General features: G+C 70.9%; 47 protein-coding genes, 1 other RNA gene, 2 pseudogenes and 1 riboswitch. Of the genes and pseudogenes, 26 read left to right on the top strand and 24 right to left on the bottom strand.

What is annotated here, in order from left to right:
- Nucleotides 1–426: 426 nt before the first annotated feature.
- Nucleotides 427–2,073, top strand: coding sequence for a hypothetical protein (locus RB628_RS23335; RefSeq protein WP_318322464.1), 1,647 nt, complete (start codon nt 427–429; stop codon nt 2,071–2,073).
- 32 nt (nt 2,074–2,105) lie between these two features.
- A complete protein-coding gene (locus tag RB628_RS23330; RefSeq protein ID WP_318322463.1) occupies nt 2,106–2,249 on the top strand; it encodes a hypothetical protein in 144 nt (47 codons plus the stop codon).
- Nucleotides 2,250–2,498: 249 nt separating this feature from the next.
- Here RB628_RS23330 and rnpB read toward each other — a convergent pair.
- From rnpB to RB628_RS23310, 4 genes and pseudogenes are all read right to left on the bottom strand, one after another.
- An RNA gene (gene rnpB, locus RB628_RS23325) (RNase P RNA component class A) lies at nt 2,499–2,907 on the bottom strand.
- Nucleotides 2,908–3,089: 182 nt separating this feature from the next.
- A pseudogene (locus tag RB628_RS23320) lies at nt 3,090–3,297 on the bottom strand (AraC family ligand binding domain-containing protein); the annotation flags it as partial.
- A 23-nt stretch (nt 3,298–3,320) separates the two neighbouring features.
- Nucleotides 3,321–3,899: a Uma2 family endonuclease gene (locus RB628_RS23315; RefSeq protein WP_318322462.1), complete on the bottom strand. Its 579-nt coding sequence runs from the start codon at nt 3,897–3,899 to the stop codon at nt 3,321–3,323.
- A 112-nt stretch (nt 3,900–4,011) separates the two neighbouring features.
- Nucleotides 4,012–5,457 carry an RNB domain-containing ribonuclease gene (locus RB628_RS23310; protein ID WP_318322461.1) on the bottom strand — a complete coding sequence of 482 codons (1,446 nt, stop codon included), beginning with the start codon at nt 5,455–5,457 and terminating at the stop codon, nt 4,012–4,014.
- Between the two features lie 235 nt (nt 5,458–5,692).
- On the opposite strand from RB628_RS23310, the gene yaaA reads away from it, so the two are divergent.
- On the top strand, nt 5,693–6,475 hold the full coding sequence (yaaA, locus tag RB628_RS23305; protein WP_318322460.1) for a peroxide stress protein YaaA: 783 nt from the start codon (nt 5,693–5,695) through the stop codon (nt 6,473–6,475).
- A 133-nt stretch (nt 6,476–6,608) separates the two neighbouring features.
- A complete protein-coding gene (gene eda, locus RB628_RS23300; RefSeq protein WP_318322459.1) occupies nt 6,609–7,268 on the top strand; it encodes a bifunctional 4-hydroxy-2-oxoglutarate aldolase/2-dehydro-3-deoxy-phosphogluconate aldolase in 660 nt (219 codons plus the stop codon).
- Here eda and RB628_RS23295 read toward each other — a convergent pair.
- From RB628_RS23295 to RB628_RS23285, 3 genes are read right to left on the bottom strand one after another with little or no spacing between them, the layout of a single operon-like run.
- Entirely contained in the window at nt 7,243–8,412 is a 1,170-nt protein-coding gene (locus RB628_RS23295) for a bifunctional RNase H/acid phosphatase (protein WP_318322458.1), read from the bottom strand. The genes eda and RB628_RS23295 overlap by 26 nt on opposite strands.
- 55 nt (nt 8,413–8,467) lie before the next feature.
- Nucleotides 8,468–9,211 carry a zinc ribbon domain-containing protein gene (locus RB628_RS23290; protein WP_318322468.1) on the bottom strand — a complete coding sequence of 248 codons (744 nt, stop codon included), beginning with the start codon at nt 9,209–9,211 and terminating at the stop codon, nt 8,468–8,470.
- Nucleotides 9,208–10,074 carry a Nif3-like dinuclear metal center hexameric protein gene (locus RB628_RS23285; protein WP_318322457.1) on the bottom strand — a complete coding sequence of 289 codons (867 nt, stop codon included), beginning with the start codon at nt 10,072–10,074 and terminating at the stop codon, nt 9,208–9,210. The genes RB628_RS23290 and RB628_RS23285 overlap by 4 nt, the downstream gene beginning before the upstream one ends.
- A 284-nt stretch (nt 10,075–10,358) precedes the next feature.
- Between RB628_RS23285 and RB628_RS23280 the strand changes: the two genes are divergently transcribed.
- A complete protein-coding gene (locus tag RB628_RS23280) occupies nt 10,359–11,600 on the top strand; it encodes a hypothetical protein (protein WP_318322456.1) in 1,242 nt (413 codons plus the stop codon).
- Between the two features lie 96 nt (nt 11,601–11,696).
- Complete coding sequence (locus RB628_RS23275; RefSeq protein ID WP_318322455.1) at nt 11,697–11,864, top strand: hypothetical protein; 168 nt, start codon at nt 11,697–11,699, stop codon at nt 11,862–11,864.
- Nucleotides 11,865–11,980: 116 nt separating this feature from the next.
- Here the strand turns inward: RB628_RS23275 and RB628_RS23270 are convergent, their stop codons facing one another.
- The 3 genes from RB628_RS23270 to RB628_RS23260 form a co-directional block, all read right to left on the bottom strand.
- Complete coding sequence (locus RB628_RS23270) at nt 11,981–12,919, bottom strand: 3-oxoacyl-ACP reductase (RefSeq protein WP_318322467.1); 939 nt, start codon at nt 12,917–12,919, stop codon at nt 11,981–11,983.
- A 39-nt stretch (nt 12,920–12,958) separates the two neighbouring features.
- Nucleotides 12,959–14,035, bottom strand: coding sequence for a Zn-dependent alcohol dehydrogenase (locus RB628_RS23265; RefSeq protein WP_318322454.1), 1,077 nt, complete (start codon nt 14,033–14,035; stop codon nt 12,959–12,961).
- A gap of 236 nt (nt 14,036–14,271) precedes the next feature.
- Nucleotides 14,272–15,135 carry a MaoC/PaaZ C-terminal domain-containing protein gene (locus RB628_RS23260; RefSeq protein WP_318322453.1) on the bottom strand — a complete coding sequence of 288 codons (864 nt, stop codon included), beginning with the start codon at nt 15,133–15,135 and terminating at the stop codon, nt 14,272–14,274.
- Nucleotides 15,136–15,580: 445 nt separating this feature from the next.
- On the opposite strand from RB628_RS23260, the gene RB628_RS23255 reads away from it, so the two are divergent.
- From RB628_RS23255 to RB628_RS23220, 8 genes are all read left to right on the top strand, one after another.
- Nucleotides 15,581–16,219, top strand: coding sequence for a response regulator transcription factor (locus RB628_RS23255; RefSeq protein WP_318322466.1), 639 nt, complete (start codon nt 15,581–15,583; stop codon nt 16,217–16,219).
- A gap of 238 nt (nt 16,220–16,457) precedes the next feature.
- Nucleotides 16,458–18,194, top strand: a complete 1,737-nt coding sequence (locus RB628_RS23250; RefSeq protein WP_318322452.1) for an MFS transporter — start codon at nt 16,458–16,460, stop codon at nt 18,192–18,194.
- A 267-nt stretch (nt 18,195–18,461) separates the two neighbouring features.
- A complete protein-coding gene (locus RB628_RS23245; RefSeq protein WP_318322451.1) occupies nt 18,462–19,112 on the top strand; it encodes a class I SAM-dependent methyltransferase in 651 nt (216 codons plus the stop codon).
- Nucleotides 19,113–19,280: 168 nt separating this feature from the next.
- The gene (locus RB628_RS23240) at nt 19,281–19,556 is read left to right on the top strand and encodes a hypothetical protein (protein WP_318322450.1); all 276 of its coding nucleotides are present in this window, start codon (nt 19,281–19,283) and stop codon (nt 19,554–19,556) included.
- 138 nt (nt 19,557–19,694) lie between these two features.
- On the top strand, nt 19,695–20,621 hold the full coding sequence (locus tag RB628_RS23235; protein ID WP_318322449.1) for an N-acetylmuramoyl-L-alanine amidase: 927 nt from the start codon (nt 19,695–19,697) through the stop codon (nt 20,619–20,621).
- A 109-nt stretch (nt 20,622–20,730) separates the two neighbouring features.
- Nucleotides 20,731–21,576, top strand: a complete 846-nt coding sequence (locus RB628_RS23230; protein WP_318322448.1) for a DUF5336 domain-containing protein — start codon at nt 20,731–20,733, stop codon at nt 21,574–21,576.
- A gap of 108 nt (nt 21,577–21,684) precedes the next feature.
- Nucleotides 21,685–22,695, top strand: a complete 1,011-nt coding sequence (locus RB628_RS23225; RefSeq protein WP_318322447.1) for an LLM class F420-dependent oxidoreductase — start codon at nt 21,685–21,687, stop codon at nt 22,693–22,695.
- A 46-nt stretch (nt 22,696–22,741) separates the two neighbouring features.
- On the top strand, nt 22,742–23,032 hold the full coding sequence (locus tag RB628_RS23220; RefSeq protein ID WP_318322446.1) for a hypothetical protein: 291 nt from the start codon (nt 22,742–22,744) through the stop codon (nt 23,030–23,032).
- A 24-nt stretch (nt 23,033–23,056) separates the two neighbouring features.
- On the opposite strand, the gene RB628_RS23215 is transcribed toward RB628_RS23220, so the two are convergent.
- Genes RB628_RS23215 through RB628_RS23205 form a run of 3 tightly spaced genes read right to left on the bottom strand, consistent with a single transcriptional unit; the run spans nt 23,057 to nt 26,303 of the window.
- Nucleotides 23,057–24,127 carry a prenyltransferase gene (locus tag RB628_RS23215; RefSeq protein WP_318322445.1) on the bottom strand — a complete coding sequence of 357 codons (1,071 nt, stop codon included), beginning with the start codon at nt 24,125–24,127 and terminating at the stop codon, nt 23,057–23,059.
- Nucleotides 24,124–24,888 carry a class I SAM-dependent methyltransferase gene (locus tag RB628_RS23210; RefSeq protein ID WP_318322444.1) on the bottom strand — a complete coding sequence of 255 codons (765 nt, stop codon included), beginning with the start codon at nt 24,886–24,888 and terminating at the stop codon, nt 24,124–24,126. Before RB628_RS23210 ends, RB628_RS23215 begins: the two co-directional genes overlap by 4 nt.
- A complete protein-coding gene (locus RB628_RS23205) occupies nt 24,882–26,303 on the bottom strand; it encodes a glycosyltransferase family 4 protein (protein WP_318322443.1) in 1,422 nt (473 codons plus the stop codon). Before RB628_RS23205 ends, RB628_RS23210 begins: the two co-directional genes overlap by 7 nt.
- A 726-nt stretch (nt 26,304–27,029) precedes the next feature.
- On the opposite strand from RB628_RS23205, the gene RB628_RS23200 reads away from it, so the two are divergent.
- The 3 genes from RB628_RS23200 (at nt 27,030) to RB628_RS23190 (ending at nt 31,564) form a co-directional block, all read left to right on the top strand.
- Nucleotides 27,030–27,653: a TetR family transcriptional regulator gene (locus RB628_RS23200; protein ID WP_318322442.1), complete on the top strand. Its 624-nt coding sequence runs from the start codon at nt 27,030–27,032 to the stop codon at nt 27,651–27,653.
- A gap of 150 nt (nt 27,654–27,803) precedes the next feature.
- Entirely contained in the window at nt 27,804–29,213 is a 1,410-nt protein-coding gene (locus RB628_RS23195) for a pentapeptide repeat-containing protein (RefSeq protein ID WP_318322441.1), read from the top strand.
- A 278-nt stretch (nt 29,214–29,491) separates the two neighbouring features.
- Nucleotides 29,492–31,564 carry a tetratricopeptide repeat protein gene (locus RB628_RS23190; RefSeq protein ID WP_318322440.1) on the top strand — a complete coding sequence of 691 codons (2,073 nt, stop codon included), beginning with the start codon at nt 29,492–29,494 and terminating at the stop codon, nt 31,562–31,564.
- Nucleotides 31,565–31,879: 315 nt separating this feature from the next.
- On the opposite strand, the gene RB628_RS23185 is transcribed toward RB628_RS23190, so the two are convergent.
- Together RB628_RS23185 and RB628_RS23180 are read right to left on the bottom strand one after the other, a co-directional pair.
- Nucleotides 31,880–32,113, bottom strand: a complete 234-nt coding sequence (locus RB628_RS23185) for a ferredoxin (RefSeq protein ID WP_318322439.1) — start codon at nt 32,111–32,113, stop codon at nt 31,880–31,882.
- A gap of 5 nt (nt 32,114–32,118) precedes the next feature.
- Complete coding sequence (locus RB628_RS23180; protein ID WP_318322438.1) at nt 32,119–33,576, bottom strand: aldehyde dehydrogenase; 1,458 nt, start codon at nt 33,574–33,576, stop codon at nt 32,119–32,121.
- A gap of 190 nt (nt 33,577–33,766) precedes the next feature.
- Here RB628_RS23180 and RB628_RS23175 point away from each other — a divergent pair, with 190 nt between their 5' ends.
- Nucleotides 33,767–34,840: an MBL fold metallo-hydrolase gene (locus RB628_RS23175; protein ID WP_318322437.1), complete on the top strand. Its 1,074-nt coding sequence runs from the start codon at nt 33,767–33,769 to the stop codon at nt 34,838–34,840.
- A gap of 32 nt (nt 34,841–34,872) precedes the next feature.
- Here RB628_RS23175 and RB628_RS23170 read toward each other — a convergent pair whose 3' ends face one another.
- Nucleotides 34,873–35,553 carry a phosphotransferase gene (locus RB628_RS23170; protein WP_318322436.1) on the bottom strand — a complete coding sequence of 227 codons (681 nt, stop codon included), beginning with the start codon at nt 35,551–35,553 and terminating at the stop codon, nt 34,873–34,875.
- A gap of 86 nt (nt 35,554–35,639) precedes the next feature.
- A riboswitch (cobalamin riboswitch) is annotated at nt 35,640–35,721 on the top strand.
- 130 nt (nt 35,722–35,851) lie between these two features.
- On the opposite strand from RB628_RS23170, the gene RB628_RS23165 reads away from it, so the two are divergent.
- The 7 genes from RB628_RS23165 to RB628_RS23135 all read left to right on the top strand — a co-directional run bounded on the left by RB628_RS23165 (nt 35,852) and on the right by RB628_RS23135 (nt 42,756).
- Nucleotides 35,852–37,075: a prenyltransferase/squalene oxidase repeat-containing protein gene (locus RB628_RS23165; RefSeq protein WP_318322435.1), complete on the top strand. Its 1,224-nt coding sequence runs from the start codon at nt 35,852–35,854 to the stop codon at nt 37,073–37,075.
- Nucleotides 37,072–37,740 carry an SCO2322 family protein gene (locus RB628_RS23160; RefSeq protein WP_318322434.1) on the top strand — a complete coding sequence of 223 codons (669 nt, stop codon included), beginning with the start codon at nt 37,072–37,074 and terminating at the stop codon, nt 37,738–37,740. Before RB628_RS23165 ends, RB628_RS23160 begins: the two co-directional genes overlap by 4 nt.
- Nucleotides 37,740–38,957, top strand: coding sequence for a CbiQ family ECF transporter T component (locus RB628_RS23155; protein WP_412180709.1), 1,218 nt, complete (start codon nt 37,740–37,742; stop codon nt 38,955–38,957). Before RB628_RS23160 ends, RB628_RS23155 begins: the two co-directional genes overlap by 1 nt.
- Nucleotides 38,954–40,636: an ABC transporter ATP-binding protein gene (locus RB628_RS23150; RefSeq protein ID WP_318322432.1), complete on the top strand. Its 1,683-nt coding sequence runs from the start codon at nt 38,954–38,956 to the stop codon at nt 40,634–40,636. The genes RB628_RS23155 and RB628_RS23150 overlap by 4 nt, the downstream gene beginning before the upstream one ends.
- Nucleotides 40,633–41,457 carry an ECF transporter S component gene (locus tag RB628_RS23145; RefSeq protein WP_318322431.1) on the top strand — a complete coding sequence of 275 codons (825 nt, stop codon included), beginning with the start codon at nt 40,633–40,635 and terminating at the stop codon, nt 41,455–41,457. The genes RB628_RS23150 and RB628_RS23145 overlap by 4 nt, the downstream gene beginning before the upstream one ends.
- A gap of 319 nt (nt 41,458–41,776) precedes the next feature.
- Entirely contained in the window at nt 41,777–42,196 is a 420-nt protein-coding gene (locus RB628_RS23140; RefSeq protein WP_318322430.1) for a transglycosylase SLT domain-containing protein, read from the top strand.
- Nucleotides 42,197–42,534: 338 nt separating this feature from the next.
- Nucleotides 42,535–42,756 carry a hypothetical protein gene (locus RB628_RS23135; protein WP_318322429.1) on the top strand — a complete coding sequence of 74 codons (222 nt, stop codon included), beginning with the start codon at nt 42,535–42,537 and terminating at the stop codon, nt 42,754–42,756.
- Between the two features lie 275 nt (nt 42,757–43,031).
- Here the strand turns inward: RB628_RS23135 and RB628_RS23130 are convergent, their stop codons facing one another.
- From RB628_RS23130 to RB628_RS23095, 8 genes and pseudogenes are all read right to left on the bottom strand, one after another.
- On the bottom strand, nt 43,032–45,320 hold the full coding sequence (locus RB628_RS23130; RefSeq protein ID WP_318322428.1) for a protein kinase domain-containing protein: 2,289 nt from the start codon (nt 45,318–45,320) through the stop codon (nt 43,032–43,034).
- A gap of 263 nt (nt 45,321–45,583) precedes the next feature.
- The gene (locus RB628_RS23125; RefSeq protein WP_318322427.1) at nt 45,584–46,210 is read right to left on the bottom strand and encodes a class F sortase; all 627 of its coding nucleotides are present in this window, start codon (nt 46,208–46,210) and stop codon (nt 45,584–45,586) included.
- A gap of 100 nt (nt 46,211–46,310) precedes the next feature.
- Nucleotides 46,311–46,679 carry a sortase-dependent protein gene (locus RB628_RS23120; RefSeq protein WP_318322426.1) on the bottom strand — a complete coding sequence of 123 codons (369 nt, stop codon included), beginning with the start codon at nt 46,677–46,679 and terminating at the stop codon, nt 46,311–46,313.
- A 101-nt stretch (nt 46,680–46,780) separates the two neighbouring features.
- A complete protein-coding gene (locus tag RB628_RS23115; protein ID WP_318322425.1) occupies nt 46,781–48,868 on the bottom strand; it encodes a HAMP domain-containing sensor histidine kinase in 2,088 nt (695 codons plus the stop codon).
- A complete protein-coding gene (locus RB628_RS23110) occupies nt 48,855–49,616 on the bottom strand; it encodes a response regulator transcription factor (protein WP_318322465.1) in 762 nt (253 codons plus the stop codon). The genes RB628_RS23115 and RB628_RS23110 overlap by 14 nt, the downstream gene beginning before the upstream one ends.
- Nucleotides 49,617–49,678: 62 nt before the next feature.
- Nucleotides 49,679–50,309 (bottom strand): annotated as a pseudogene (locus RB628_RS23105) (glycoside hydrolase family 125 protein).
- Between the two features lie 317 nt (nt 50,310–50,626).
- On the bottom strand, nt 50,627–52,546 hold the full coding sequence (locus RB628_RS23100) for a serine/threonine-protein kinase (RefSeq protein WP_318322424.1): 1,920 nt from the start codon (nt 52,544–52,546) through the stop codon (nt 50,627–50,629).
- Nucleotides 52,547–52,711: 165 nt separating this feature from the next.
- Nucleotides 52,712–53,881: a steroid 3-ketoacyl-CoA thiolase gene (locus RB628_RS23095; RefSeq protein ID WP_318322423.1), complete on the bottom strand. Its 1,170-nt coding sequence runs from the start codon at nt 53,879–53,881 to the stop codon at nt 52,712–52,714.
- 267 nt (nt 53,882–54,148) lie between these two features.
- Between RB628_RS23095 and RB628_RS23090 the strand changes: the two genes are divergently transcribed.
- Nucleotides 54,149–55,387 (top strand): cytochrome P450, encoded by a 1,239-nt coding sequence (locus RB628_RS23090; RefSeq protein ID WP_318322422.1) that lies wholly within the window; start codon nt 54,149–54,151, stop codon nt 55,385–55,387.
- The last annotated feature ends 88 nt before the right edge of the window (nt 55,388–55,475 follow it).

The following is a 55,475-nucleotide window of genomic DNA, read 5'->3' as shown; positions in this document are numbered from 1 at the left end:
ACGACGGCGAACCACGCCTGAGACAGCTCGAAGATCATTTACGGGACAGCCCTTACATGGCCGACTACACCCGTGACCTGGCCGACAATGGTGCCCCCGTTGCGCTGGAACGACACCCGTTCTGAACTGCTCGGCGCCGAGACTCGACCGCCACGAAGCCGGCTATGTCATGGGAGAGTTGTCAACCGTCAAGACGGGAAGACGAAACCGCCCCCACGGCACCTACCGAGTCATGACCCTGATCCTCGACATCTACGGCCTCATGGCCGAGGATCAACAATCCAACCCCTACCCGACCATTCTCCCCCGGCCAGAACCCCACGCGCCCCGCCTGAGCACCCCCACCGGCGCGCTGCAAGCGAACCGCAGCGCGGCGCCCTCGGCGATACAAACTGCCCGCCCACCACACCGCACAGGCAGCCGCCCATGGAACCCCGTAATTACCGCATGGTCGTCTCGACCACGAAGGACTTCGTCACGGCCTCCGCGGAAGCCGACCGCCAACTGCACCACTGGTTAAGCGTGATGAAGCCGTACGACACCTCGGTCCTCGACGAGGGCCGCAACGAGATAGCCGAGGGCGTCACTCTCGACCACGACGCAGCGGCGGGCCGCCACGGTTCGTACTCCCGCTGGCGCCTGCGCGAGACCAAAGACGCCACCCAGGGCACATGGCAGTCCACCCTGGTCGTCCGATCAGGCAGCCGCCACGACAACCGCCGCACCTGGCTCCAGATTGACATCGAGCATCAGCCGGCCCCGGACCAACGGCACATCAGAGCCAACACACCCGGAATAGCCAGACTGATCCTCGATGCCCTCCCCACCCAGGACGGTCTCGCGGACGTCGGCACGGACCCGAAGTTCATCGAGCCGGACGACGTGGAGGAGGTCATCGAGGAACTCTGCGAGCAGGACCGCAGACTTCCCATCGTCGTGGCGAGTGTCCCTTACGGACAGGACCCCCAGGCCTGGACTGAAAAGATCATCGAACCGGCCTTCCGCCACCTCACCGGGCTGGCCGTCATGTACGTCCTCAACCCAGAAGCCCAGCAGGCCTTCAACGCGACCCTCGAACACCACCCCGTCTTCGGCGGCGGCATCCGAACCTACCGCCCCGGCGTCGACCCGGCCTGGCAGCCTGACGCCCAGCGCCACCCGGTGATGTCCCGGACGACGATCGAGGCGAACCCAAGGCGCGCGGCGGCAATCCTCGCCTCGCTCCCCCAGCGGCTGGCCCTGAGCCACCCGCTCCCCGCGGCGTTGGACACCCTGCCCGTCCAGCGCACCCGCCCCCGCCCGGCCGTCGGCAACTCCGGCCTTGATGCACTGCGCGGGGAGCTCAGGGCGGCCGATGTGCTGCTCCAGGAGGCGGAACAGCGTGAGGAGTCCCGCGACGAAGAGATCCGTGACTTCCGCCGACAGCTGAAGCAGGCGGAGGACCGGGACTTGCAGCAGATCGTCGAGAACGACCAGCTGTACGGCGATCTGCAGGACGTCCGTCGCAAAGCACGCTTCCTCCAGAAGCAACTCGAAGAGGCCGGCCTCCACGTCCTCGCTCACACCCCGCCCCCGGAACCAGCCGACCGGCCCACCACCTTCGTCGAAATCCTGGGCCGCATGGGCGAGTTCAAACATCTGCGCTTCACCGGAAACGCCAAGAAGACCAAGGACCTCGACGCCCAGTGCATCGGCAACTGGGTCACCGTCGCCTGGGACGCTCTGCGCGCCCTGAACGACTACGCCGCCGCGTCCGCCGCAGGCACGGCGGGCGGCGACTTCCGACACTGGTGCGACAACCTGCCGGACGACTGCGAGAACCCCTTCCCCTCCGGCAAGGTCAAGATGAAGGAGTCGGAGACGGTCGGGAACAACACCGACTGGCGCCGCCAGCGCACGTTCCCCGTACCGAAGTCCGTCGCCAAGGAAGCCAAGTTGTTCATGCAGGCCCACCTGCGCATCGGCGGAGGCAACACGGTGTCACCCCGCCTGTACTTCCACGATGACGGCCCCGGCACGGGGCTCGTGTACGTCGGATACATCGGCCCGCATCCGGACAACACGCAGACCTGATCGAAGTGGCCGCCGACACTTACAGCCGACCGATGGAACCGGACCATCTGGCCGAGTCCATCGAGACGGTCGCCGGGCGGCTGGAAGAGCTTCGCGCGATGTACCCCCGGCTCACCGCAGCCCGCGCCAAACGGGCCGTGCGGGCTGACACGACGGCCAATGCCGAGACCGCGTAATCCCACCATGCCGAGACCGCCCCGATGCCTGCGGCTCCAGCAGCATGCTCCGACGGGACGGCTCTCGCGAACGCCCAGCCCAGAAGCCTCGCGCGCCCCTCCGCTCCAGGGACCTTTCAGGGACTTTCAGCTCTGCCCGAGGGACTTCCGAGGGACTTTTCGCTGCCTAACACGGCAAGGCCCCGAAAGACCGGAAAGGGCCTCCGTCGCAGATCAGAGGCCCCTTCCAAGGCAAACCGCAGGTGGCGGCAGACGAGTCGGGCTGTACGCCGGGTTCTGTCGCCCGGTCGCCTCGCGGCGGCCGGGGAGACGGCCATCCATCTAGGGCCGACGTTGCCGCCGGCCTCGTGCGGTCTACCCGCGGACTCGGGCGGGCAGCCCTCGAACGTCCGCGCAGAGCCGCTTCTTACGGCGGCTCCTTTTGACCTTGCTCCGGGTGGGGTTTACCTAGCTGCCCAGGTCGCCCTGGGCACTGGTGGTCTCTTACACCACCGTTTCACCCTTACCCGGCGCCGAGGCGCCGGGCGGTCTGTTTTCTGTGGCACTGTCCCGCGGGTCACCCCGGGTGGCCGTTAGCCATCACCCTGCCCTGTGGAGCCCGGACGTTCCTCGGGGAGCGCCCCCGAAGGGGAGTCCACGCGGCCGTCCGCCCGGCTCGTCTGCCGTGTCGACCATGCTACCGGGCGTCCGCCCTGCCGTGGTCCAGTGGCCGTCGCCAGGACAGAGCCCGCCAGGATCAGGGCGAAGGCGGCGAGGATGCCGGCGGTCAGCGGCTCGTCCAGGAACAAGGCGCCCGCTGCCGCGGCGAAGGCCGGACCGACGTACGTGAGGACCGTGGCAGCCCGGGACAGGGCGGAGGCGGCCGCCCAACTTGTCGATGACCTCAGTGCCGTCCACGCACAGCCCGACCGTGAACTCGTCGTGGGCGTGGGGGGCGTAGACGTGCCGGTCGAAGCGGGCGGTGAGCAGGTCCAGGGCCGGGGCCGCAGCGGCCGAGCCTCGCTCTGGTCCACCGTGCCTGTTCGCGTGTGCCCCCGGCCGCGTTCACGGCTCCACGTTACTTCGCGGGGATCAGAGGAACTCTGTCGTGTCCAGGTCGAAGGCGAAGGGCTCGGGGAGGGCCACCGGCTTGCCGAGCGGGAGGGTGCAGTGCTGGCGGTAGTCGTCCTTCTCCGGGTCGCTGAACAGCGTGATCGAGGAGGCCTCGCGGTCGATGAGCAGGTAGAGGGGGATGCCGCCGCGGGCGTAGCAGCGGCGTTTGGCCTCGCGGTCGGTCTGGGGTTTCGACGAGGTCACTTCGAGCACCATGGCCACACCGTCGCAGGGCATCCAGGAGTCGGCGCCCCGGTAGAGCCGTAGCTTCGTGGGGGCGAAGGTGCCGTCCGGGATCACGTGGTTCCTCGGGCAGCTGCCGCCGCTCTGCAGTTTCAGTCCCTTGTTGCCCGAGAAGTCCATGTCGGTCCGGGACCGCCTGATCACCTGCTTCATGATCTGGTTGATGTAGTCCTCGTGGTCCCCGTCCGGCGGCGGCGTCACGACGATCTCCCCCTCGATCAGTTCTGCCCGGAAGCCCTCCGGGGTGTCGAGGGCCAGGAAGATCTCCAGCAGGCCCTCAGCCATAGTGGTGGGCTCATGAGCCACGGCAGTCATGTCACGCCCCTCCTTCGGTCGCTCGCCAGACTGGGACATCGGCTGATCACCTGTCCATGAGATCGGGATCCGTTCCCTCGATCGTGGCACACGGTCACGCCCGGCGTCCGGCTCACGCGGGAGCGAACCGCACCCCCGCCACCCCCAGGTCCGCCCGCGTGAGCCGCACCCGCAACCGCTCCCCCAGTGGCAGCGGGACCCCGTCGCCCTCGATACGCGCGACGATCGCCGGAGACTCCAACTGCACCGTCCCGAGCGTGGGTCTGCGTTCCTCCACGTCCACCACCCACCCCTCGAAGACCTCCCCCACCCGGTCCCTGAGCAGCACCGCCTCGACGATGTCCACGCACCCGCGCTCCACCGCGCCCGCGCGCCTCCCGCCCTCGGCCATCTCCTGGGGAAGCGCGTCCAGGGCCGCCGACACCCAGTCGGGCGGGAGCTGTTCGGCGACGGCGGCCAGGCAGAGCTCCGAGGCGTAGCGGTCGGCGAGGCGGCGTAGAGGGGCCGTGCAGTGGGCGTAGGGGGCGGCTACGGCCGAGTGGGTCGTAAGGTCCGGGAGGTCACCGTCGCGGAAGACCGTGTAGCCGGCGCCTCGCAGCAGCGTCGTGCACTCCTGGAGGAACGCCGCGTGGTCCGGGCGGTGTGGGTCCAGGGAGCGGATCAGGGCCGCGTACGAGACATGGTGCGGCCAGTCGATGTGCAGGGCTTGCGCGGTGCGGCGCAGGCGGCCGACGGCGCCGTCCGGGGCGGTGGGGAGGGTGCGGAGGACGCCGGTGCCGTGGGTCAGCATCAGCTCGGCCGCCGCCATGCCCGTCAGGAGGGAGATCTGGGCGTTCCAGCCTTCGGCGGGCAGCGGTGCGCGGTAGGTGAGTGAGTACGTGTGGTTGTCGTCCTGGACTATCTCCTGCTCGGGAACGTTGAGGGAGATGCCGCCGCGTTCGATTTCGAGGCGTTCCCTCGCCTCGCCCACCTCCCTGAGCAGGGCCAGCGGCTCCTCCGCCGTCCCGGCGTCGAGTTGGCGCTGCACGCCCTCGTAGTCGAGTCCGGCCCGGCTGCGGACCAGGGCCCGGTGGACGGTCGCGGCGACGGTACGGCCGTCCGCGTCGAGGTCGATCGTCCACAGCGCGGCCGGGCGGGTCCGGCCCGGGAGGAGGCTGGCGGCGTCCTCGCTGAGCACCGGCGGGTGCAGGGGGGTCTTCTCGTCCGGGAAGTAGAGGGTGCTGACCCGGTGGTGCGTCTCCGTGTCCAGGGGCGTGGCCGGTACTACGAATGCGGCCACGTCCGCGATGGCGTACCGGACGCGGAAGCCGCCGGCCGGGCGGCGGGAGAGGTGCATCGCCTGGTCGAGGTCCGTGGACGCGGGCGGGTCGATGGTGAGGAACGGGATGTCCGTGGCGTCCGTCGCGGGGAGGACGGGGGCCTTCGCGGCTCGCTCCGCCTCCGCCAGTACCGCGGGCGGGAAGCTGTCGGGGACGCCGAGTTCGGTGCGTAGCGCGGTGAGGGCGGCCCGGAGGGGGTCTTCGGGGGCGCCGGTCACGCGTATGTGGCGGCGGGGCATGGAACGAGCGTAGGCACAATCCAGCCCGTCCGGCGATTGAGGACGAGGCCGTTCAGGCCGAAACGGGGGCCTGGGGGCGCAGCCCCCGGCGAAGGTGCCGGCGCAGCCCCCGGCGCACCCGGCGCAGCCCCGACGAAGGTGCCGACGCAGGCCCCGGCGAAGGTGGCGGACCCGCGTGACCACGTAATCTGACGCGCGTCGACTCTGTGTACACGTACCCGTCTGGAGACTCACCGTGCTTGTCCTGCTGCCTCCCTCCGAAGGAAAGGCCGCTTCGGGTCGTGGCGCCCCCCTGAAGCTGGAGTCGCTGTCCCTGCCGGGGCTCACCGACGCCCGCGAGGCCGTGCTCGGGGAGCTCGTCGAGCTGTGCGTCGGTGACGAGGACAAGGCGTGTGAGGTGCTGGGGCTCAGTGAGGGGCTGCGGGGTGAGGTCGCCAAGAACGTGGCGTTGCGGACCGCTGGGGCGCGGCCTGCCGGGGAGATCTACACCGGTGTGCTGTACGACGCCCTCGGCCTCGCCTCTCTCGACGCGGCGGCGAAGAGGCGGGCCGCGCGTTCGTTGCTCGTCTTCTCCGGGCTGTGGGGCGCCGTCCGGGTCACGGACCGTATCCCCTCGTACCGTTGCTCGATGGGCGTGAGGCTGCCCGGCCTCGGGGCGCTGGCCGCGCACTGGCGTACCCCGATGGCCACCGCCCTTCCCGAGGCCGCCGGTGACGGACTGGTGCTCGATCTGCGCTCCTCCGCCTATATGGCGGCCTGGAAGCCGAAGGAGGAGGTTGCCGGGCGGACGGCGACAGTACGGGTGCTGCATGCGCCGACCCGTAAGGTCGTCAGCCACTTCAACAAGGCGACCAAGGGCCGGATCGTACGGAGTCTGGTGAGCGCGGGTGCGGTGCCCTCCGGGCCGGGGGAGCTGGTGGAGGCGTTGCGGGATCTCGGGTATGTGGTGGAGGTTTCGGCGCCGAAGAGGGCGGGGGCGGCCTGGGAGCTGGATGTGCTGGTGGACGAGGTTCACTGAGTTGACGCGTCGGCGGTCGGCTGTGGCACCGTCGTGGCTGGTCGCGCAGTTCCCCGTGCCCCCGTGAAGCACTCCATTGCAACATATGCAATGACCTTTGCGCACACCGCAAAGCGAGGGCAGGATGAGGCGCATGCCGAGCCGCCCCGCGCCCTACCCCTACCCCTCCGTCCTCGACCTCGCCCCCGTCGTCCCCGTGGTCGTCGTCGAGGACCTGGCTGACGCCGTGCCGCTCGCTCGCGCGCTCGTCGCCGGTGGGCTCCCGGCCATCGAGGTCACCCTGCGTAGCCGCGTCGCCCTCGACGCGATCCGGGCCATAGCCGATTCCGTCCCGGACGCGGTGGTCGGTGCCGGAACCGTCATCTCGCCCGCACAGGTGGCCGACGCTCTCGCCGCCGGGGCCCGCTTCCTCGTCAGCCCGGGCTGGACCGAGGTACTGCTGGAGTCGATGCGGGCGTCCGGAGTGCCGTTCCTGCCGGGGGTGTCGACGACCTCCGAAGTCGTCGCGCTGCTGGAGCGCGGGGTGCCGGAGATGAAGTTCTTCCCGGCGGAGGCGGCGGGCGGCACCGCGTATCTGAAGTCGCTGTCCGGGCCGCTCCCCCAGGCCCGGTTCTGCCCGACCGGGGGGATCGGTCCGGTGAACGCGCCTGACTACCTCGCGCTGCCCAACGTCGTTTGCGTGGGCGGGAGTTGGATGCTCCCGGCGGATGCCATCGCCGCCCACCACTGGGGCAGGGTCGAGACGCTGGCCCGCGAAGCAGCGACGCTCAGCGCAGGTGGGACGTGTCGTTGAAGAGCCTTACGCTCGCGTTGCCGTCCGCGTAGTACGCCACCGCCGACAGTGAGGCCGCCGACAGTTCCATGCGGAACAGGGACTCGGGCGGGGCGCCCAGGGCCAGGCGTACCAGGGTCTTGATCGGGGTCACGTGGGTCACCAGCAGGACCGTACGGCCCGCGTGGGCCGCGATCAGCTTGTCGCGGGTGACGGCCATCCGGCGTGCGGTCGCCGCGAAGCTCTCGCCGCCGCCCGTCGGTTCGGCCTTCGGGGAGGTCAGCCAGGCGTTCATGTCGTCCGGGTAGCGCTCGCGCACCTCGCCGAAGGTCAGCCCCTCCCACGCGCCGAAGTCCGTCTCGCGCAACCCGTCGTCGATCGTCACGTCGAGGCCGAGGCGGGCCGCGACAGCGGCGGCCGTCTCACGGGTGCGGGTCAGGGGGGACGCGACGATCGCCTCGATCGTGCCGCGCCGGGCCAGGGACGCGGCCACCCGCTCGGCCTGGTCGCGGCCCACGTCCGAGAGGGACGGGTCGGTGCCGCCGCTGCCCGAGAAACGCTTCTGGGGGGTGAGAGGGGTCTCGCCGTGACGGAGGAGTACGAAGGTCGCGGGCGGGCCGAGGTCCGCGGGTGCCGACCAGCCGACGGCCACCTTCGTGGCGGCACCGGTGTCGGCGTCGGCGGCCGTCGCGGCGGAAGCCGAGGCGCCCGCGTCCAGTTCCGCCGTCGACGCGGACGCCGACCACTGTTCGCCGCGCCTGCCCGCGTCCATCGCCTCGTTCGCCAGGCGGTCCGCGTGCTTGTTCTTCTCGCGCGGGATCCACTCGTACGTCACCTGGCCGGCGTCCGGGTACACCCGCGCCGCCTCCGCCGCCAGCGGCTTCATGTCCGGGTGCTTGATCTTCCAGCGGCCCGACATCTGCTCGACGACCAGCTTGGAGTCCATCCGGACGCGGATCGTGGCGGCCGGGTCCAGTTCACGTGCCGCGCGCAGGCCGGCGACCAGCCCCCGGTACTCGGCGACGTTGTTCGTGGCGACCCCGATGTACTCGGCCGCCTCCGCCAGTGTCTCGCCCGTGGCCGCGTCGATGACGACGGAACCGTAGCCCGCGGGCCCCGGGTTGCCCCGGGAACCGCCGTCGGCCTCGACGATGAACTCCCGCACGCCGTACGCCCCTTACTGACTTGCAGACATTCAGACTTTCAGGCTCGTTGGTGGGCTACAGACCGGACTCCGACGTGCGCACCAGGATGCGGCGGCAGTTCTCGCAGCGCAGTACGGTGTCCGGCGCGGCCGCCTTCACCTCGTTGACCTCGGTGATGTTCAGCTCCAGGCGGCAGCCCTCGCAGCGGCGCTGGAAGAGGCGGGCGGCGCCGACCCCGCCCTGCTGCTGGCGCAGCTTGTCGTACAGCTTGAGAAGGTCGTCGGGCACGGAGCCGGCGATGACCTCGCGCTCCTTCGTCGCCGTGGCGGCCTCGCCGTCGAGGGTCTCGTACGCCACCTCGCGCCGAGCCGTCGCGTCGTCGATCTTGCCCTGGACGGCGCCGACGCGCTCGGTCAGTTCGGCGACGCGCTCCTGCGCGGACTCACGGCGCTCCATGACCTCCAGGACGATGTCCTCCAGGTCACCCTGCCGCTTGGCGAGGGAGACGATCTCGCGCTGGAGGTTCTCCAGGTCCTTGGACGAGCTGACGGCACCGGAGTCCAGGCGCTGCTGGTCGCGGGTGGCACGCTGGCGCACCTGGTCCACGTCCTGCTCGGCCTTGATCTGCTCGCGGGCGCAGTCGCTCTCCTCGGTCGTCGCGGCCACCAGCAGGTCGCGCAACTGCGTGAGGTCCTTGGTCAGCGACTCGATCTCGGCGTGCTCGGGCAGCGACTTGCGCTTGTGCGCGAGCTGCTGGAGGCGTGCGTCGAGGGACTGGACGTCGAGAAGTCGGATCTGGTCGGCGGGCGCGGCGTTCAGTTGGGGGCTCCCAGTGCTTCAGAGGTGGTGGTGGACGCCGCGTGGGCAGTCCAGGGGTCGGTGACCGTCGCGGAGACATGGACCCGAAGGCCCCATCCGTTCCGGTCGGAGATCTCGTCGAGCTGGGCGGCGGCCAGCTCGCACCAGGGCCACTCGGTGGCCCAGTGCGCCGCGTCGAGCAGCGCGAGGGGGCTGTGGGCGCGATCCGCGACGAACTCGGACGCCGGGTGGTGGCGCAGGTCCGCGGTGAGGAAGGCGTCGACACCGGCCGCGCGTACGTCGTCGAAGAGGCTGTCGCCGGAGCCGCCACTGACGGCGACCGTGCGGACGAGTGCCTCGGGGTCACCGGCGACCCGGATGCCCTGCGCGGTCGCGGGCAGCCGTTCGGCGGCGCGGGCGGCGAACTCGCGGACGGTCAGCGGATGGTCCAGCTCGCAGACCCGGCCGAGGCCTCGCCGGCCGGCGGGGTCGGTGGGGTCCGGTACGAGCGGTCGCACGATCCTCAGGTCGAGGGCGCCGGCGAGGGCGTCGCTGACTCCCGGGTCGGCGCGGTCGGCGTTGGTGTGGGCGACGTGGAGTGCGATGTCGTGCTTGATCAGGGTGTGCACGACCCGGCCCTTGAAGGTGTCCGCCGCGACCGTGGTCGTACCGCGCAGATAGAGCGGATGGTGGGTGACCAGCAGATCGGCCCCCAGCTTCACGGCCTCGTCGACGATGTCCTGGACGGGGTCCACGGCGAACAGGACACGGGAGACCTGTTGACCGGGGTCGCCCGCGACGGTGCCGACCGCGTCCCAGGACTCGGCCCGCTCGGGGGGCCAGAGGGCGTCGAGTGCGGCGATGACTTCAGACAGACGGGGCACGAGCGCAAGGCTACCTGGCGCCTCTGTGCGCCTGAACCGGCGCCGCTCTCGCGGAGGTGGTTGCTCGCCGTCGTGGTTCCTCGGTTGTCGGTCACGGCAGCAATCGTTGGTTACGGCAGCGTGCGCAGGGCATCCGCTGCCGCCCGCCCGAGCCCCGGCCTGCACACGCGCCACCGTTTCCTCAGGCGAATCGTTACTTGGCCATCCTTATGTGTGAAATCGCCGCCACCCGGTTCCCCCCTCCACGTGCGAAACCTAGTTTCGTCGCCGGAGGTGACCGATCGATGACAGCCTGCGCGATCGAACCCACGGCGGAGAAGGGGTCGTCCCCGGTGGCGGAGTGCGCGATCACGGCGGACGGTGCCTACGCGGCCCGCCTCGCACGAAACGGCGACTCCTGGTTCCCGGAGCGCTGGACGCTCGACGGACCCGAACCGTACTCCGTGCCGCTGCCCGGCAACCAGCCGGAGGAGCCCGGCACCCAGGTGCTGCCGATGGGCGACGGGCGAGTGCTGATCCACCGCCCGATCGGCGGCCGGCACACCTTCGCGCTGCTCTACCCGACCGGCCCCGGCACCGGCGAACTCCCCCTCGGCGCGGTCGAGTGCCCCGACCCCGGCACCCCGCTGCGGCTGCTGCCCCCGGCTCCGGGCGGCGACCGCGCGTACGCCCTCGTCCTGGGCCCGCGTTCGACGACGGTGTGGCTGGTGGCGGGCGGCGCCTTCGGGCCCGAGTACGTGACGGAGGTCCCCGGCCGCTGCTCGGGCGGGGTCTGGCTGGACCGCACGGGCCGGCTGCTCGCCCTGGACCGGGAGTCCGAGGGGCGCACGAAGGCGGTCGTGGTCGATCTGGAGCGCGCCGGCGAGATGTCACCGCTGCTGCAGATCTCGGCGGAGAGCAACGACCGGCTGCTGCTCGCGGACGCCGACAGCGGGCTGCTGCTCATCGGCTCGGACGCGCCCTCGCCCGGCGGGCAGGAACGGTTGGGCTGGGGAGTGCTCGGCAGCACCCTGCCGGTGCGTTTCCCGGAGTGTCTGCGGATCGACGGGTGCGCGCTCACGCCGTTCGCCATCCAGCCGGGGCAGGTGCTGACGCCGGAGAGCTGTGGGGTGGCGCTGCGGGTCGAGGGCCCGGCGGGGAGCTGGGGTGCGGGCAGCGGGGGCGTGCGGAGCTGGGTGGGCGTGTGGCGGCCGGCGGAGCGACAGGTGCGGCACTTTCCGGCGCCGGAGGGGTGGTTGCGGGGAGTTGGGCTGTGGAGCAGGGTCGGGGAGCTGCAACTGCCGTACGCGACGCGGGAGGTGCCGTGCGGGGTGGCTCGGGTGTGGGCCGAAGGGGCCGAGGGGTCGGAGGGGGCCGAGGAGAAGGGGGCGGCTTTGGAGTCGGGGGGTGCGACGAGCACGGAAGCGGACTCTCCGGCGCCCGTCGCGGTGGCTCGGCCCGTGCCGTTGCAACAGGCTCCGCTGGGGCGGCTCGTGACGAAGACCGGGAAGCCCGGTAACGAAGTGACGAAGCTTGTAACGAAGTAATTCCGGTCCACGTGTGCGGCTCGTGTCACCCCGAGGTGCCCTGGTTAAGATCGCCCGGCTGCCAGAAAGATCATGTTGACGGGGTGAACACTTCCGATGAGCGACTCAAGCACCACGCAGCCGCTGTCCGCCGCTGCCCACGAGGCCACGGGCCACAACAACGGCCACGGCAGACACCGGGGTCCGGTCTCGGTCCACAACGACGAGGCGACCCCGCGCGGCCGTCACCGCAAGCCGTCCGAGCAGGCCGAGAACAGGGCCTGACAGTACGACATCTGACGGTACGTCAAGCGGTATACGGCTCCGCCCTTCCGTTTGGGCGGAGCCGTTTTCCGTTGACTCTCTCCCGGTGTCTGTCGATGCCTGTCGCCAGCTTGCCGCTAGCCGCGCTTGAGTCCGAGCACCTCCGCCGCCGCGAACGTCTCCCCCGCTGGCCGCTCCGCGTAGTGCGGGGTGAGGAGGGCGTCCAGTTCGTCGTAGGTGAAGGTGTCCTGCTTGCTGTCGAACTTGGCTGCCACCCGTGGGCGTTCGACGACGGCGACCATCCCGCCGTGCACGACGAGGAGCTGCCCGTTGACGTGTTCGGCGGCCGGTGACGCCAAGTAGCCGACGAGCGGGGCTACATGCTCGGGGGCGAGAGGGTCGAGACCCGCGTCGGGGCGCTCGAACCCCTGGAAGACGTCCTCGGTCATACGGGTCCGGGCGCGTGGGCAGATCGCGTTCGCCGTGACGCCGTACTTGGCGAGGGCGAGGGCCGTGGAGGTGGTCAGCCCGACGATTCCGCCTTTCGCGGCTGCATAGTTGGGCTGCCCCGCCGAGCCGGCGAGGAACGCCTCCGAGGATGTGTTCACGATCCGCCCGTACACCGGTGCGCCGGACGCCTTGGCGCGCTCCCGCCAGTGCGCGGCGGCGAAGTGGGTCGTGTTGAAGTGTCCCTTGAGGTGGACCCGTATGACGGAGTCCCACTCCTCCTCCGTCATGGAGAAGACCATGCGGTCGCGCAGGATGCCCGCGTTGTTGACGAGGACGTCCAGCTTCCCGAACTCGGCGATCGCCAACTCGGCCAGTTCTCGGGCCTGTTGGTGGTCGGCGACGTCTCCGGTGTGGGCGACCGCCGTGCCGCCCGCCGCCCGGATCTCGGCGGCGACCTCCTCGGCGGGGGTGGCGGACGCCTCGCCGGAGCCGTCGCGGCCGGGCTTCCCGTAGTCGTTGACGACGACGGCCGCGCCGAGCCGGGCCAGTTCCAGCGCCTCGGCCCGGCCGAGGCCGCGCCCCGCGCCCGTGACGATCGCGGTCAGTCCCTCAAGCGGCAGTGACAGTGACATCGGTGGCATCGGTGACATCAGCGCTCTCGACTCTCAGATCTCGATGCACGTACGCAGCGCGGCGCCCGTGCGCATCTGGTCGATGGCCTCGTTGATGCCGGCGAGCGGTACGCGGTGGGTGATGAGGCCCGCGAGGTCGACGCGTCCGGCGCGCCAGAGGGCGATCGTGCGCTCGTAGGACCGCAGGACGTCGCCGCCGCCGTACATGGACGGCAGGATGCGCTTCTCGTCGAAGAACAGCTCGAACATGTTGAGCTGGAGGTTGTCGTCCATGGCGCCGGCGCCGACGACGACCATGGTGCCGCCGCGCCGGGTGGCGTCGTAGGCGGTGCGGGCGGTGGCGGAGCGGCCGACGACCTCGAAGACGTAGTCGAACCCCTCGCCGCCGGTGAGCTGTTGCTTGGCGTCGGCCAGCTCGTCCGGCGAGACGGCCTTCGTGGCACCGAACTTGAGCGCGGCCTCCCGGCGGGAGGCGACCGGGTCTACCGCGACGATCTCGGCGGCGCCCTGGAGCCGCGCGCCCTGGATGGCGGAGATGCCGACGCCTCCGCAGCCGATGACGGCGACCGACGAACCGGCCTGTACGTCAGCGGTGTTGATGGCGGCGCCGAGCCCGGTGGTCACCCCGCAGCCGATGAGGGCGGCGATGTCGAAGGGCACGTCGTCGGGGATGGGCACGGCGCAGCCCGCGTCGACGACGACCTCCTCGGTGAAGGTGCCGGTGCCGGCCATGCCGAAGACATCGCCGGCGGGGCGCCTGAAGTTGGGGGTGCCCGCGTTCATGAACCCGGCGAGGCACAGTTCGGTCTGGCCGCGCCTGCACGCCGGACAGGCGCCGCAGGCGGGCAGCCAGCAGACGACGACCCGGTCGCCGGCCTTCAAGTGGCTTACGCCGTCCCCGACTTCGAGGATCTCGCCGGCGCCCTCGTGGCCGGGGACGAAGGGCGCGGGCTGCGGCAGTACGCCGTTCATCGCGGAGAGGTCCGAGTGACACAGCCCGGTGGCCCGTACCCGGATCCTCACCTTGCCGGGGCCGAAGCCCACGGCCTCGACGTCGTCGAGGACGTCGAGCTTGTCCTGCCCGATCTCGTGCAGTACGGCTGCGCGCATTGGTGCGGCTCCCTTCGGGGACGTACAGGGATGTACAAGTGCGTGCGGGGCTCAACCCGCGGGTGTGCGGTTCACAGGTGCACGGTCCACGAGTGCGCGGCCCACAGATGCCCGGCCCATCAGCGCCCGGCCCATCAGTACCCGGCCCACGGGTACCCGGCCCACGGGTACCCGGCCCACAGATGCCCGGCCCATCAGTACCCGGCCCACGGGTACCCGGCCCACAGGTGCGCGGCTCATGAGTGTTCGACGACGGTGTCGGCCAGTACGGGCGCGTCGTCCCGCTCGACGGCGGTGACCGACACCTGGACGCGGTCCGGATCGGCTTGCGTCCACATCCGGATGCGCAGGGTCTCCCCGGGGAACACGACCCCGGCGAAGCGGGTGCGGTACGCGCGGACCCTGCCGGCGTCTCCGCCGAGCAGCGTGTCCACGACCGCCTTGAGCGTCATGCCGTAGGTGCACAGCCCGTGCAGGATGGGCCGCTCGAAGCCGGCACGGGCGGCGAACTCGGGGTCGGCGTGCAGCGGGTTCCAGTCGCCGGAGAGACGGTAGAGCAGCGCCTGGTCCTCCCGGACGACGCGCTCGACGACCTTCGCGGGCTCACCGTCCGGCGCCGGAAGCCGGGTCGAGGGCCCACGGTCGCCGCCCCAGCCCCCCTCCCCCCGTACGAAGATCTGTGCGTCGCTCGTCCACAACGGCCCCTCGGCGTCGGCGACTTCGGTGCGCATGACGAGGATCGCGGCGCTGCCCTTGTCGTACACGGCGGCGATGCTCCCCGTGGCGCGCGCCTTGCCCTCGACCGGGATCGGGCGGTGCACCTCGATGCTCTGGCCGCCGTGCAGGACGTGGGCGAGGTCGACGTCGACGCCGGGCATGGAGAGGCCGCTGATCACGTCCGGGGAGTCGTTGCCGGCGACGGTGGCGAAGCTGGGCAGGACGTGCAGCCGGGATTCGAGGGTGTAGCGGAGTTCGCCGGGGTCGGTCGCGGGGAGGCCGGCGCCGATGCCGAGGTGGTAGAGCTGGACGTCCTTGCGGCCCCAGGCGATCTCTGCGGACCGGGGTTCGGCGGCGACGGCCTTGGCGGCGTCAATGGGCATGAGGCTCCTCATCAACTGACGGGACCGGCATCTCGCAGAACGGACACAGGAAGAACACAAGACAGACACAAGACAGGCACAGGACGGACGTGTCAAGAACGACGGGACTGAGAACCTCGGTACGACCGTCCGCACCGTCGGCCGCACCGAGGTTCGAAACGGGCCGTTCTAGAACGCGTTCCAGTCCGGCGCCCCCTGTTGTATAGCCGAGTGGTCCCGAGTTGTGAATACTCCTGACGCCTCGTCAGCTTCGTGGCACCAAGGCCGGACCGTACGAACGCCTGGCAGCGGCGGCGCCTCACTGGAGGCGGGTCCGACACCCCGGGGCGGTTTCCCGGTGACGGCCGGACCGCCCGCCCCGACGACCGGAGCCCCACGCCCGCCCCCTCTCCTTCCCAGCTCACCCGCCACGCCACATCCGCCCTACTCTTACGCCGTGAACGAGATGCCCCGGGATCACCGTCCCGCGAAGTCCATCAGAGTCCTCCTCGCCGAGGACCAGGGAATGACGCGAGGCGCTCTCGCCCTGCTCCTCGGGATGGAGCCGGACATCCAGGTCGTCGCTCAGGTCGGGACCGGTGACGCGATCGTCGACGCGGCCCTTCTGCACCGCCCCGACGTGGCGCTCCTCGACATCGAACTGCCCGGCATCAGCGGCCTGGACGCTGCCGCCCGGCTCCGCGACGAGTCCCCGGACTGCCGGGTACTGATCCTGACCACCTTCGGCCGCCCCGGCCATCTGCGCCGGGCCATGGAGGCGGGCGCCGCCGGTTTCCTCGTCAAGGACGGCCCGGTGAAAGAGCTGGCGGCGTCGATCCGCCGCGCACTGACCGGCGAGACGGTCATCGACCCCGCCTTCGCCGCCGCCGCGCTCGGCGCCGGGCCCGGTCCTCTCACGGCGCGCGAGTGCGACGTACTGAAGGCCTCGGCGGACGGCGCGACGGCCGCCGACATCGCCGCCAGGCTCCGCCTCCCCGAGTCGACGGTCCGCGACCACCTCTCGGCCGCCGCCGGCAAGACCGGCACCCGCAACCACCTGGAGGCAGCACGGGAAGCCCGCCGACAGGGCTGGCTCCAGGACTGACTCCGGGGCCGCCTCCGGGACTTGCCCTACGGCACGCCCTGGGGCTGACACCCGCCCACCAGTGCGGGATTCGGGCGGGCGATTCCCATGAGCAGGTCAAGAATTAGTTAGTACGCCGAAACATCGGAATAGTTGCCCAGGCACACAGGTTCGGTTCACACGTATCCCCGCCCCCTCGTCCCCGCCCCGTCCCCACCCCCCGATCACCCTGCCTGGATCCAGCTGGAGGCCCCACCCCATGACGCACACGACGACCGACCGGCCCACCGGTTCGACCGGTAGTACGGGCGGGGCCATAGTCCCGGTGCTCGCCTTCGCGGGCATTGTTGTCGCGGTCATGCAGACCCTGCTCGTCCCCGTCATCCAGGACCTGCCCCAGCTGCTGAGCACCTCGCCCAGCAACGCCACCTGGGTTCTGACCTCGACGCTCCTCTCCGGAGCCGTGGCCACGCCGATCATGGGCCGGCTCGGTGACCTGTACGGCAAGCGGCGACTGCTGATCGCCAGCCTGTCCGTGATGGTGGTCGGCGCCCTGATCAGCGCGCTCACCAGCGACCTGCTGACCATGATCGTGGGACGTACGCTCCAGGGCTTCGCCATGGGCGCCATCCCCCTCGGCATCGGCCTGATGCGCGACATGCTGCCCCTCCAGAAGCTGCCCTCGGCGATGGCCCTGATGAGCTCCTCCATCGGCGTCGGCGGCGGCCTCGCCCTCCCCCTCGCCGCACTGATCGCCCAGCACTCCGACTGGCACGCCCTCTTCTACGGAGCCGCCGGCCTCGGCGCCCTCGCCATCGTCCTCACCCTGCTCGTCGTACCCGAGTCCCGGATGCGCGCCGAGGGCACCTTCGACGTGCTCGGCGCCATCGGGCTCTCCGCCGGCCTCGTCCTCTTCCTCCTCCCGATCACCAAGGGCAGCGACTGGGGCTGGACCTCCGCCACCACGCTCGGCCTGTTCGGCGCGTCCGCCACCGTCCTGCTCCTGTGGGGCGTGCTGGAGCTGCGTCTGAAGGCGCCGCTGGTGGACCTGCGGACCACCGCCCGGCCCGCCGTCCTCTTCACCAACCTCGCCTCGATCATGGTCGGCGTCTCCTTCTACGTCGTCTCGCTCGTCCTGCCCCAGCTCCTCCAGCTGCCCACCTCCACCGGCTACGGTCTCGGCCAGTCGATGGTCATGGCGGGTCTGATCGTGGCGCCGCTCGGTCTGACGATGATGTTCACGGCTCCCGTGTACGCCCGGCTGTCCGCCAAGTACGGCCCCAAGGTCACCCTGATCCTCGGCCTGCTGATCATCGCGATCGGCTACGGCGCCGGCCTCGGCCTGATGAGCGCCGCGTGGCAGTCCCTGGTCATCGCGGTCGTCCTGGGCGCGGGCATCGGCCTCGCCTACTCCTCCCTCCCCGCCCTGATCGTCGGCGCGGTCCCGGCCTCCGAGACCGGCGCGGCCAACGGCCTCAACACCCTCATGCGGTCCATCGGTACGTCCGTGTCCAGCGCCGTCATCGGCATGGTGCTCGCCCACACCGCGAACCATGTGGATGGGGTCGCGATCCCCACGATGCACGGGTTCCGGGTCTCCTTCCTGATCGCGACCGGCGCGGTTGCGGTGGGGTTGCTGCTGGCCCTGTTCCTGCCGGGGCAGCGCCCGGGGAGCGGGCTGCGACTGCGGGCCAGCAGCGAGGAGGGCGCCGCGCCCGGCCTGGACTCCGGGTTCCGCGGGCGGGTTCTGGACGCCGACGGTGCGCCGGTCGCCCGGGCCAAGGTCACGTTGATCGACCGGCGGGGCCGGCAGGCGGGGGCCACGCTCTCCGGCCTCGACGGGAGCTACGCGCTCGCCGTCCCGGCCGAGGGCGCGTACGTCCTGGCCGCGCGGGCCTCCGGCCACGGGCCGCATGCCTCGTCCGCGACCCACGCGGGTGACGACGAGCCGGTCGACGTGGACCTTTCCCTGCCGGGAGAGACGGTCAGCGCGTAGGCGCTGCGCTCGCCTGGCGCGGGGATGCGGTTTTTTGGCTGCGGGCCGGCTGTGGCTGGTCACGCAGTTCCCCGCACCCCGAACACGCACCCCCGTCCCCCCAGCGCCCACCGCGAACGGGCGCGAAGATACACACCCGGACTACGAGCCGACCACGGCCGGCCACCCACTCCCCCGCACCCCGAACACGCACCCCCGTCATCCCGGCGCCCGCTGCCGTACGGCAGCATGGGGCGCCCAGACGCTCGTACGACCCGAGGGAACCCCATGCCTACGGCGCCCAAGCCCGAGATTCTGGCCGCGTTCGAGGCCGCCAAGGGGTTCATGCCCGCCGGTGAGGGGCTCGCGCTGTACGCAGCCGCTGTCGAGGCGGGGGCGCTTGGGCTGCCGTTGCTCGAAGTCGGTACCTACTGCGGGCGATCCACCATTCTGCTCGCCGACGCGGCCCGTACCGCCGGTGTCACCGCGGTCACCGTCGATCATCACAGGGGCAGCGAGGAGCAGCAGCCGGAGTGGGAGTACCACGACCCGGAGACCGTCGATCCGGAACTCGGCGTCATGGACACCCTCCCGCTCTTCCGGCGCGCTCTCCACACCGCCGGTCTGGAGGACCACGTAATCGCGGTCGTCGGACGTTCGCCGCAGGTGGCGCGGATGTGGAACTCGCCGCTCGGTCTCGTCTTCATCGACGGCGGGCACACCGACGAGCACGCCACCGCCGACTACGAGGGCTGGGCCCCGCACGTCGCTCAGGGCGGCCTTCTCCTCATCCACGACGTCTTCCCCCACCCCGAGGACGAGTTCACCGGCCAGGCCCCCTACCGCGTCTACCTCCGCGCCCTCGCCTCCGGCGCCTTCACGGAGGTCTCCGCGACCGACTCGCTGCGTGTGCTGCGGCGTACGGGGGCCGGGGTCTGAGGCCGGTGGGAGTCGCGGATCGATCCTGAACGGCGTCTGCGGGGTCACGTGGGCAATGGCACCGCATGGCACGCCTGGAGCGTTATGGGGAAATATGCGCGGTGCTGGTTAGTCTGACCCGTTTCGGGTACTTCGTCAGGCCAACCGACACTGCGAACGGAGCACATCATGGTCATCAAGAAGATGCACGACATGGGCATCCGCAGCGAACACGCCTACACCGCAGCCATTGCCTCCATAGGCCTCTCCGTCCTCGCCTGGGCAGGCAGCCTCAAAGGCGAACCCGTCGGAGGACTCGCCCGCGCCGACCGGTGGGGAATCTTCGTAGGCGAATGGGCACCCACCTTCTTCGGGCTCGGGGTCGCCCTCTCCCACTACGAGCAGCAGGACGGCACCCTGACGGCCACCGTCCACGAACTCCGCGAACAGAAGGCCGCCGGCTGACCTGGCGGGGGCAGCACGACCGCCGGCTCACACATGCCTGACAGCCCGCTGGCCCGAGCCGGCTCCAGCAGGTCCGGCACACCCTTGCGGCCGGTATGAACGCCATGGATGCCATGGACGGTCAGTAGGGTGGCTGTCGTGTCGTACGCAGGCCCCGGCTTCGAGCCGCACCAGCCCCCTCGTTCCGCTCTGCGCCGCCCGCTGGCCCTCGCCCTCGCCGTGGGGGTGCTGGGCGGGGCGGGCGGGTGGTTCGTCTGGGGGGCCGTCGCCGACGACGGCGGGGGTGACGGCAGGAGCGGGGCCGAGGCCCGCAGCAGCGAGGTGCCCCCGTCGCCGATCGGGACACCCGGCATCTCCGTCCCCGGTGAACCCGCAGCTCCCCTGGCGGGCAAGGTCGTCGTCGTCGACCCCGGGCACAACCCCGGCAACTTCAAGCACACCGCCGAGATCAACCGCAGGGTGAACATCGGGACGAACTCGAAGGAGTGCGACACCACCGGTACCGCCACCAACAGCGGTTACGCGGAGGCCGAGTTCACCCTCGATGTCGCCCGGCGGCTGCGGACGATCCTCGAACAGCAGGGCGCCACCGTGAAGTTCACCCAGGACGGCGACCGGACCCCGGAGCGGGCCTTCGGGCCGTGCGTGGACGAGCGCGCCCGGATCGGGAACGCCGCGCACGCCGACGCCGTCGTCTCCATCCACGCCGACGGGAGTTCGGCCGGCAACCGGGGGTTCCATGTGATCCTGCCGGGTGCCGTGCACGAAGGGGACGCGGACACCCGGCCCATCGTCGCCTCCTCCCGGCTGCTCGGCGAGCGCGTCAAGGACGGGTTCGCCCGCGAGACCGGCTCCGCGCCCTCCAACTACATCGGTGGCGGCACCGGCCTCGACACCCGCACGGACCTCGGTGGTCTCAATCTGTCAACGGTTCCCAAGGTGTTCATCGAGTGCGGCAACATGCGCGACAGCACGGACGTGAAACAGTTGACCAGCGGGACCTGGCGGCAGAAAGCCGCACAGGGGCTCTCTGAAGGAATCGTGAGTTTCCTGCGCGGGTCGTGATCAACGCGTGCATCCCGGCGGACAGCCCGCTCGGGCGGACGATAATGTCGTGCCCCTACGCACGATCGAACGACGACGAGACGACCTACGAAGGACCTGAGGACCTGAAGTGAATATCCGCTCCCTCACTCGAGGCGACGGCGTGGTGATCGGAGCAGCGGTGTTGCTGTTCATCGCGTCGTTCCTCGACATCTACTCCGTCGACGGCGCCACGGGCCTCGACATGCCGAACGCCTGGGCCAGCGGACCGCTCCTGCTGGGCGTCGTCCTCGCGGGCCTCATCGGTGCCGCGCTCGTCGTGGTGTCGCACGGCATGCCGCAGGTGCCCAAGGTGGCGGGCATCGACCTCGGCCAGTTCGGTGTCGCCTTCACCGTCTTCGCCGCCTGGAGCGCGCTCGGCAACATCTTCGACCCGGCGGGCGGCGCCAACAACGTCGGCGACGGCAGCAGCACCGGTCCGGACGCCGGCACCGGCCTGATCCTCGCCCTCGTCGCCACGGTCGTGATGGCGGCCGCCGCCGTCGCCACCCCGCTGGTCCCGGCCCTCAAGGGCGCCCTGGTGGGCGCCCCCAAGCCGCCCGCCCCGCAGCCCTACGGCGGCGGCCAGCCCTACCCCGGCGGCCAGCCCCAGGGCAGCTACGGCTACCCGGGCGCCGGCGCGCCGCAGCAGCCGTACGGCGGCCAGCCGCAGGCCGGTCAGCCCTTCGGTGCGGGCGCCGGTGCCGGTCAGCCGCAGCAGGCGCAGCCGCCGGCCGCGGAGTTCTCCCCGTTCTGGTTCGCCGTGCCGGTGCCGCGTGCACTGTTCGCGGAGGACGGTTCGCCGACGCCGATCGCCGAACTGGCACCCGGCACCTGGTACTTGGCGGTGGAGCAGCGCGGCCAGGGCCTCATCGCCCAGACGCAGGACGGCCGTCGGGGCGTTCTGCAGGACACCTCCGGCATCCAGCGCGGATAGCGCCGAACGCTCTGCGCGGGCCGCGACCCCCTGCCCTTCCGGGCGGGGGGCCGTTGTCGTACAGTCGCCGCCATCACTCCATAGCTGACGCACCGTCAGGAGGCAGGTATGCGGCTCGGTCTCGCGCTCGGCTACTGGGGTCGCGGCCCCTCCCCGGACCACGTACCGCTCGCCCAGGAGGCCGAACGGCTCGGCTACGACTCCGTGTGGACCGCCGAGTCCTGGGGCTCGGACGCGTTCACCCCACTGACCTGGATCGCGGCTCAGACATCAAGGATCAAGCTGGGTACGGCGGTTGCCCAGATGGCTGCCCGCTCGCCGACGACCACCGCGATGCACGCCCTCACCCTGGACCACCTCTCCGGCGGACGCGTCCTGCTCGGGCTCGGTCTCTCCGGCCCACAGGTCGTCGAGGGCTGGTACGGGCGCCCGTTCCCGAAGTCGCCGCTCACCGCGACCCGGGAGTACGTGGATGTCGTACGCCAGGTCCTCAGGCGCGAGGCCGCCGTCGAGCTGACCGGGCGCTTCCATCCCCTGCCCTACGACGGCCCGGACGGGACCGGCGTCGGCAAGCCGCTCAAGTCGATCACCCATCCCCTGCGCGCCCGAATCCCCGTGCTGCTCGGCGCGGAGGGGCCGAAGAACATCGCCCAGACCGCCCGCATCGCCGACGGCTGGCTGCCCCTGTACTGGTCCCCGCTGCGGGCCGGCGTGTACGAGGAGCCGCTGAGCGGTGCCGGGGAGGGGTTTCTCGTGGCGCCGATGGCGCAGGCCCGGGTCTGCGCCGACGTCGCCGAAGGGCTGCTGCCCGTCAAGACGATGCTCGGGTTCTACATCGGCGGGATGGGGCACGCGGCCCGCAACTTCCACGCCGACCTGATGGCCCGCATGGGGTACGAGGAGGAGGCCCGGCGGATCCAGGAACTGTTCCTCGCCGGGCGGCGGGAGGAGGCGGTGCTGGCCGTGCCGGACGCCTTCGCCGACGAGATCTCCCTCGTCGGGCCGCGTGAACGGATCGCGGAGCGGCTGGAGTTGTGGCGCAAGGGGCCGGTGACCGACCTGCTCGTCCTCTCCCCCGACCCGCACACCCTGCGGGTGCTCGCCGAGCTCAACTCCTGAGCTTTCGGTCTGGTTTCATTTGGGCTAGACAGGAAACTCGAAGGACATGTCCCCTGAAACGCGTCGCAGCACCAACCGGTCCGGCGCGATCTTCGCGATCGCCGCCGACATCATGGCCCTCATCCTCGGCCTCTGGATTCTGATGTACCTGCTGGACGCGGACCGCGCGAACGGCTTCGTGGAGTTCATCCACGACGCGGCTACCTGGCTGGCGGGCTGGTCGTACGATCTGTTCACGTTCGACGAGCAGTGGGCGCGGGTCGTCGCCGGGTACGGACTGGCCGCCGTCGTCTACCTGTTCGTGGGACACGCCATCAGCCGGGTCGGCCGGCGCTGAGCACCGGCCGACGGCAGGAGCCGGCTACTCGCAGCAGTCGGGGTCCAGCCCCCTCGGCAGCAGCTCACCGCTGAAGACCGCGCAGGTCGCCTCGTGGCCGCCGAGTGCGGCGACCGCCAGGAGCAGTGAACCGGCCGTCCAGGTGGTTCGTTCACGCGGCCAGAGCGCCTCGACGTCGAACACGTACCCCGTCCAGTACAGACCGCTGTCCGCGTCCCGCAGATGCTGGATCGACTGGAGGATCTCCAGAGCCCGGTCGGACTCGCCCACCACCCAGAGCGCCAGGGCCAGTTCGGCCGACTCGCCGCCCGTCACCCACGGGTTGGGCACAACACAGCGCACTCCGAGTCCGGGGACGACGAAGCGTTCCCAGCCCTCCTCTATACGGGACTTGGCCTCCGTGCCCGCCAACGCGCCGCCCAGGACCGGGTAGTACCAGTCCATCGAGTAGCGGTCCTTGTCGAGGAACCGCTCAGGGTGCCGGCGTATGGCGTGCCGCAGCGCGCCCACCGCCAACTCCCAGTCGGGCTGCGGCTCTTCGCGCTGATCAGCGATGGCGAGGGCGCAGCGCAGGGCGTGGTGGACGGACGAACTCCCGGTCAGCAGACCGTCCTTGAGATCCGTGCCGTCGTCCTCACGCTTCCACCCGATCTCACCGCCGGGCTGCTGGAGCTGAAGGACGAACTCGACGGCGGCGAACACCGTCGGCCACATCCGGTCCAGGAACGTGTCGTCGCCGGTGGCGAGGTAGTGGTGCCAGACGCCGACGGCTATGTAGGCGACGAAGTTGCTCTCCCGGCCCCGGTCGGTGACCGCGCCCGCGTCCCCGTCGGCGTACGCGGCGTACCAGGAGCCGTCCTCGACCTGGTGGGCGGCCAGCCACAGGTACGCCCGCTCGGCGGCCTCGTGCTCGCCGGCCGCGTCCAGGGCCATCGCGGCCTCGGTATGGTCCCACGGGTCGAGATGGTGCCCCCGGAACCACGGAATGGCCCCGTCCTCCCGCTGCTCCGCGAGAATTCCGCGGACGGTGACGGCGGCCTGCTCGGCGGTGAGGACCCCGGGCAGGACGAGGTGTTCTGTCCGGGGGGTGGTCACTTGGCGGCCACCTTCCCGAAGCCGGTACCGGTTTCGGGAAGGTCCGGGAGGTGCGGCTTGGTCGCGTACGCCACGAAACTCTTGCCGATCAGCGGGTTCAGCGCCTGCTCGGCGACCCGGGTGGCCAGCGGCTTCTTCATGATGTCCCAGACCAGCAGCTTGTGGTAGGCGCGCACCGGCAGCGCCTTGTCGTTGTCCACTCCGAACGCGCACTTGAGCCACCAGTACGGGGAGTGGAGGGCGTGGGCGTGGTGCGAGCCGTAGGGACGGAGACCGGCTTCCCTGATCTTCGCGAGCAGTTCGTCCGCCTTGTAGATGCGGATGTGGCCGCCCTCGACCTCGTGATAGGCGTCGGAGAGGGACCAGCAGACCTTCTCGGGTCCGTAGCGCGGCACGGTGATCGCGATCCGGCCGCCGGGCTTCAACACCCGGACCATCTCCGCGAGTACGCCCTTGTCGTCCGGGATGTGCTCCAAGACCTCGGAGATGATCACCACGTCGAAGGACTCGTCGGGAAACGGCAGCGCCAGGGCGTCGCCCTCCATGGCCGTCGCGGTGGCCCCGGCGGGCGCCTCGCCCGCCTCCTTCATCGCCGCGAACCACTTGGCGACCTCGCGGATCTCCTCACCGTTCTGGTCGAGCGCCACGACCTGGGCGCCACGCCGGTAGCACTCGAACGCGTGCCGACCGGCTCCGCAGCCGAGGTCCAGGACGCGGTCGCCCGGGGCGAGCGGGAACCGGGTGAAGTCGACGGTCAGCACGAAGTCCTGCTTTCGCGGTCGGGGGTCACGTTGGGGGTGGGGGCGGACGTCGGCATCGAAGCGGAACGGCCTGGAGGGCTGGGGGCCGGGCCTGCGGAGCGGGCCATCGCCTCGCGGTAGTGGGCTGCCGTGCCCTCCGCCGCCCGGGCCCAGGTGAAGCGGGCCAGTACGCGCTCGCGGCCGGCCTGGCCCAGACGCGCCCTCAGTTCCGGGTCGGCGAGGAGGGCGGCCAGGGCTGTGGCCAGGGCTCCGGGGTCGCCCGGTGGGACCGCCAGGCAGGTTTCGCCGTCGGGGCCGGCGACCTCCGGGATCGCTCCGCCGGTGGTGGCGACCAGGGGCGTGCCGGTGGCCATCGCCTCGGCCGCCGGGAGCGAGAAGCCCTCGTACAGGGACGGTACGCAGGCGATCTCCGCCGAGCGCACCAGGTCGACGAGTTCCGCGTCGGAGATGCCCTTGACGAACTCGACGGCCCCTTCGAGGCCGTACCGCTCGATGGCCTGGGCGACGGGCCCGTCCTCGGCACGCCTGCCGACGACCACGAGGTGGGCCGCGGGGTGCTCCGTACGTACCTTGGCAAGCGCCTCGACGAGGAAGACCAGCCCCTTGAGGGGAACGTCCGCGCTGGACGTGGTCACGATGCGGCCCGGTGTCCGGCGTACCGCCGGGTCGGGTGAGAAGAGGTCGGTGTCCGCGCCGATGTGCACGACATGGATGCGGTCGTCCCGTACGCCGAGGTGGTCGACGATCTCCTGGCGTGACGTACCCGAGACGGTGAGCACCGACGGCAGACGGCGCGCCACTCGCTTCTGCATACGGGTGAAGCCGTACCAGCGCCGTACGGACATACGGCGGTGGACGCCGTCGGCCGCGTCCAGTTCCAACTGCCGGTCCACGGTGATGGGGTGGTGGATCGTCGTGACGAGCGGGGCGCCGATGTCGCCCAACAGGCCGTACCCGAGCGTCTGGTTGTCGTGCACCACGTCGAACTCGCCGCGTCGGGCGCGCAGTTGGCGGCGCGCCCGGAGGGAGAACGTGAGCGGTTCGGGGAAGCCCCCGGTCCACATCGTGGCGACTTCGAGCGCGTCGATCCAGTCGCGGTACTCGTCACGCCCCGGAGTGCGGAACGGGTCCGGGTGCCGGTACAGGTCGAGACTGGGCAGCTCGGTGAGGACGGGGTCGGGGCTGGTACCGGCTCTGGACCCGTCGAGTACGTCCAGCACGGGGTACGGCTGCGAGCCGATGACCTCGACGCGGTGGCCGAGCCTGGCGAGCTCGCGCGACAGATGACGTACGTAGACGCCCTGGCCGCCGCAGAACGGGTTCCCCTTATAGGTCAGAAGCGCAATGTTGAGCGGTCGCTCGCCGTCCGCTGCAGGATCCCCCGGAGGGCCTGCCTCGCTGGCCTCGGCCGTCACTCCCGGCCCCCTTCTCCCCACGGTTTCCCGCGAGACTACGACGGGACGCTAATCTAGAACAAGTTTCAGACTTGATCGTTCAGGAGGCTCCGAATCTACCGGCAGGCACCTCGGCTGTGAGCGGTGGATCAGGTGATTCGCGCCACGGCGGACGCGCAGGGCGGACGTGCCATGCTGACTGTTTGCTGACACACGACTGACTGATCGCCGTGCGATGACCGAGCGATCACCGACTGTCACGGAACGGGACCCATGCCTGGCGACGCGAAGGTGGAAGCACATACGGCGCGACCGGGCTCGACGCCCGACAAGACGCCGGGCTCGACGCCGGGCCCGTCCGGCTCGACGCCCGACAAGACGCCGGGCTCGACGCCGGGCCCGTCCGGCTCGGCGCCGGGCCCGTCCGGCTCGGCGTCAACTCCGCCCCGTTCCACGTCAGGCCCATCCGGCTCGACGTCAGCTCCGCCCCGTTCCACGTCAGGCCCGCCCGGCTCGGCGTCAACTCCGCCCCGTTCCACGTCAGGCCCGCCCGATTCGGCGTCAGCTCCGCCCCGTTCCACGTCAGGCCCGCCCGGCTCGACGTCAGCTCCGCCCCGTTCCACGTCAGGCCCGCCCGATTCGACGTCAACTCCGCCCCGTTCCACGTCAGGCCCGTCCCGTTCCACGTCAGGCCCGCCCGGCTCGACGTCAGCTCCGTCCCGTCCGACGCCGGGCCCGTCCGGCTCGATGCCGGCCGCGTTGCCGCCCGCCGCTCCGCTCACCGAGCGGCAGGAGGCCCGTCGGCGCCGGATTCTGCACGCGAGCGCGCAGTTGGCGAGCCGGGGTGGTTTCGACGCGGTGCAGATGCGGGAGGTCGCGGAGTCCTCGCAGGTCGCGCTCGGCACGCTCTACCGGTACTTCCCGTCCAAGGTCCATCTGCTGGTCGCCACGATGCAGGACCAGCTGGAACACATGCACGGCACGCTGCGCAAGAAGCCCCCGACGGGCGAGACGGCGGCGGAGCGGGTGGCGGAGACGCTGATGCGTGCCTTCCGCGCCCTCCAGCGCGAGCCGCATCTGGCGGACGCGATGGTGCGGGCGCTGACCTTCGCGGACCGCAGTGTCTCACCGGAGGTCGACCAGGTCTCCCGGCAGACGACGGCGATCATTCTGGACTCGATGGGCCTGGGCGACCCCGGCCAGGGCCACCCGACGCCCGAGCAGCTCTCGGCGGTCCGCGTCATCGAGCACACCTGGCACTCGGCGCTGATCACCTGGCTGTCCGGCCGCGCCTCGATCGCTCAGGTGAAGATCGACATCGAGACGGTGTGCCGGCTGATCGACCTGACGGACCCTGAGACTCACAGCTGACCCAACTTTCGGATCACCCGAAGCTGCGGAGTTCACTGGTCTAGTTCAGACTTCGCCTCGTCCAGTCGACAGCATGAAAGCGAGTTCCCCGCTGCCGAGCGACACGGGAAGGACCGCAACCAGAAGCAGGCAAGGGCAGTCTTGACATGGGTGAACCTTCGTCTGCCCAAGCGCCAGACCGAACGGCGCGGTCTGCGCCTCTGGCCGGTCGGCCTCGCCCTCGTTCTTGCCTTCGCCACCGCCGTTCTGGTTGCGGCCTCGGTTTTCTCGATCGCCTGGGGTCTGCTCGACGCTCGCGGGCTCAAGCCCGAACCCCGCCTCGACTCCGGCACCCTCTTCGACCTCGTCAAACTGTCCTTCGGCGTCGTCGCGGGCGCGGGTGCCCTGGTCGCCCTGGTCGTCGCCTACCGACGCCAGCGCGTCGACGAGGACGGCGCTCTGCGCGAAACCACCCGCCTGCACACCGAGCGCTTCACCACCGCCGTGTCGCAGCTCGGCAACGAATCCGCTGCCGTCCGCCTCGGCGGTGTCCACGCCCTGGCTGGACTCGCCGACGACGCTCCTACCCACGCGCTCCGGCAGACCTGTATCGATGTCCTGTGCGCCTACCTGCGACTCCCCTATGTCGCGGAGATCGATCTCCCGGCGGGCGATACGGAAGCCCAACGCACCTACTTGGCCCTTCGGGAAGTCCGACACACCGTCATCAGGCTCATCCGCGACCATCTACGGTTGCCCGTCGAGCATCAGCACTCGTGGCAAGGTCAAGACCTCGACTTCACCGGCGTCCTGTTCGACGGCGGCGACTTCTCCCACTCGACCTTCTCGGGCGGCACAGCCAGGTTCACCAACGCGACGTTCCCCGGGCGCAGCGTCTCATTCGGCGGCGTACTGTTCTCCGGAGGAACGGTCGACTTCACCGACGCGTCCTTCTCCGGGGCAACGGTCGACTTCACCGACGCGTCCTTCTGCGGGGGAACAGTCGAATTTGGCAGCGCCAGGTTTTCCCGCGGCACAGTCGACTTCAGTGGTGCCAGGTTTTCCCGCGGCACAGTCGACTTCAGCAGCGCCCAGTTTTCCGGTGGCACAGTCTCCTTCAACGGAGCATTCGCCGGCGGTACCGCCGTCTGCGTGGAGTTCTCCGGGAGCACTGTCAACTTCACCGCCGCAACATTTTCGGGCGGAAAGGTCGAATTTAACGGGGCTGCTTTTTCCGGGAGCACGGTCGATTTCGACTTCTCGGAGTTCTCAGGCAGCAGAGTCGGCTTCATCGGCGCCGATTTCTCAGGTGGCAGAGTCAGGTTCACCAGAGCTGCGTTTTCCGACGGCCGTGTCGAGTTCACGGGTACGACGTTCTCCGGCGGAACGGTCGACTTCGACAGTGCGGCCTTCATCGGCGCCACAGTCGACTTCGACCGCAGAACCTTCTCAGGCGGCACCGTCAGCTTCTCGGACGCCCGCGGTTCGGCACCAACCGGACTGGTGCGGGTGAGCGAACCAAACGCGCCATTGGCGACGGGGCTCATCGTTCCCACGGCCTGGAGCTCCGCAAGTCCATAGTCGGCTCCGTCACTGGCAGTCGGACACCGAGCATCTTGCCCAGTACCCGCTTCGTGGAGATCTGCTCGGGCCATGACGCCAGCGCCGACAGCCCCACTCTCAGCCACGGCGCAGCGGCGTGCAGCCCGCCGGTGGCGCGGCCTGGCCCGTTCTGCTTGCACATGTTGCAGCGAAAGGCATCGGGTGCCGGGCGTTTCGCACCAGGCAAGTCGACGCATATCACCTTCGCGGACAAGCCATGTCGCACGCGGGGAAGCGCGGGGAGGGGAGCCGGCGGTATGGATGCGAACAGGGGATCTTCTGGAGGGGAGCGGTCGGCAGGTCGAGCGAACGAGGTCGACGCAGGTTCCCTCGCCGGGCCACTGGCCAGGGCCGAAAGTCCCGCCCCCCATCAGCTGCCGCGAGCCGCCACGTGCTTCACCGATCGCGCCGCGGAGATCGACCGCCTGAACACGACGGCTCGCCAGGAAAGCAGTCTAGCCGTGGTGTCCGGACAGGCCGGGGTCGGCAAAAGCGCGCTGGTGGTGTGGTGGGCTCATCAGGCAATGGAACAATTCCCGGATGGTCAGCTGTACACGGACCTGCGTGGTTACCACAGTCTGCCACCGCAACGGCCCGAAGAGGCGCTGCACTCCTTTCTGCTGGCCCTGGACGCGCCCATGGACAATCTGCTGGGCAATCTTGACGCCATGGCCGCGAAATTCCGTTCTTTGCTGCACGGCCGACGGATGCTGATCATCGCTGACAACGCACGTAGGATCGACCAGGTACTGCCCCTCCTGGCGAGCGCCCCCGGATGCTGCACTGTCGTCACCAGCCGCAGCAACCTGGAAGCTCTGGAAATAACCCAGGGAGCCAGCTGCATGACCTTACGGCCACTGCCCCAACGCGACGCCGTCACGCTGTTCTCCCTCATGTCCGGACAGGCCGAAAGCCAGCAGATCACTGACTTGATCAGTCAGTGCGGGAGTCTGCCCCTCACTGTCCGGATCGCCGCGCAACAAGCCCGTACACCTGACGACGTCACAGCCTTGGTTCAGGACCTCTCCAACACCGCCAACCGGCTTTCGACCCTGTCCAGTCCGGACGAAGAGACGGGAATGCATCTGGTGCTCTCATGGTCGTACAACGGACTCACCCCGGCCAAGGCACGCGCCTTCCGGCTTCTTGCCCTCCACGCGGGACCCGACTTCTCCACCGACTCCGCAGCCGCACTGATCGGCGTACCACGCAACGCCGCTCTTCGTCTTCTGCGCGCCTTGAAGTCGGACAATTTGTTAGAAGAGGTGTCGGACAGACGGTTCCGGTTCCACGATTTGATCCGCGACTACGCCCAGGAACGCGTCCTGGCCGAGGAACCGGAGAGTGAGCGCGACGCAGCGGTGCGGCGCGAACTCCTCCACTATCTCCGCCACTGCGACCGCGCCGACCGGCTGCTGGTTCCGCAACGCTCACATGTGCCAATGGACGAGGAAGGCACGCCACCGTCTGAGCCTGACTTCGCCGACAACGCAGGAGCCCTTGCCTGGTGTGATGCGGAGATCGTCAACCTGGCCGCCGCCGTCGACCAGGCAATGAGGCACCGCATGCACGACATGGCGTGGAAGGTTCCGATAGCCCTCATCTACTACCTCGTGGTCCGCCACCATCACGCTTACCGCCACGATCTGTCCATCACCGCTCTACAGGCCGCTCGCCTGGACAGGAATGACTGGGCAGAGACCTGGGCCCTGATCTGCCTGGGCGGAGCGGCGGGCGCAGTCGGACGCCATGCCGAGGCTGCCGAACGATTCACAGCCGCGCTGAACCTCAGTCGCAGGACGGGCGACCTGAAGTGGGAGAGCATCGCCACCTACAACCTCGCATGGACACTGCGTGTCGCTGGCCGTTACGAAGAGGCCTACGTCCAGCAGAAGCGGGCCCTGGAGCAACACCGACACGAGGATGACCAGCGCAGTCAGGCAATCAGCCGGAACGAACTCGGCACGATCAGTCTGGCACTCGGCAAACCGGAGCAGGCACGCGAGCACTGCCTGGCTGCACTGCACCTGGCCCGGGTGGCGAACGACCTACTGACAGAGGCAGCAGCCCTCCACCAGCTGGGGGACGCCAACGGGCGACTGCAGGACCTGGAGTCCGCCGCCGACTGGTACAGCCAAGCCGTCACGCTCCGGCGCAGGACAGACGACCGCCCCGGCCTCGCCCACTCGCTTGTGGAACTGGGACGCCTGCGAATCGAGTCGCACCGAGCCGAAGCCCGCGCGGCTCTCACTGAGGCGCTGCGACTCCTGGAACTACTGGAAGACCCCTTGGCAGACGAAGTACGCAGACTTCTGCACCATCTCCAGTGACACCCAGCCGAGCCGGTGAGGAACCGGACGTTCGGTGGCCCGAGCAGTCCAGCGCGCTCCGGGCGCGGAAAAGGACCTACGAGACGGGTTCCCTGCGCCGGTGTTTACCCGGATCAGGTTCTGGGGGTCGCCTTCCGGCCCAACCACTGCCGTCCAGCCTCTCAGCCCTACCGTCAATGTCGGCCCCAGCGGATGCCGAAGCGTCTCGCCGGAGTCGGCTACGACGGTTGAACTCCCTCACTCGCCCCGTAGGCCGACTTCCATAATATACCTTATCTATGCATATGGTACTCTTTTGGGGGATTTTTACGCCGCCTACTCCTCCGGCGGAAACACCGCCTCCCCGCCCTCCAGCAGCGTGATCATGATCGCCTCCACCGGACAGTTCTCCGCCGCCGCAAGCACCTTCTCGTTCGCGTCCGTGTCCGGTTCGACCGGGTGGGACTGCATCCCGCTGTCGAGGCGGAAGCCGTCCGGGGCCCGGTGGACGCACTGGGCCGAGCCGATGCACAGCGAGCGGTCCACCTCCACGTGCCAGCGGTCGCCCATGGCCGCTACCCCTCCCAGCCGGCCGGGAGGTGGATCATCTTGTGCTCCAGGTACTCGCCGTACCCCTCGGGCCCGAACTCCCGCCCAAGCCCCGAGTTCTTGTAGCCGCCGAACGGGCCGAGCATGTCGAGGCTGAAGGTGTTCACCGAGTACGTGCCGGTACGGACCTGCCGGGCGATCTCGATGCCGTGCGCGACGTCGGCCGTCCACACGCTGCCGGAGAGCCCGTAGTCGGAGTCATTCGCGATCTTCACGGCCTCGGACTCGTCGCCGTACGGGAGCAGACAGATGACCGGGCCGAAGATCTCCTCGCGGGCGACGCGCATCGAGTTGTCGACATCGCCGAAGAGGGTCGGTTCGACGTACCAGCCGCGGTCGAGGCCGGCAGGGCGTCCGCCGCCGGTGAGGATCTTCGCGCCCTCCTCCTGGCCGATGCGGATGTAGTCGAGGTTGCGCTGCTGCTGGCGCTCGGCGACCAGCGGGCCGACCTGGGTCGCCGGGTCGAGCGGGTCGCCGACCACCAGCGCGCTCGCGGCCTGGGTGAAGGCGTCCGCGAACTCGTCGTAGCGGGAGCGCGGGAGCAGGATGCGGGTCTGGGCGACGCACGCCTGGCCGTTGTTCATCCAGGCGGCGGAGACGATGCCGGGGACGGTGGTGTCGAGGTCGGCGTCGGGCAGGACGACGGCCGCCGACTTTCCGCCCAACTCCAGCGTCACACGGGTGAGATGACGTGCGGCGACCTCCATCACGCGCCTGCCGGCGGCGACCGAGCCGGTGAAGGAGACCTTGTCGATGCCGGGGTGCCCGACGAGGTACTCACTGACCTCGCGGTCGGCGGGGAGGATGGAGAGAACGCCGGGCGGCAGTCCGGCCTCCTTCGTTATCTCCGCGAGGATGTACGCGTCGAGGGGCGACTCGGGCGACGGCTTCAGGACCGCCGTGCAGCCGGTGAGCAGCGCGGGCGCGAGCTTGGCCGCCGCGACGAACTGCGGGACGTTCCAGGGGGCCACTGCGGCGACGACGCCCACCGGCTCGCGCCGGACGAGGATGCGGCCGAGGGCTCCGTCGCGCGACTCCTCGTACGGGAAGTCGCGGGCGACCGTGATCGCCGAGTCCCACACCATCATCGCGCCGAGGGCCTGGGCGAGGACGCTCCAGGAGTACGGGGAGCCGTTCTCGGAGGAGATGACGCGGGCGATCTCCTCGTACCGTGCGGCGATCCCGTCCTTGATGCGGGTGACGACGGCGATCCGCTCGTCGAGGGTCATCCGCGGCCAGGGCCCCTCGTCGAAGGCGGTGCGCGCGACGGCGACGGCCCGGTCGACGTCGGCCGTCGAGGCGTGCGGCACGCGGCCGATGACCTCCTCGGTGTGCGGGGAGATGACCTCGATGACGTCCTTGCCGAGGGGGTCGGTCAACTCCCCGCCGATGAACAGCTGTCCGTGTTCCACGAGCTCGGTCATGGCCGACTGCCTCTCGCCGACTGCCTCTCCGGGTACCGTCTCTGACGGATCGTCAGATAGATACGGAGACAGTTACCAGTTCCCCTCCGAGGAGTCCACAGCTCTCGCAGCACTACGAGGCAAGTGACTCGGGCTCCCATTGAAACCGGTTCTAGTTATAGTGGCTGGCAGCCCAGCCACAGGGGAGCCCATGACACAGGTGTCGACGCAGGTGACCGATCACGGCGGGGGCGTACGGTCCCTCCGGGTCCCCATTCCGAACAATCCCCTCGGATACACACTCGTGTACGTCGTCGACACCGACATCGGACCGGTGCTCATCGACACGGGCTGGGACGACCCGCTGTCCTGGGACACGCTCGCCGAGGGCCTGTCGGCGTGCGGCACCTCGGCCGGCGAGATCCACGGCATCGTGATCACCCACCACCACCCGGACCACCACGGCCTCTCGGGCCGGGTCCGTGAGGTGTCCGGGGCGTGGATCGCGATGCACGAGGCCGACATCTCGCTCGTGCGGCGGACGCGCGACAACCGTCCCGAGCGCTGGTACACGTACATGACGGCGAAGCTGGCGGCGGCAGGAGCCCCCGCCGACCACGTGGCGGCCCTGGGCGCGATTTCCCTCGGCACCCTGCCCGGCTTCTCCCCCGCACTCCCCGACCGCGAGATCGTCCCCGGCGAACTCCTCGCCCTCCCAGGCCGCCGCCTGCGCGCGATCTGGACACCGGGCCACACCCCGGGTCACGTCTGCCTCCACCTGGAGGAAACCCACCCGGCCGGGCTCCCCGGCAACGGCCGCCTGTTCTCGGGCGACCACCTCCTCCCCGGGATCACCCCGCACATCGGCCTGTACGAGGACCCGGCAGACACGACGATCGCCGACCCTCCCCCAGTCTCGACTTCGCTCGACCGGGGGGACCCCCTTGGCGACTACCTCGACTCCCTGGAGCGCATCGGCCGCCTGTCCCCGGCGGAGGTACTCCCGGCCCACCGCCACGCCTTCCCCGACGCGACGGTCCGCGTACAGGAACTTTTGGACCACCACGACGAACGCCTGGCAGGCCTCCGTGCCCTCCTCACCACTCCCCTCACCCCCTGGCAGCTGGCGGAACGTATGGAGTGGAACCGCCCCTGGGACGAAATCCCCCCGGGATCACGGAACATCGCGGTATCGGAGGCCGAGGCCCACGTACGCCGACTGGTCAAACTGGGCCAGGCGGAGGCAGTGACGGGGAGCGAGCCGGTGACCTACGTGGCCGTGTGACGCGCGACCCGGACGGACCCGCCGGGCAGGCTTCACGGCAGCAGCGTACGGATCAGCTCCTCTGCCGCTCCCAGCAGTTCGACCTCGCTCCGACTCATCGTCGGGTTCACCGCGCGCCGCCTGCGTGCCTCCGGCAGACCCTCCGCAGTCCGGGCCGCCTCCGGCACGGCGGACGGGGCTTTCAGCAGGGCGGTCAGCATCGCGCGGGCCGGTTCCGCCAAGGGGCCGGCGGACACCGCGACCTGGGCCAGGATCACGGCGGACATGGCCCGGTCCAGACCCGGCGTGCCCTCCTCCGAGTTCGCCCAGTCGATGACCCGGGGGCCGTGGGGAGTGACGATCACGTTCTCCGGATGCAGGTCGAGGTGGAGGACGCGGGTCCCGGGTTCAGAGGCCGGGTCCCGGGGCGGGACAGCGTGCAGGCCGTACAGGAGCGCCGCCAGCATCTCGCCGCTCTCGCGCGCGTCCAGCAGCCCGTCCTCGCACGCCTCCAGCATCGTCGGGCCGGACAGCCGCTCCAGGACCAGGTCGGTCCGGGTCGCCGCGCGCACCTCGGGGACGGGGTATCCGTGGCCTCGTACGTGCTCCATGACGTCCGCCTCCGCCGCCGCGTCGCCGAACCCGTCCCGGTAGCGGCGCAGTACCCACGCCGGCTCGTCGAGCTCGTAGACGTCAGCCGTGCGCCCCGAGCCGAGCAGTCTCCCCGTCCTCATGCTGTGACCTATCTCCGTCCACAGGGCCCTCTCAGCCCGTCGCCGCAGGCCGGTACAGTGGCGAGGTCGTCATCACACCCGTACGGGGGGAAGCCGGTGCAATTCCGGCGCTGACCCGCAACCGTGAGCAGCCCGGCGATCCGCCGGGGGCTGTGAGCCGGATTGCCCCGTGCGGACCGTGACCGGCTCGTGTCACCGGTGGTCCGCCGGTGTACGGCACCGTCGAGGCATACGGAGCCGAGCCGCCCGGGGTGTCCCGTGCTGCCCGTCTCCCCGCAGGGAGAGGCATCCGCCGATCATGAATGTCCGCCGCAGTCCAGCGGCTCTGGCCGTCATCGCCGTCTTCGCTCTGACCGCCGGTCAGGCGTCCGCCGCCTCGCCGTCCCCCTCCGCCGCCCTTCCCGCCGGGCTCTACGGCACCGCCGATCCCACCTACGACGGTGTCTGGCGTCAGTCCCTCGCTCTGCTCGCCCAGAACACCGTCGGGGTGAGGCCCGTCTCCTCGGCCGTGGACTGGCTGGCCGGGCAGCAGTGCGCCGACGGTGCCTTCGCGCCTTTCCGGAGCGATGCCGGCTCACCCTGCGATGCCAAGACCCTCGTCGACACCAACAGCACCGGCGCCGCCGTCCAGGCGCTTGCCGCCCTCGGCGGACAGGACGCGGTGGTCGGCAAGGCCGTCGCCTGGCTGAAGTCCGTGCAGAACGCGGACGGTGGCTGGGGGTACGCGGCCGGCGGGGCCAGCGACGCGAACTCGACCTCCGTGGTCGTCGGGGCCCTCGCCGCCGCCGGTGAGAAGCCCGGCGAGGTCGCCAAGGGCGGTAAGTCGCCGTACGAGCTGTTGCTGAAGCTGACTCTGCCCTGCGACTCGACCGACGGGGGCGCCTTCGCCTACCAGCCGGACAAGAAGGGCGAACTCGCCGCCAACGACGATGCGACGGCGGCGGCCGTGGTCGGCCTGCTGGGGAAGGGGCTCGCCGGGGAGGACGTGAAGCCGAGCGGTGCCGCTCCGGCCTGCGAAGGGTCGAACGATCCCGGGCAGGTCGCTCGCAACGGGGCCGCGTATCTCGTACAGGCGCTGGCCAAGGACGGACACCTGACGTCCGTGCTGGCCGGCGCGGAGGACCAGCCCGACTACGGGAACACCGCCGATGCCGTCCTCGCCCTCGCGACCGCCGGCCAGGGCGAGCAGGCCGGCGACGCGCTGCGCTGGCTGGAGGCCAACTCCGCGCCGTGGGCGAAGCAGGCGGGGCCGGCCGCCTACGCCCAGCTGATCCTCGCCGCGAACGCCGCGTCCGCCGATCCGCGCGACTTCGGCGGCCAGGACCTGGTGACCCTCCTCAACGCGACCGGCCCGGCGCCCGCGTCCGTCCCGGCCTCCGCCTCCCCGACCCCCGCCGCCGCCAAGGACAGCAAGGACGACGACAGCGGGTTCGGGACGCTGTGGACCGTCGGGGTCTTCCTCGTCGCCGGTGCCGGTATCGGCTTCCTGCTCAGTGGGCGCCGGAAGAGGCAGCAGCTGTGATCCGGCGCCGCACGCTCCCCCTTCTTCTCGCCGCGCTTCTCCTCTGGGTCGGCGCCGGGCAGGCCCAGGCCGTCGGATACCGCTACTGGTCCTTCTGGGAGCGCGACGGCGGTGCGTGGACCTATGCCACGCAGGGGCCGTCGACCGCCCGGCCCTCCGACGGTGACGTCCAGGGTTTCCGTTTCGCCGTGAGCCAGGACTCCGAGGACGCCGCCCGGCCGCGCGGCGACGCCGTGTTCGCGGTCGTCTGCGCCAGGACGCCCGCACAGGAGGGCCGGAAGCGGGTGGCGCTCGTCATCGACTTCGGTACGTCCGCCGACGCGCCGTCCGGGGAGAGTCCGCCCGCGACGCGTACCGCGTGCGCCCGCGTCTCCCCCGACGCGACCACGGCGGACGCCCTCGCCTCGGTCGCCAGGCCCCTGCGCTACAACGCGGGCGCACTGCTGTGCGCGATCGCCGACTATCCGCGCACGGGCTGCGGCGAGGCAGTGGGGGCGGACAAGCCCGCAGGCAACGCCCCGGACTCGGACAGCGGCCTGTCTGATATGGACAGCGGCCCGTCCGTCGGCCTGCTCGCGGGGATCGCGGCCGTGGCGGCGCTCGGCGCGGCGGCGATCTGGCAGACCCGGCGCCGCAGGCTGAGCGCTCCGCCGGAAGAGCGGTGATGAACCTGCGGGCCGGTGAGGGCTGGTCGCGCAGTTCCCCGCGCCCCTTTCGGGGCACGACCGCGCACCCGACTTCGCCGGCGCCGCGCAGCCCTGGCCGGGGGCAGTACAGCGAGGCCATGCACCCCGGCGCCTGGTGGGTCTGGTCCCTCGGCCTCGGCACCGCGGCCACCCGTACCACCAACCCGCTCCTCCTCGGCCTCCTCGTCGCCGTGGCCGGCTACGTCGTCGCCACGCACCGCACCGACGCCCCCTGGGCCCGCTCCTTCACCGCCTTCGTCAAGCTCGGTCTGGCCGTCCTCGTCATCCGGCTCGTCTTCGCCGTCGTCCTCGGCTCGCCGGTCCCCGGCTCGCACGTCCTCGTCACGCTTCCCGAACTTCCCCTTCCGCACTGGGCGCAGGGGGTGCGCGTCGGCGGCCGGGTGACCGCCGAGGGGCTGGTGTTCGCCCTGTACGACGGTCTGCGGCTGGCCGCGCTCCTCATCTGCGTCGGCGCCGCGAACGCCCTCGCGAACCCGGCCCGCCTCCTCAAGTCCCTCCCCGGCGCGCTGTACGAGATCGGTGTCGCGGTCGTCGTGGCCCTCACCTTCGCGCCCAACCTCATCGCGGACGTCCAGCGGCTGCGCGCCGCCCGCCGGCTGCGCGGCCGTCCGGACCGGGGCGTACGGGGGCTGCTCCAGGTCGGGCTCCCGGTCCTGGAGGGCGCGTTGGAGCGGTCGGTCGCGCTGGCGGCGGCCATGGAGGCACGCGGATACGGCCGCACCGCCGACGTCCCGGCCACCGTCCGCCGTACGACCGCCGCGCTCACCCTGGGTGGCCTGCTCGGCGTCTGCGCGGGCACGTACGGGCTGCTGACCGCGTCGGGCGGTACGTACGGGCTGCCGGTGCTGCTCGCCGGGCTGGCGGCGGCGCTGGGCGGACTGTGGCTCGGGGGCCGGCGTTCCCTGCGCACCCGGTACCGGCCGGACGTGTGGGGCGCACGGGCTTGGCTGGTCGCGGGGTCGGGGGTGCTGGTGGCAGCGCTGATGGTCCTCGTCTCCGCCGGCGGCACCGGCTCGGCGGGGGCGCTGCACCCCGGTTTCGTACCGCTGGTGTCCCCGACCCTGCCGCTGTGGCCGGCGGCTGCGGTGCTGCTGGGTCTGCTCCCCGCCTTCGTCGCCCCAAGTCCCCCTACCAGTACTGCCATCGCCCCCATCACCCCCAGGGAGCCGTCGTGATCCGCTTCGAGGACGTCTCCGTGACCTACGACGGGGCAGTGGAACCCGCGTGCCGGCACGTCGACTTCGAGGTGCCGGAGGGTGAACTCGTCCTGCTCGTCGGCCCGTCGGGGGTCGGCAAGTCGACGGTTCTGGGCGCCGTCAGCGGCCTCGTCCCGCACTTCACCGGGGGCACCCTGCGCGGCCGGGTGACGGTGGCCGGCCGTGACACCCGTACCCACAAGCCGCGCGAACTCGCCGACGTGGTCGGCACCGTGGGCCAGGACCCGCTCGCCCACTTCGTGACGGACACCGTCGAGGACGAACTCGCTTACGGCATGGAGTCGTTGGGCCTCGCCCCGGACGTGATGCGCCGCCGGGTCGAGGAGACCCTGGATCTGCTGGGCCTGGCCGACCTGCGCGACCGCCCGATCGCCACCCTCTCCGGGGGACAGCGGCAGCGGGTGGCGATCGGCTCCGTCCTCACCCCGCACCCGAGGGTCCTGGTCCTCGACGAGCCGACGTCGGCACTCGACCCGGCGGCGGCCGAAGAGGTCCTCTCGGTCCTGCAACGACTCGTCCACGATCTCGGTACGACGGTTCTGCTGGCCGAGCACCGCCTGGAACGGGTCGTCCAGTACGCCGACCGCATCGTCCTTCTCCCCTCCCCCGGCGCCGCCCCGGTCGTCGGCACCCCGGCGGAGGTGATGGCGCTCTCCCCGGTGCACCCGCCCGTGGTCGCCCTCGGCCGCCTGGCAGGCTGGTCCCCGCTGCCCCTGACGGTCCGCGACGCCCGCCGCAGCGCCGGCGGGCTGCGGGAGCGTCTGGCGGACCGCCCGTACCCGACAACCACGCCAACTCCCTCACGGACGCCCGTACCTGACCCGGCCCCACCCTCTCCCCGCCGGCTCTTCCGTCGAACCCCGCCGCCACCATCCCCGGCTTCCGCCCACGCGGCCGAAGCCGACGCCCTCTCCGTCCGCCGCGCCCGTGCCGAAGCACTGCGGCGCGTCAGCCTGACCGTCTCTCCCGGCGAGACCGTCGCCCTCATGGGCCGCAACGGCGCCGGGAAGTCCACGCTGCTCGGCGCGCTGGTCGGGCTCGTCGAACCCGCCGCCGGTTCGGTGCGTGTCGGCGGCGCCGTGCCGCATCGGACGGCGCCCCGGGACCTCGTACGCCGCGTGGGTCTCGTACCGCAGGAGCCGCGCGACCTGCTGTACGCCGACACGGTCGCCGCCGAGTGCGCGGCGGCCGACGCCGATGCGGGCGCCGCGCCGGGGAGCTGCCGGGCGCTGGTCTCCGAGCTGCTGCCCGGCATCACGGACGACACGCACCCGCGTGATCTGTCGGAGGGGCAGCGGCTGGCGCTCGCGCTGGCCGTCGTGCTGACCGCCCGGCCGCCTCTCCTGCTCCTCGACGAGCCGACCCGGGGCCTCGACTACGCGGCGAAGGCCCGGCTGGTCACCGTCCTGCGCGCACTGGCCGCCGAGGGCCACGCGATCGTGCTGGCCACGCACGACGTGGAGCTGGCCGCCGAGCTGGCCCACCGGGTGGTGATCCTGGCCGAGGGGGAGGTCGTGGCCGACGGTCCGACGGCGGAGGTGGTCGTGGCGTCGCCGTCCTTCGCACCGCAGGTCACCAAGATCCTGGCCCCGCAGCGGTGGCTCACGGTCGCCCAGGTGCGCGAGGCCCTCCGGTGACCGGGGCCGGGAAGCAACGCGCCGTCCGTCTCGGGCCGCGCTCCACCGCCGCCCTCGTCCTGGTCGGTGCCGTGGGAGTGGCGGGCTTCGGCTGGCCGTTCCTCGCGCCGCCCGCCTCCGCCGTCAGCGCGCACGCGCGGGACGCGCCCTGGCTCTTCGCCGGGCTGCTCGTCCTCCTCGTCGCGGTCGTGGCGGCGACGATCTCCGAGTCGGGGCTCGGCCCGAAGGCGGTGGCCATGCTCGGCGTACTGGCGGCGGCCGGGGCGGCCCTGCGTCCGCTGGGCGCCGGTACGGCCGGTCTGGAGCCGATGTTCTTCCTGATGGTGCTGAGCGGGCGCGTACTGGGGCCCGGCTTCGGTTTCGTCCTCGGCTCGGTGACCATGTTCGCGTCCGCGCTGCTCACGGGCGGGGTGGGACCCTGGATGCCGTTCCAGATGCTCGCGATGGGCTGGTTCACGATGGGCGCGGGCCTGCTGCCGGGCGCGGAACGGCTGCGCGGCCGGGGAGAGCTGCTCCTCCTCTCCGGCTACGGCTTCCTGGCCGCCGTCGCCTACGGCACGGTCATGAACCTGGCGGGCTGGCCCTTCATGGGCGAGCTGGCCTCGAACATCGCCTTCCTGCCGGATGCGCCGCTCGCCACGAACCTGGCCCGCTTCGTCACGTACTGTCTGGCGACCTCGCTCGGCTGGGACCTGGGACGCGCGGTGCTCACCGTCGTACTGACGATCACCCTCGGCTCGACCGTCCTCAAGTCGCTGCGCCGGGCCACGCGGCGGGCCGCTTTCGAGAGCCAGGTCACTTTCGACGCGCCCGCCACGTGAAGCGGCCCACAGGACGTACGTCACCTACGAGGCGGACTAGTAGCCCGAAGCTCGTGTCATGCCCACACAGAAACCGCCTCTGACCTGCACATTGAGAGCCACGTCACAAAAGGCCCCTCAAGCCCACATACGACCACAACTAGCAAAAGGGGTGATTGCGGACGCCCGCCGGGCCTGTTTCTCTGGAGCAGTCGCACGGCGCCGACGAGCCCTCACGGGTCGCGGCGCCGCCGCATGTCACCGCCGCTCACGCAGTACGCACCACGAGTGGCACCGGCTCGCCCGCGACGGCATCTGCTCCCGAGGAAAAAGGTTCTCCGTGTTCGTCTCCCGCATCGCCCGCACCATCGCCTCCCCGAAGAAGGCCCTCACCACCGCCGCCGTGGCCGCCGCCACCGCCGGTATGGTCCTGACCGCGGCTCCCGCCGAGGCGGCGACCACCGCCTCCGCCTCCGCCGCCAAGGCGATCGCGCACAAGCTGATCCCGGACGACGCGCAGTACAACGCGTTCAGCAAGATCGTCGAGCACGAGAGCGGCTGGGACGTCGACGCCACCAACGCCTCCTCCGGCGCGTACGGCCTGGTTCAGGCCCTTCCCGGCTCGAAGATGGCCGCGGCCGGCTCGGACTGGAAGACCAACGCCGCCACCCAGATCGAGTGGGGCCTGGACTACATGAACGACCGCTACGGCAGCCCGGTCGCGGCCTGGAGCTTCTGGCAGGCCAACGGCTGGTACTGAGCCGGCCCAGCACGGCAGGACATTCGCACAAAGGCGCCGCCCCCGATCGCTTCGGGGGTCGGCGCTTCTGTGTTCGTCATGCCTCGCTTGACGGGGAGAGTGGCTACCGATTCATAACTCTTCGCGATTACTCTGCGTAGGCCCCCGCCGCCCGACGGGCCGTCGCGAAGGCTCGACTCGACCCTCGGCACCCCGTGTGACCTGCACAACCTGCGTCAACGAGCGGGCTTTCACGCCGTGCGCGATCCCGTACGCCGACCGGGCGCCGGCATGGCTGGCAAAAGATGGAGATACCAGCCGGGCCCACGCCGGCCCGAAGGCGGAGCATACTGGCGTCAATGACAAAGACAGCGGTAACGCGGGCCCACCTGGCCACCAGCCCCTTCAAAGCCCCTGTGGCACCCCCTGCCAAGCATTTCGCGGTAGGAGACCGGGTCACTCACGACGTCTTCGGCCTCGGCCGGGTGACCACCGTCGAAGAAGGCATCGCAGTGCTCGTCGACTTCGGCGGGCGTCAGGAACGGATCATCGTTCCCTACGCCAAGCTGACCGTCCTGTGACATCTGCCGTGCCGTATCGAGAATCAGGAGATTTTCCATCGAGCTGACTTCGCTGTTCTCCGCGCCGGAACCGACCGCGTTCCACGCGAGGACTGATTCGCCGACCCCGGAGATCGACCCCTTCCAGGCGCCGTCCTTCGGGGAAGGCACTCCCGGCGCCTCCACCACCCCGGCGGAGGATTCCGACGCCTGGGAGCAGCCGTGAGCCACACCACCACCTTCGCGTGACCGCGGGCCGAGTCGCCCAGTGACGGGTCACGTTCTCCCGGATGCCTTCAGCGCCGAGGCATCGGAAGCGCGTACACCCTGTCGAAGTGCTGGGCGATCAGCGGGTGGTCGGTGTCGGCTGCGCTGCCGGCCGCGCAGGACAGCTGCCAGTCGTTGATGCCGGTGTCCCGGCCGTCCGTGAAGTTCCAGAGCAGTTCGCCCCGCTCGGCATCGATCGCGTAGAAGCCGTTCCTGTTGGCCGCCGCAGTGACGAACACCGCACCGGCGCCCGCGATCAGAGGATTCTCCAGGTCCAGCTCGGGCATCTCGCGGAACCAGCGCCGAGAGCCGTCGGTGGCGTCGAACGCCTGGACGCCGTGCGGGCTCCTCGTGGTGCAGTACACCGTGTCGCCCGCGGCCGCGACCGAGGCGAATCCGCCCCTCTCCTGCCGTACCCGCCAGCGCAGCACACCGGTCTCCAGGTCCACGGCGACAAGCTCGCCGTCGGCGGCGAAGACCGTCCCGTCGAGCACGACCGGAGCCGACCGGGTTTCCGCCTCGGACGCCATGGGCTGGCTCCACAGCACGCTCCCGCGGCCTTCGCTGCTACGGGCCGTCAGACGGTGCAGCCCGTCCAGGTAGACGAAGTGGCCGGAGTCGATGAACGGTTTCAGGTCGAGACCGATGTCCTGCGGGCTGATGGGGATGACCCTGGCCAGGCGGGCCCGCAGATTCGTACCGAGGACCACGTTCGTGGAGGCGGCCGACCCCCGCGACCCGTCCGGGTTGTCCTGCCGGTCGAACCGCAGTCCGACGATCGTGACCGTGCCGTTGGCCCCGCCGAGCAGCGTGTCGAACCGGAAGTCCGCCCCGAAGTCCAGCGCGTACCGCTCGGCGCCCGTGACCGGGTCGACGCCGATGACGGTCGCGCCGGTGCCGAGGGCGACGACGACGTCCGAGACGAGGAGGGGCGGGGTGGGCGACTGGCTGATGCCCCGGTAGGCCCACCGGGGACTGACACCGTCGGCGAGCCCGAGGCTGAACAGGGTGCCGGACTGGGTCTTCAGCAGGGCAGTGCCCTTGTAGAAGACCGCCGGTGCCTGGACCAGAGGGTCGCTGCGGTACGTCCACAGCGGTTCCGGCGCCGGACCGGCCGGCGTCGCCACGCTGCTCAAACTGTCGTTCGATCCGTGGAGCAGTGCGGCAGCGCCGGTCCCCAGGGTGAGCGCGGCGGCGGCGAGAACCCTGCGGCGGGAGGGGCCCGGCCGGAGCGGTCGCCGGGCGCGGTGGGCGCCTCGCTCGGGCGACTGCGCGGGCGGTTGCGGCGGTGACTGCTCGCGGGCCGGGCCGGGCTTCGGCTGTTCGGGGAGGTCGGGCCGCTCGGGGAAGACGACGCGGTGGGGGCTGTGCGGGCGCTCCGTGACGAGTGTCCGGAGAACCGTGGAGCGCGGGTCGAGGCGGCGGCCCCCGGGGCCGGCAGCGGCTGTGGCGCCGGCGCGGGCGGCCTCCCGCTCGCGGACCTCCGCCTTCCCGTCGGCCCCGAGCTCCAGGTCCATGAGGGCGGCGGCCTGCCGTCCTATGGAGGAGAGAACGGGCTCCGGCAGCCAGCCCTCCCAGTCCAGCGCGTCGGCGCCGCCGGGCGCGCAGGCCGCCGAGAGACGGTCCGGGCTGGGTCTGGCCGCCGGTGACTTCTCCAGGCAGAGCCGGATGATCGTGTCCAGGGGATCCTGGACCCCCGTCAGGTCGGGCGTTCCGTGCACCACCTGGTAGAGCAGCGTGGCCGCCGAGGAGCCGTCGAAGGGCGCCTTGCCGGTCGCGGCGTAGGCGAGGACCGAGCCGAGACAGAACACGTCCCCCGCCGGGCCCATCGGGTCGCCCGTGGCGTGCTCGGGGCACATGTACCGCGGGGAGCCCAACAGCACGCCGGAGAGGGTGAGTTCGTAGCCGTCGGTGGCGCGGACGATGCCGAAGTCGATGACGCGCGGGCCCTCGGCGGAGAGCAGCACGTTGGACGGTTTGAGGTCGCGGTGCACCAGCCCCGCGGAGTGCACGGCGATCAGCGCCTCGGCGAGTCCGGCGCCGAGGGCCAGTACGGATCTCGGTGGCAGCGGCCCGTACGCCTCGACCGCCTCGGCCAGCGTCGGACCGAGGATGTGCGTGGTGGCCAGCCAGGGGACGGGACCGTCCGGGTCGGCGTCCACGACGGACGCCGTGTAGGTGCCGCTCACCGCCCGCGCCGCCTCCACCTCGCGGCTGAACCGGTTGCGGAAGGCCTTGCCCGCGGCCAGTTCCGGACGGATGACCTTGACGGCGACGGTGTGCCGGCGGTCGTCCTTGGCGAGGAAGACCTCGCCCATCCCCCCGGCTCCGAGTCGCGCGACAGGACGGTACGGCCCCAACTGTTCCGGATCCGTGGGACGAAGTGGCTCCATTGTCCTCAGCTCGCCTGTTCCCCTGTTCCCCGTTCATGGACTTGGAGGGAGAGTAGGTGCTGGAGGGACTGTTGGCGTGCGCAATCGGCCAAGTCGTGGCCATTACTTGAGACTTCATGCAGGGACGGTTTGGACGTTACTCGTGACGTCAGGACGAATCCGGCACACCGTTTTCCGCATACGGCCCCTCAGGTCAGCGTCGCGTACACGATGAGGTTGTTCACCGGATGGCCCTGGGCGTCGAAGCCGCCGTCGCACGTGATGAGCCGCAGAGCACGGTCCTGGGCCGGGCCGTAGACCTTCTCCGTGGGGAAGGCGTTCTTGCCGACGCTCTCCGTGCCCGTGACGGTGAAGTGGGCCGCGTCACCGCTCGCGTCGGTGACGGTGATGTCCGCACCCTTGGTGATCTTCTTGAGGTCGTGGAAGACGGCCCTGCCGAAGCGGGTGTCGTTGTGGCCGATGATGACGGCCGCGCCGACCTCACCGGGCACGGCACCGCCCGTGTACCAGCCGGCGGTCATGCCCTTCTCGGCCGGCGGGACCTCGACCGTCCCGTCCGGGTTGAGGCCCAGCTCCATCAGCGGACTGCTGATCCCCAGCGAGGCGACGGCGACCTCGGCAGGGGACGCTGGGATGTCCGGGGCGTCCGGGGTGTGCGGAGCGTCCGGCGTGGCGGTCACGGCGGCACTGGCGCTGGGGGCGACCCGGACCGCCGGGTCAGGGGTGGACGAGCAGCCGGTGAGCAGGGTGACGGTCGCGAGCAGAGCGACGGCAAGGCGGGGCCGGGACAGGGCCGGACGGTGCACAGGGGACAACGCGGGCTCCAGACAGGGTGCGAGGGTTCGCCGGAACGCACAGGGCGCCGCCCGGTGAAGGACGGCGCCACCGTTTCGTACGAGAGGTCGTGCTGCCGGGTCAGCCGTCCCGGCGTGCGGTGGTGCGGCGGCGCAGTACGTAGGTGCCGGCCCCCGCGAGCAGCAGCGCGCCCGTGGCCGAACCGACGAGGGTGGATGTGCTGTCGCCGGCCGGGGCCTCGCCCGCGGCGACACCGCCCCGCGGGTAGTCCTTGCCGGCCTTCGCGGCCTCGGCCGCCCTCGCGTCCTCGGCCTTCTTCTTCTCCAGGACCTCCTTCTCCTCCGGGGTCAGGTCGGTCGCGCCCGGCGTCGGAGTCGGGTCGGCGGCGAAGGCCGCGGAGGCCGGGACGAGCAGCGCGCCGGCCGCGACGCCGGTCAGGACGGCGAGCCGCAGGGGACGCAACGGGCGCAGGGTCAGACGGCGGGACATGTAAGGGCTCCAGTTCCAGCCCGGCTTGGTCGTACCTGGTTGCCGATCCGCACCAGGTTCCGGGCATGCCCCCAGCCTGGCGGCCACTTGTGAGAAAACTGTCAGATCGCCGTGGTCATCCCATCAGGGCCGGCCGCGGTCCCCTCCGTATCGGCGGTCGGCAGCCGCAGGGTGAAGGTGGCGCCCTCTCCCTCCGTGCTCGTCACGTCCACCGTGCCGCCGTGGGCCTCGGCGAGCTTGAGGACGATCGCCAGGCCCAGACCGCTGCCGCCGGTGCTGCGGTTGCGGGACTTCTCCGCCCGCCAGAAGCGGTCGAACACATACGGGAGGTCGCCCGCCGGGATGCCGCTGCCGGTGTCGGACACCTCCACGGCGAACTCGTCCCGCGCGTCGGTGACGTACGAGCGCAGGGTCACCGTGCCGCCGGCCGGGGTGTGGCGTACCGCGTTGGAGAGCAGGTTGCTGACGGCCTGGCGCAGCCGTACGGGGTCGGCTTCGAGGAGCGGTGGGCGGGCAGTGCCCGGTGGCGCTGTGAGGACCGTGAGCGTGACGCCCGCGGTCTCGGCCAACCCCTGGTGTGCCGAGGCGGCCTGGCCGAGGAGTTCGTCGATCCGTACCGGTTTTCGGTGCAGCCGCAGGGCGCCCGCGTCGGCCGCGCCCAGGTCCTGGAGGTCGTTGATGAGGTGCTGGAGCTGCAACGCCTCCTCCAGGAGCGAGGAGACGAACGCCGGGTCCGGGTCGGCCAGTCCGTCATGGGCCGCCTCCAGCCAGCCCCGGATGTTGCTCAGCGGCGTCCGCAGCTCATGGGCGACATCGCTGACCATCACCTTGCGCTGCTCCTCCAGCCGGGCCCGGTGCGCGGCCATGTCGTTGAAGGCCGCCGTCAACCGCCCGATCTCGTTGTCCGAGACGACGGGCACGGGCACCGGTGTCGCGTCCAGGCCGTCCCGCATGCGCTGGGCGGCGCCGGTGAGCGCGTGCAACGGGCGTACGAGCCTGGCTCCCGCGAGCACCGAGGCGCCGACGGTGAGGGCGAGGACCAGGGCGGTGACGCCGGCGATGCGTGCGGTGTTGGCCCGGGAGAGGTCGAGGCCGGGTACGCCGGCGGCACCGGGACCGTCGATGAACAGCAGTGCGGGCGCGGCGACATGGCCCGTGAGCTGTTCCCGGCGGGCGCTGCCGACACAGGCGGCGACGGCCCGGTCGTACGCACTGTCGCGGATCTCGGCGGGGGTGTAGTCGAGCGCGCCGCCGGAAGCCGCTTTCCGTTCGGCCGTCGCGGCGTCCTCCGCCCTCTTGGCGGCCAGGGCCGCCGCCTCCCGGTCGCCGAGGCCGTCCAAGGTGCCCGGGACCGCGTCCTCCCGCCCGTATGCGTAACTGCGGTCCCAGGACAGGTCCAGGTTCAGTTTCACAGCCTTACGGCCCTGTCGTGTCAGGCAGGCGTCGGCCAGTTGGTTGAGGGCGCCCAGGGCCTTCCGCTCGGTCGGGGTGGGACCGACCGGGAAGGACTCCAGACACTTCGCTTCCAGTTCCCGGTCGATCTCGCTGTCGGTCCCGCCCTCGGTCTCGTCGCTCACGAACTGGACGCGGGGCCGTCCGCCCGGGCTCTCGACGACGTCGGCGGCGATTCCCATCCGGCTGAGGCACTCCACCCTCCCGGCGGACGCCTTCCGCAGCGCTGCGCGTTCCTTCGCGGGCAGCCGGAAGGGCCCCACGGCCCGGGGATCGACGCGGTCCGCGCCGGCCTTGGCCGCGTCGGGCACCAGCACGGTGTCGACGGAGAGCGGGTCGACCACCGCCGAGGGCTGCGGCGCCAGCGCAGCCGACGCCGAACTGTCACCCGCGGAGCTGGAGTTGGCCGAGTCCACGAACGTGCGTCGGCCCTGGGTGGTGAGCACGATCCGGCGCCCGGACTCCTGGGCCAGTGCGCGCACGGTGGTGTCGACGCCCTCCCAGTCGGGGTGGGTTGCCGCGTACCCGAGGAGGGTGTCGTAGATCTTCGCGTCGGACTTGAGGTTCTGCCCCTGTTCCTGGCGGATCGCGACGGAGGTCGTCTGCACGGCCAGCCAGGCGGTCGCGGCGACCGAGCACGAGGCCACCAGCGCCGACACCGTCAGCAGCCGCCCCGCCAGGCTCTTGCGGAGCGGCAGCCGGGCACCCGGCGCGCCCCCCTTGTCAGGACGACGCATGGCGCGCGTTCTTCGCGGGGTCCGTCAGTTTGTAGCCGACGCCGAAGACGGTGACGATGCGGGCCGGACGTCGTGGGGCGCGCTCGATCTTCTTGCGCAGGTTCATGATGTGCACGTCGACGGTCCGGCCGCTGATGTACTTGTCGAAGCCGTGCAGTTCCTCCAGGAGCCGTGCCCTGGTGAAGACCCGGCCGGGCTCGGCAGCCATCGCCGCGAGGATACGGAACTCACCGGGCGTGCACTCGACGGGCGTTCCGCCGACCGACACCTCGTGCCGCGCGGGATCGACCCTGAGCGCGCCGACCGCCAACACCTCGTCGTCCGGGCCCACTTCGGGCTCGGGGGCGGGCGTGGGGTCGGGGGCGGGGGCGGGTACGGGGGCCGGGTCGGCGCCGCGCCGGTTGCGGCGCAGCAACGTCCGTACCCGGGCCGTCAGTTCGCGGGGACTGAACGGCTTGGTCATGTAGTCGTCGGCGCCGAGGTCGAGGCCGAGCAGCAGATCGTCCTCGGTGCTGCGGGCCGTCAGCATCAGCACCGGCACATCCCGGCTTTCGGCGCGCAGAATCCGTACGACGTCGAGGCCGTCGGCCCTGGGCATCATCACGTCGAGGACGACCAGGTCGGGCTCCTGGTGCCGGACCTGGTCGAGAGCCGTACGGCCGTCCTCGACGACCGTGACGGTGTGTCCCTCGTGCTCCAGATAGCGGCGCACCAGTTCGGCCTGCTTCGCGTCGTCTTCGGCGACCATGATGTTTGCGCACACGCCGGAGATGGTAGCGAGCGCCTGCGCGGGCAGGGCCGTAAGCGGCTTTACGGCTGGGGCGGTTCGGCCGTGGGCAGGCGGGGACGCAGGCGTGGCGTCGAGCGGCCAGTGAGGTCGAGGAGCAGCTCGGCGAAGAGGGCGTCGCCTAAGCCGAACCAGGGGCGGGCGCAGGTCGCGGGGTCGTCCACGTGGAAGCCCGCGTGCACGGAGCCGGTGTCCGCGTCGGTGCGTAGCAGCGGCTCGGCGAGCCGGACCAGCTCGGCCTCGTCGTCGCTGGTCAGCGCCTGCATGGTGAGGGAGAGCGGCCAGACGTGGCCGGCGCGGTGTGCGGGCTGCCGATGCCGGAGGCCGAACTGCCCTCGCAGTGCCAGGGGTTGGCGTCGCCGGGGACGAACTCGGGGGTGCGCAGGTAGAGCTGGGCGCCCGGGTCGCACCAGCCGAGTAGGGCAGCGAGAGCAGGCCCGGGATGTTGGCGTCGTCCATCAGCGACTGCCCGCCGAGACCGTCGGCTTCGTACGCGTACACCGCCGCATCTGCCCCTGCGGTCACCCCGTACGTACGTACCCCGGTGGCGATCCCGCCCGAGAGGGCCGTGGCGTCGGCGGCGAGGTCGAGGGCTCCGATCACCGTCGCCAGTTCGGCGAGGCCGGCCAGGGCGGCGAGGGCGACGGCCGCCATGGCGTTGGCCGGGACCAGGTAGCCGTACTGGCGGCGGTCGTCGCTGGAACAGTCCAGGCAGTGATCGCGCGGAAGGCCGAGAGGATCGGTACGCAGGCGGTACGGAAAGCGGTGGACGCGGTGCGGGAAAGAAGGTGACGAAGTCGATCGGGACGTCGTTCGTGTCGATCACCGCGGACAAGCCAGGGAACGTGAACGTGAGCAACTACGTGTACCTGTGCACCTGCTGATGCTGCGTCAGGCCTCTTCCGGTGCAACCGGCCTACTGCTCCACCCTGCCGCAGGGGCGGGGCCTCGGCGCACCCGGGCGGCCGGGGTCACTCGGCCGCCCTCAGCGCGGCCCAGGTCGCCTGCTTCACCACCCCGTCGACGTCCAGCCCCCTGTCGCTCTGGAAGGTGCGTACCGCCGCCTCGGTGCTCTCCCCGAAGATGCCGTCCACACCGGAGCCGCCGAGGTCGTACCCGCGCTTCGACAGGATGCACTGGGCCTGCGTGACCTTCTTCCCCTGGTCGCCCAGGCCGGTACGGCCGTTGCCCGTGTAGTACGTGCAGTCGGTGGTCCAGGGGGCCGTGGCGGGCCCGGTCGAGGAGTCGTCCGGGGACGGAGTGGGGTCGGTACCGGCATCGGTGCCGGTACTGGTACCGGTGTCCGTTCCATCGCCGACACCGTTGTCCGTGCCGGTACCGGTGCCGGTGCCCGTGCCCGTGCCGGAGGACGTGGGGTCGGCCTGTCCGCCGTCGACGGTGGAGCCGGAGATCTCCGAGGGCTCGGCGGGGCCGTCGGCGTCCGGGCCGCTGCCCGACGCGCCCGGCAGGGAGCTCCCGTCCGGGGATCCCGGTGCCGACGAGGGGCTACCTTCGGTGAACGCGGTGCCGTCGGGGGCGGTCGTAACAGCCCCCGGGGGCAGGGCGGTCGCGCTGGTCTCCGGACGGGCGAGTACGAAGACCAGCGCACCCAGGACACAGAGGGCGAGGCCCGCCGCGGCGGTCGGCACCGGTCGCCTGCGAACCCAGACGAGGACTCCACCCGGGCTCCACCGCCCCGGAGACGTCTCAGCGGACGACGCCGCCGGGTTCGCCGGGTTCGCCGGGTTCGCCGACGATACGACGGAGTCGGCGCCCGGAGCAGACCGGCCCGCGCCTCTCGCCGGGGTCTCTGCCGACGCCGGGACAGGTGCAGGGCCTGCGGAAGCACCGGGGGCCTGGACCGGCACCGCGGCCGGAGACGCGGCTGGAGACGCCGGGTTCGGGCGGCCCGGGAACCGTAGCTCCGCCGCCCGCTCCACAGGCACGCGGTACAACGTCTCGTACGCCCGCTGCCGCTCCAGCACCCTGCCATGGAGTGGCTCCGGCCACCCGGATGCCTCCGACGCGCCGGCACGCCCACGCGCCGCCGCGACCAGCACTGCCGGCGTCGGCCGTCGCTCGGGTTCCTTGGCGAGGCACGCGGAGAGCAGCTCGCCGAGCGCCGGGTCGGCTGCCGTGATCTCGCCGATCACCTCGGCGTCGGGCTCCTCGAAGGCGACCCGGTGCATCACGTCGACGCCGGTGCCGTCGCCGAACGGGGCCCGGCCGACCGTCGCGTAGATCAGGGTCCCGGCGAGCGAGAACACGTCGGACGCCGGGTCGCAGTGGCCGGTTCTGAGGTACTCCGGGGACATGTAGGCGGGCGTTCCGACCCGGTTGCCGGTGCCGGTGATCGCGCTCGCGTCGGCGGCCTTCGAGATGCCGAAGTCGATGACGTGGGCGCCCTGGACCGACAGCAGCACGTTGGACGGCTTCAGGTCCCGGTGCACGATCCCCGTGGCGGCGAGGTCGGCGAGCGCCTGCCCCAGCTCCGCCACCAACCGCCAGACGGCGCCCGGCCCCAGGGCACCGTCCTCCCGTACGGCGTCCGCCAGGTCGAGCGCGGCGAGATACTCCGTGGCCATCCACAGCAACTCGTCCTGGAACCCCGTACCGCACAGTTTCGGCGCGTGCTCTGTGCGGACCTGGCCGTGCACCGACGCCTCGTGCTCGAAGCGGCGCCGGAATCTCGGGTCCTCGGCGTACTCCGGGCGGATCACCTTGACCGCGAACAGGCCGGGACTGTCGTCCGAGGGGCGCGCGAGATAGACCCGCCCCATGCCGCCGCTGCCGAGCAGCGCCAACGGTACGTACGGGCCGACACGTTCGGGGTCGGCGGGACGCAGCGGCGCGGCAGCGGCCTGCCGCAGCGCGGCAGCTTCGTCCGACACGGAACCCCCGAAATCATGTTCTCCATACGCCAGTTCGCCTCACTGGCAGAACGAGGCTAACGCAGCCGGCCCGTACGCACAGGGTTTCGATCAGTTCCGCCCGTCCACGCGGGCGCCACCGTCAGGCGGGTCCACGGCCCCCTGAGGTACGGCTGCGCCACCTTTTCACAACCGCTGGATGATCGTCCCCGTCGCCAGCGCCCCGCCCGCACACATGGTGATCAGCGCGAACTCCTTGTCCACGCGTTCCAGTTCGTGCAGCGCCGTGGCGATCAACCGCGCGCCGGTCGCACCCACCGGATGCCCGAGAGCGATCGCGCCGCCGTTCACGTTCACCTTCTCCAGGTCCTGTTCGAAGACCTGCGTCCAGCTCAGCACCACGGAAGCGAACGCCTCGTTGATCTCGACCAGGTCGATGTCCTTCAGCGTCATGCCCGCCTTGCCCAGCACCGCCCGGGTCGCGTCGATCGGACCGTCCAGATGGAAGTGCGGGTCGGAGCCCACCAGCGCCTGGGCCACCACACGTGCCCTCGGCCGCAGTTTCAGCGCCCGCGCCATCCGCTTCGACGCCCACAGCAGCGCGGCCGAACCGTCGCTGATCTGGGACGAGTTGCCGGCCGTATGGACAGCGGTCGGCATGATCGGCTTCAGGGCGGCCAGCGCGTCCATCGACGTGTCCCGCAGCCCCTCGTCCCGGTCGACGAGCCGCCACATGCCCTGCCCGGCCCCCTGCTCCTCCTCCGTCGTGGGCACCTGGACGGCGAACGTCTCCCGCTTGAACCGCTCCTCCGACCACGCGGCCGCCGCCCGTTCCTGCGAGAGAAGCCCCAGCGCGTCCACGTCATCGCGGGTCAGCCCGCGCTTTCGGGCGATGCGTTCCGCCGCCTCGAACTGGTTGGGCAGATCCACGTTCCACTCCTCCGGGAACGGCTTCCCGGGCCCGTGCTTGGAAGCCGATCCCAGCGGCACCCGCGACATGGCCTCGACCCCGCAGCTGATGCCGACGTCGATGACACCCGCCGCGATCATGTTGGCGACCATGTGCGAGGCCTGCTGGGAGGAGCCGCACTGGGCGTTGACCGTCGTCGCCGCGGTCTCGTACGGCAGGCCCATGGTCAGCCAGGCCGTGCGGGCGGGGTTGGCGGACTGTTCGCCGGCCTGGGTCACCGCGCCGCCGACGATCTGCTCGACGCAGTCGGCGGGGATGCCGGTACGGCCCAGGAGCTCACGGTAGGTCTCGCCCAGAAGATAGGCGGGGTGGAGGTTGGCGAGCGCGCCGCCGCGCCTGCCGATGGGGGTGCGTACGGCTTCGACGATCACGGGTTCCGCGGCCATGATGGGGAGTTCCTCTCCTCAGGTCACCCGCGCGGCGCGGGCGTCCCGGCCACCCGCCACGCAGAACTAGTACGCGTTCTAGTTCTGCTTGCAGTCTGCTGACGGGCCGTCCGGCACCGCAACCCCCTTGCAGCGCCCGATACCACAAGTGGTGCCCGGAATTGGGGGCGTCGCACCCCTTGCCTCTTCTAGAACCCGTTACTACCTTCGCGACACCCACCATTCCTGATGGACCGTCAGATACTGTTCAGATGACGGGAGTTTCCGATGGCGCACTGCCCCGCGTTGCCCGAAGGGTTCGACTTCACGGACCCCGACCTGCTCCATCACCGCATACCCCTCCCGGAGTTCGCCGAGCTGCGCGCCACCGAACCGGTCCACTGGGTGCCCCAGCACCCCGGTATCGCGGGCTTCGCCGACGAGGGTTACTGGGCGGTCACCCGGCACGCGGACGTCAGGTACGTGTCCACGCACCCGGAGCTGTTCTCGTCCACCACCAACACGGCGATCATCCGCTTCAACGAGCACATCGAACGGGACGCGATCGACGCCCAGCGGCTGATCCTGCTCAACATGGACCCGCCCGAGCACACCCGGGTCCGCCAGATCGTGCAGCGCGGCTTCACCCCTCGCGCGATCCGCGCCCTGGAGGACAACCTGCGCAGCCGCGCGCTCGCCATAGCCGCGAACGCCGCCGCCCGCACCGGCCCCTTCGACTTCGTCACCGAGGTCGCCTGCGAACTGCCCCTCCAGGCCATCGCCGAGCTGATCGGCATCCCGCAGGAGGACCGCCTCAGGATCTTCGAGTGGTCCAACAGGATGATCTCGTACGACGATCCGGAGTACGCGATCACCGAAGAAGTCGGCCAGCAGTCGGCCATGGAACTCATCGCGTACGCCATGAACATGTCCGCCGACCGCAAGCAGTGCCCGGCGCAGGACATCGTCACCACCCTGGTGGCGGCGGAGGACGAGGGCAACCTCGCCTCGGACGAGTTCGGATTCTTCGTGCTGATGCTGGCCGTCGCGGGCAACGAGACGACCCGCAACGCCATCACCCACGGCATGCACGCCTTCCTCACCCACCCCGACCAGTGGGACCTGTACAAGCGCGAACGCCCGTCCACCACCGCCGAGGAGATCGTGCGCTGGGCGACCCCCATCGTCTCCTTCCAGCGAACGGCCACCCAGGACACGGAGCTGGGCGGCCAGAAGATCAAAGAGGGCGACCGGGTGGGCCTGTTCTACTCCTCCGCCAACCGCGACCCCGAGGTCTTCGACTCCCCGGACGTCTTCGACATCACCCGCGACCCCAATCCCCACCTCGGCTTCGGCGGCGGAGGCCCGCACTTCTGCCTCGGCAAGTCCCTGGCCGCCATGGAGATCAACCTGATCTTCAACGCGGTCGCCGACGCCATGCCGGGCCTCACCCTGGCGGGCGACCCGCGCAGGCTGCGCTCGGCCTGGATCAACGGGGTCAAGGAACTCCGGGTGAGCGCCGGCTAGTGCCGCGGCAGGCAGCGTTCGCCCGTCAAGGAACGGCGTCCGGTGCGTGCTCTCGGCGTGCCGGCCGCAAGCCCTCGTACTGGACGTA

This window comes from Streptomyces sp. ADMS (assembly GCF_033441795.1).
In the GTDB taxonomy this organism is placed as follows: Bacteria; Actinomycetota; Actinomycetes; order Streptomycetales; family Streptomycetaceae; genus Streptomyces.
Note: the sequence above shows the minus strand (reverse complement) of the source record. Positions and strands in the feature narration are given on the sequence as shown.

Bases quoted from the DNA above. Each gene is read 5' to 3' on its own strand.
- RB628_RS23335 (WP_318322464.1), top strand. From the start codon at position 427: ATGGAACCCCGTAATTACCGCATGGTCGTCTCGACCACGAAGGACTTC.
- RB628_RS23330 (WP_318322463.1), top strand. From the start codon at position 2,106: ATGGAACCGGACCATCTGGCCGAGTCCATCGAGACGGTCGCCGGGCGG.
- RB628_RS23315 (WP_318322462.1), bottom strand. From the start codon at position 3,899: ATGACTGCCGTGGCTCATGAGCCCACCACTATGGCTGAGGGCCTGCTG.
- RB628_RS23310 (WP_318322461.1), bottom strand. From the start codon at position 5,457: ATGCCCCGCCGCCACATACGCGTGACCGGCGCCCCCGAAGACCCCCTC.
- eda (WP_318322459.1), top strand. From the start codon at position 6,609: ATGCCGAGCCGCCCCGCGCCCTACCCCTACCCCTCCGTCCTCGACCTC.
- RB628_RS23280 (WP_318322456.1), top strand. From the start codon at position 10,359: ATGACAGCCTGCGCGATCGAACCCACGGCGGAGAAGGGGTCGTCCCCG.
- RB628_RS23275 (WP_318322455.1), top strand. From the start codon at position 11,697: ATGAGCGACTCAAGCACCACGCAGCCGCTGTCCGCCGCTGCCCACGAG.
- RB628_RS23265 (WP_318322454.1), bottom strand. From the start codon at position 14,035: ATGCGCGCAGCCGTACTGCACGAGATCGGGCAGGACAAGCTCGACGTC.
- RB628_RS23260 (WP_318322453.1), bottom strand. From the start codon at position 15,135: ATGCCCATTGACGCCGCCAAGGCCGTCGCCGCCGAACCCCGGTCCGCA.
- RB628_RS23255 (WP_318322466.1), top strand. From the start codon at position 15,581: ATGCCCCGGGATCACCGTCCCGCGAAGTCCATCAGAGTCCTCCTCGCC.
- RB628_RS23250 (WP_318322452.1), top strand. From the start codon at position 16,458: ATGACGCACACGACGACCGACCGGCCCACCGGTTCGACCGGTAGTACG.
- RB628_RS23245 (WP_318322451.1), top strand. From the start codon at position 18,462: ATGCCTACGGCGCCCAAGCCCGAGATTCTGGCCGCGTTCGAGGCCGCC.
- RB628_RS23240 (WP_318322450.1), top strand. From the start codon at position 19,281: ATGGTCATCAAGAAGATGCACGACATGGGCATCCGCAGCGAACACGCC.
- RB628_RS23225 (WP_318322447.1), top strand. From the start codon at position 21,685: ATGCGGCTCGGTCTCGCGCTCGGCTACTGGGGTCGCGGCCCCTCCCCG.
- RB628_RS23220 (WP_318322446.1), top strand. From the start codon at position 22,742: ATGTCCCCTGAAACGCGTCGCAGCACCAACCGGTCCGGCGCGATCTTC.
- RB628_RS23200 (WP_318322442.1), top strand. From the start codon at position 27,030: ATGCCGGCCGCGTTGCCGCCCGCCGCTCCGCTCACCGAGCGGCAGGAG.
- RB628_RS23190 (WP_318322440.1), top strand. From the start codon at position 29,492: ATGGATGCGAACAGGGGATCTTCTGGAGGGGAGCGGTCGGCAGGTCGA.
- RB628_RS23185 (WP_318322439.1), bottom strand. From the start codon at position 32,113: ATGGGCGACCGCTGGCACGTGGAGGTGGACCGCTCGCTGTGCATCGGC.
- RB628_RS23180 (WP_318322438.1), bottom strand. From the start codon at position 33,576: ATGACCGAGCTCGTGGAACACGGACAGCTGTTCATCGGCGGGGAGTTG.
- RB628_RS23175 (WP_318322437.1), top strand. From the start codon at position 33,767: ATGACACAGGTGTCGACGCAGGTGACCGATCACGGCGGGGGCGTACGG.
- RB628_RS23170 (WP_318322436.1), bottom strand. From the start codon at position 35,553: ATGAGGACGGGGAGACTGCTCGGCTCGGGGCGCACGGCTGACGTCTAC.
- RB628_RS23165 (WP_318322435.1), top strand. From the start codon at position 35,852: ATGAATGTCCGCCGCAGTCCAGCGGCTCTGGCCGTCATCGCCGTCTTC.
- RB628_RS23155 (WP_412180709.1), top strand. From the start codon at position 37,740: ATGAACCTGCGGGCCGGTGAGGGCTGGTCGCGCAGTTCCCCGCGCCCC.
- RB628_RS23135 (WP_318322429.1), top strand. From the start codon at position 42,535: ATGACAAAGACAGCGGTAACGCGGGCCCACCTGGCCACCAGCCCCTTC.
- RB628_RS23130 (WP_318322428.1), bottom strand. From the start codon at position 45,320: ATGGGCGAGGTCTTCCTCGCCAAGGACGACCGCCGGCACACCGTCGCC.
- RB628_RS23120 (WP_318322426.1), bottom strand. From the start codon at position 46,679: ATGTCCCGCCGTCTGACCCTGCGCCCGTTGCGTCCCCTGCGGCTCGCC.
- RB628_RS23115 (WP_318322425.1), bottom strand. From the start codon at position 48,868: ATGCGTCGTCCTGACAAGGGGGGCGCGCCGGGTGCCCGGCTGCCGCTC.
- RB628_RS23110 (WP_318322465.1), bottom strand. From the start codon at position 49,616: ATGGTCGCCGAAGACGACGCGAAGCAGGCCGAACTGGTGCGCCGCTAT.
- RB628_RS23095 (WP_318322423.1), bottom strand. From the start codon at position 53,881: ATGGCCGCGGAACCCGTGATCGTCGAAGCCGTACGCACCCCCATCGGC.
- RB628_RS23090 (WP_318322422.1), top strand. From the start codon at position 54,149: ATGGCGCACTGCCCCGCGTTGCCCGAAGGGTTCGACTTCACGGACCCC.